Source organism: Paraburkholderia sp. C35 (assembly GCF_003121405.1).
Taxonomy (GTDB): domain Bacteria; phylum Pseudomonadota; class Gammaproteobacteria; order Burkholderiales; family Burkholderiaceae; genus Paraburkholderia.
The window spans coordinates 1-50,478 of sequence record NZ_QBUY01000059.1 but is presented as its reverse complement, the minus strand read 5'-3'; the positions used below and the strand labels follow the sequence as shown (position 1 = coordinate 50,478).

The following is a 50,478-nucleotide window of genomic DNA, read 5'->3' as shown; positions in this document are numbered from 1 at the left end:
CGCTGCTTCAGCCGGATAGCGGCCGACAGCCCCGCAGGCCCGCCACCCACTATCACCACGTCATATTCCATCGACTCGCGCGGACCCGCGAGCGCGTCATTCAGAAGCGTTTCGTTCGACACGGCTTCCCGTCTCCATTCGTTATGTCGTGATCTGCCGACGATAAGGACGCCACCAGGCGCGAACACCCCCCTGCTTGGGTAGACGCTTCGTCCGCAACCAGCACCCAAAGCCCGTCGCTACGGGCTTGTCCATTCCCACCTGATTTGGGTGGTGCTGGGCAAACGACGGCCGCCGTACTGTGGCCGTCACTACGCTGCCACCTGCTTTGCCCGGCCCGGCGGCGTGCACGACAAATCAAGGAGACAACATGCTCATCTGGCAGACCTGCGTCAGGGGTGGCTCATGAACCATTCCACTGCCCTGCCGCCGCGCGCGGCCTGGACCCTGGCGCTCATGCTCACCGGTCTCTACACCGTCAATTTTCTCGACAAGGTCGTGCTCGGCATGGTCGCCGTGCCGCTGATGGCCGACCTTCATCTGTCACCCGCTCAATTCGGCGTGGTCGCGGGCAGCTTCTTCTGGCTCTTCTCGATCTCGACGATCGTGGTCGGCTTCGCGTCGAACCGCGTGTCGGCGCGCTGGCTGCTGCTCGCGATGGGCGTGAGCTGGGCCGTGATCCAGGTGCCGCAGGCGCTCGCCACCAGTGCAATGGGCATCCTCGTCTGTCGTGTGATCCTGGGCGCCGCCGAAGGCCCGGCGTTCTCGACCTCGGTCCACGCCATCTGCAAGTGGTTCCCCGATCACAAACGCAGCCTGCCGATCGCCGTCGTGAGTCAGGGCGCAGCGCTCGGGCTGCTGCTCGCCGGCCTGCTCATTCCGCTCGTCACCCGCACATGGGGATGGCGGATGAACTTTTTCGCACTGTGCGGCATCGGCTTCGTGTGGAGCATCGCGTGGCTCTACATGTCGCGCGACCGGAACCCGCAGGCTGCCGCGTCGGAAGCCGGCACGACCGATGAATCCCGCCGCGACAGCAACACACCCGCCCGCCTGCCGTATCGGACCATCCTCACCGATCCCTCCATCCTGTCGATCTTTCTGCTCGGCTTCGCTGCCTACTGGATGCTCGGCCAGAACCTGACCTGGCTGCCGAGTTACCTCGAAAAAGGACTCGGCTTCGACGGCATCGCAGCGGGCCGCTGGTTTGCCGTCGTGATCGGCGTCGCGTCGCCCTTGAATATCGGGCTGAGCTGGCTGTCCGAACGGATGCTGGCGCGCGGCGCGTCGACGCGCTTCGCGCGCGCGCAGTTGCTGAGCATGATGGCGATGATGGCGGGCGCGCTGTTCGTCGCGGTCGCCGTGCTCGATCTGCCGCCCATCGGCAAGACGCTGCTGTTCGCACTGGCAGGCGCGCTGCCGACACTCTGCTTCCCGCTCGCGCCCGCGCTGCTCGCCGAAGGCGGGCCCGAGAGCCAGCGCGGCGCAATCGTCGCGATCTACACGGCGGTTGCCAGTCTCGGCGCAGCCATCGCGCCCGCCATCATGGGACGCATCGTGCAGAACGCCGGTCCGGCGAGCAGTCACGCATTCGAGAACGGCTTTCTGATCGGCGCGGCGCTGCTGTTCGTCGCGGCGCTTGCAGCGTTGCGCTGGCTGCATCCCGCGCGTTCGAACCGCATGCTCAGCGCCCGCATCGTGCCTGTGTCGGCGTGATCCGGACCGGCCCGACCCTTCCCCGACATCCAGACGCGCGGCCAGCAAGACCGCGCGCTGTCCATAGCAAGCAAGGAGACGTTACATGCAGGCAACCGTTCAGCCTTCCAGCACGGTTCATACGGAAGCAGCCAGCGAGCGCTGGCCATTCAGCGTCGCGCGATGCACGCCCACCATCGGCGCCGAGATCAGCGGCATCGATCTGCGCGAGCCTCTCGACGATGCGACCTGCAACGCGCTGCGCCGCGCCGTGGTCAAGCACAAGGTCATCTTCTTCCGCGACCAGAACATCACGCCTGCGCAGCATGTCGCGTTTGCGCGGCGTTTCGGCGAGCTGGAAATTCATCCCGCGTTTCCGCATCACCCCGAGCATCCCGAACTCGTGCTGCTTGGCCGCAACGACACGAAGCGCGGCCGCGAAAACCTCTATCACAGCGACGTGTCGTGGCGCGACGTGCCGTCGATGGGTTCGATCCTGCGCTGCGTGCAATGTCCCGACGTGGGCGGCGACACGATCTGGATCAACATGGTCGCCGCCTATGAAAACCTGCCCGACGAGATCAAGTCGCTGATCGGCAAGCTGAAAGCGGCGCACGAGTTTCTGCCGCTGTTCGGCATCGTCGTGCCGGAAGAGCAGCACGACGAAATGCGCAAGAAATATCCGCCCGCGCTTCACCCTGTCGTGCGCACGCACCCCGAAACCGGCGAAAAGATTCTCTACGTGAACGAGGCCTTCACGACGCATATCACGAACTATGGCCATCACACCGTGCCGCGCTACCGCTTCGGCTTCGACTTCAAGCTCGCGGAAATGGAATTGCTGCAGTACCTGTTCCGCCAGGCTCAGGCGCCCGAATATCAGGTGCGTCTGCGCTGGCAACCCAACACGATCGCGTTCTGGGACAACCGCTCATGTCAGCACTACGCGGTGCAAGACTACTTCCCCGCCGTGCGCCACATGATGCGCGCGACCATCATCGGCGATCGCCCGTTTTGAAGGCACATGGAGAACAGCAGATGAAAACGCTCAACCGGTTTTATATCGACGGCGAATGGATCGCGCCACACGAAGGCGGCAAGCCGATGGACATCGTGAGTCCGTCGACGGAACTGCCCATCGGCCAGTTGATGCTCGGCAGCGCACACGATGCCGATCGCGCCGTCGCCGCAGCGCGCGCCGCGTTTCCAGCGTGGTCCGACAGCTCGCGCGAAACGCGCATTGCGCTACTCGAACGGATTGCCGCCTGCTATCGCGATCGACTCGGCGAACTGGCCCAAGCGGTCTGCGAGGAAATCGGCGCACCCGTTACGTTGTGCAAGACCTTGCAGGCGCCGATCGGACTCGCGCATCTGCAGGCGACCATCGAAACCCTGCGCAACTTCGAGTTCGAAAGCGTGCGTGGCAAGAGCGTCGTGCGCCGCGAAGCGATCGGCGTCGCCGCGCTGATCACGCCGTGGAACTGGCCGCTGAACCAGATCGTCGCGAAGGTGGCGCCCGCGCTTGCGGCCGGCTGCACCGTCGTGCTCAAGCCCTCCGAACTCGCGCCGTTCGACGCCATGATCTTCGCGGAAATCATGCACGCGGCGGGCACGCCGCCCGGCGTGTTCAACATGATTTTCGGCGAAGGCCGCGAGGTGGGCGCGCGGCTGTCGTCGCACGCGCAGGTCGATATGGTGTCGATCACCGGCTCGACGCGCGCGGGCGTCGAAGTGGCCATCAGCGCTGCGCCGACCGTCAAGCGCGTCGCACAGGAACTGGGCGGCAAGTCGCCGCTCCTGATTCTCGACGATGCCGATCTGCAAGCCGCCGTCACCACGGGTGTCGCGCAATGCATGGCGAACTCCGGGCAGACCTGCATCGCGCCGACCCGCATGCTGGTGCCGCGCGCGCTATGACGAAGCGGTGGCGATTGCCGCGGCTGTCGCGAATGCGATCCCCGTCGGCGATCCGTCGAACGAGGCGACGAAGATGGGGCCGCTCGCGAATCGCGCGCAGTTCGACAAGGTGCAGCGCATGATCGGCATGGGTATCGAGGAAGGGGCGCGTGTTGTGGCGGGCGGCTCTGGCCGTCCGGTGGGACTCGAACGTGGCTTCTACACGAAGCCGACGGTGTTCGCCGACGTGCGCACGCACATGAAGATCGCGCGCGAGGAGATCTTCGGCCCGGTGCTGTGCATCCTGCCTTATGACGATGAAGCGGGCGCCATCGCCATGGCCAACGACAGCGACTACGGTCTCGCCGCCTACGTCGCATCGGGCGATGTGGATCGCGCGCGGCGCATCGCCACGAAACTGCGTGCCGGCTCCGTGCGCATCAACGGCGCGATGCTCGATGTCACTGTGCCGTTCGGCGGCTACAAGACGTCGGGGAACGGACGCGAATATGGCGTGGAAGGGCGGGCGGAATATCTCGAGTGCAAATCGGTGACGGCCTGATCCGCAAGCACCGCAAAGTCAAACGGGAGATGACGTGATGCGTCATCTCCCGTTTTTACTTTTGCACGTCACGCGTTGTCTGCGAATGACGTGCCGCAAAGCGGCACGTCTCGTCAGAACCGATGCGTCATCCCAGCCACGCCGAGAATCTGCTTCGAACCATCGGCGGCGGATACGCCCGGCCAGCTCATGTTGGCGATGCCGTTGTTCTTCATGTAGCCCGCGCGCATGTAGATGCTCGTGCGCTTCGACAGGCTGTGCTCGGCGCCGACCTGAATGCCGAGCGTGTTGTCGTCGACGCCGCGCACGCTGCGGTAGATGCCCGCGACTTCGATCACGTCGGCGGACGTCGCCTGGATCGTCGTGCCCAGTTCCATGATGCTGTACGGATGCACCAGCGACGCCAGCGCGCCCACCGGCCCGACGCCCGGCACTGTCACGACCTGATTGCTAGCCGGCGTCTTGACCTTGTTGTACGCATAGTTGAACTGCAGGTTGACGATACCGAAGCGGTATCCCAGCGCGCCCGTGTAGTGCTCCGTCGAAACCAGATTGAACGTGCTGGCCGGCAGCGGCGTACCGGCAGGCGTCTGACCGAGCGACGCCGTCTCCTGTCCGCCATGCTGGAACTGGTAGGCGAGCGCGGCGTACAGCCCGGCGCCCTGGTAGGTCAGCGCGATATCGAACATGTTGCCCGACGTCGATGGAATCGGCTGCGTCACCGTCACCGGGAACGCGTACATCGCGTAGAGCTTCATGCCCCACATTTCCGGCGACTGATACATGACCGAGTTGCTCTGACGGCCCGACACGTACTGCGTGGCGAGCGTCGCGCGATCGCGTGCGCCGGCGAGGTCAGCGGCTGCGATAGGCGACAGCACTTCGTTACCGCGGAACGGATCGGTTGGATAGACGGCCCAGAAGCTCGGCTGATATTGACGACCAAAGGTCAGCTGGCCGTAATCGTCGTGCTTCAGCCCGACCCACGCCTGACGATAGAACAGCGAGGTCGTATCGGCGAAGAACGCGCCGTTGTTGGCGTTGAAGCCGTTTTCGACGGTGAACGCCGCCTTCAGCCCGCCTCCCAGATCCTCGACACCTCTCAAGCCGAACTGCGAACCCGCCGAGCCGCCGCTGCGTTCCGAAAACGAACTGGCGCCGCGCACGTAGGCCGAGCCCGGCCCGCTTTTGGTCCCCGCGCCGCTGTTCAGGTACTGGCCGAACACGTCGACCACGCCGTAGAGCGTCACGCTCGATTGCGCCGATGCTCCGCCCGCGGCCAACGCCAGGGTAGCGCCCAGCACCCCTTTACTGATCAAACGCATGCACTGTCTCCTCAGTTTTATCTCCGCACGCTTGCGGACCTGTTGCTGCACATTCGCGCCAATGCCGGTCGTTGTATCCGGTCGTCGAAGGGGTTGGCATTACCTGGCAAACCGAAGCAATGACGTCCTCGATGGCTTGTTGCGCAGTCATGGTTGCAGGGGCGTATGAAGGCGCCGCCCACCCGAATGGAGTGGGAACGGGAATACCCGGACCGGCGCGCGGCGTATAGCGGCGCGAAACGCAACGCAGTCGCGGTTTGCTGGAAGATTTCTTTCGGAGGCGCAATGACATTGCGCAGGTGTGCGTGGATCTTTTCGTGTCGGGGAGTAAGGTGATGGAACAACGAAACGCGGTATGCGCGTCGCCCTCTTCGGCCAGGCAACCCCGCCACCCGGACCGGGTGGTTTGACGTGTAGTGTCTGCCACTATTCTTTGATACAGGCCTGGCGCGGATCGACGCGCAGGCATTCACTACAAAACGCGGACGCGCAACGCGCATCACGCGATCCGGCAACCAGGTTGCATGCGGCCAGCGTGACGCGCCAGAGAATCCAGGCGCCACGCCAGCCGACACAGGAGACAAGACCTCATGACGACGGTCACCCCGACTCAACCGGCGGCAACGTCCTATCGTCCCGTTCCCATTCCCGAGCGACGCACATTGGTCGAACAGCGCGCCGACGGCACGCTGATCCTGCGCTCGGCCACCTTGCCGCCCGATATCGCAGAGCAGAGCTTCGCCGACTTCATTCCCGCATGGGCCGCACGTCGCGGCCATCTGCCCGCCTTCCGCGAACGCGACGCACGCGGCGAATGGCGCACCCTCAGTTGGGCCGAACTGTGGCGGCAGGTGCAGATCATCGGCGCTGCGCTGCTGGATCTCGGACTCGGACAGGACCAGCCACTGATGCTGCTGTCCGGCAATTCCATCGAACAGGCCGTGCTGCTGCTTGCCGCCGAATACGTCGGCGTGCCCGCCGCGCCCGTCTCGCCCGCCTACTCAACCCTCAGCAAAGACTTCGCGCGACTGAGCGGCGTTGCGTCGCTCGTGCCGCCCGCCGCGCTGTTCGTGCAGGACGCGGGAACCTGCGAACGCGCACTGGCCGCACTCGCTTCGGCCACTACGCCTGTCATCGCCGTGCAAGGCATCCGGACCGGCGTGCTCTCGTGGGCCGACCTGATAGTCGACGACCTCACGCCGCAACAGGTCGCGCGCGTCGCGCAAGCGCATGCGGCCATCCGTGCCGACGACATCGCGCGCGTGCTCTTCACCTCCGGCTCCACGGGTACGCCGAAAGGCGTGTCGCTGACGTATGGCAATTTCCGCGCGGTCGCTGCGTACTACGCGGACAACCTCGGCTGGCTGCGCGACTGTGAGCCCGTCTTCCTCGACTGGTTGCCGTGGCACCACGGCCTCGGCGGCGTGCTGAACCTCGGCCGCTCGATCCAGTTCGGCGCGGCCCACCATATCGACGATGGCCGGCCGCTGCCGGGCATGATCGAACGCACGGTGCGCAACCTGCGTGACGTGTCGCCGACCATCTTCACCAGCGTGCCGTCGGCGTGGAGCGTGCTGGCGGGCGAGCTCGAACGCGACCCGGAACTCGCGTGCAAGCTGTTCGCGAAGGTTCGCTACTTCGGCTACGGCGGCGCGAGCCTGCCTGGCGATGTGTATCAGCGCATCCAGCGTGTCGCCGAGCAGACTGTCGGCGAGCGCATCGGCTTCTGCACCGGGCTCGCGTGCACCGAAACGAGCGGCATGGGCACCTATTGCGGACGCGCCGATGCAGCGAACGGCAACATCGGCACGCCCGTGCCTGGCGCCGAAGTGAAACTCGTGCCGCTCGAAGGCGGCGACGCACGCTACGAAATCCGCATGCGCGGGCCGCATGTGTTCGGCGGCTACGTCGCGCATCCGGAACTGACGGCGGCCGCCTTCGACGAAGAAGGCTTCTTCCGGCTAGGCGACGCAGTGCGTCTCGTGAACGCCGACGATCCGTCGCAAGGCATGTTGTTCGCGGGCCGCGTCGTCGAAGATTTCAAGCTCACCAACGGCACATGGGTGCGCACAGGCGCCGTGCGTCTCGCGCTGCTCGAATGCTGCGCGCCACTCGTGACGGACGCCGTGATCTGCGGACACGATCACGATTACCTCGCCGCACTCGCGTGGCCCAACGTCGCCGCGTGCCGGGCGCTCGCTCCGGAACTCGCGTCGCTCGATGCCGCTGCGCTCGTGCAGCATCCTGTCGTCGTCGATGCGCTGGCCACGCGTTTGCGCTCGCAGCCGCGCAACGGTTCGAGCCTGCGCATCGAACGCCTGATGCTGATGACGGAGCCGCCTTCCATCGACGCCAACGAAATCGCCGATAAAGGCTACGTCAACCAGTCGGTGACGCGCGCACGCCGCGCGGGGCTCGTCGAACAGCTTTTCCAGATTCATCCGGCCGTGCACATCGCCTGCACACAATAACGACCCGCAAAGGGCATTGACATCAATCGAACAGGAATACTTAGTCATGCAAATCACCAGAACTGTCTTCCGTGACGATCATGAAATGCTGCGCACGAGTGCGCGACGCTTTCTCGAACGCGAATGCGTGCCGAAGCAGGCCGAATGGGACAAGGCCGGCAAGGTCGATCGCGAGACCTGGCTCAAGGCGGGCCGCGAAGGTCTGCTGTGCCTCACGCTGCCGGTGGAATACGGCGGCGGCGGCGGCGATTTCGGTCACGCTGCCGTGCTCAACGAAGAGGTCAACCGTTCGGGCGTCAGCGGGCTCGGCTTCTCGGTGCACTCGGACATCATCGCGCCGTATATCGCGCGCATCGGCAACGAAGAACAGAAGCAGCGCTGGCTGCCGAAAGTCTGCTCCGGTGAAGCGATTCTCGCGATCGGCATGACGGAGCCCGGCACGGGCAGCGACCTGAAAGCCATCCGCACCACGGCCATCCGCGACGGCGACGAATACGTGATCAACGGCAGCAAGACCTTCATCAGCAACGGCCTGAATGCCGACCTCATCGTGATGGTCTGCAAGACCGATCCGTCAGCGGGATCGAAAGGCGTGAGCCTGATCGTGGTCGAAGCGGATCGCGCAGGCTTCCGGCGCGGCCGCAAGCTCGACAAGGTCGGCCAGCATGCGCAGGACACGGCCGAACTCTTCTTCGACAACGTGCGCGTGCCCGTGTCGAACCTGCTCGGCGAAGAAGGCAAGGGCTTCGCCTACCTGATGGCGGAACTGCCGCAAGAGCGCCTGTCGATCGCCATCGGCGCGGCCGCCAAGCTCGAAGCCTGCCTCGATCACACGATCAACTACGTGAAGGATCGCCGAGCGTTCAATCAGACCGTGTGGGATTTCCAGAACACCAAGTTCAAGCTCGCCGACATCAAGGCGCAAGCGACCGCCGTGCGCCTGCTCGTCGATCACTACCTCGGCGAACACGTACGCCGCCGCCTGACGCTGGAAGAAGCCGCCATCGCCAAGCTGTACGCGACCGAAGCGCTCGGCAAGGCACTCGACGAAATGGTGCAGTTGCACGGCGGTTACGGCTACATGCTCGAGTACCCGGTGGCCCGCGCGTTCGCCGATGCGCGCGTCACGCGCATCTATGGCGGCACGAGCGAAGTCATGCGCGACCTGATCTCCCGCAAGCTCTGATGCACGTCCATCAACCGATCACCCCATTCAGCATTCACAAGGAGCAGTGACATGAGTCGCAATGTGTTCGTCGCCGGCGTCGGCATGATTCCGTTCAAGAAGCCCGGCACCAGCGAAAGCTATGACGTGATGGGCGCAACTGCCGTGCGCGATGCGCTCGCCGATGCGGGCGTCAGCTATGACAAGGTGCAGCAGGCATTCGCCGGCTATGTGTACGGCGATTCCACCTGCGGCCAGAAAGCGCTGTACCACGTCGGCATGACGGGTATTCCCGTCATCAACGTGAACAACAACTGCGCGACGGGTTCGTCGGCGCTGTTTCTCGCGCGCCAGGCGGTGGCGAGCGGCGCCGTGGAATGTGCGCTTGCTGTGGGCTTCGAATTCATGGGGCCGGGCGCGCTCAAGTCGGTGTGGACCGATCGGCCGAGCGCGCGCGAACGCGCGCGCGACATGACCGATCAACTCGTTGGACGCCCCGAAGGCCTGAGCAACGCGATTCGCCAGTTCGCGGGCGCGGGCATGGCGCACATGAAAAAGTACGGCACGAAGCTCGAAACCTTCGCGAAGATTCGCGCAAAGGCGAGCCAGCACGCAGCACGCAATCCGCTTGCCGTGTTCCGCAATGTCGTCTCGACGGAAGACGTGATGGCCGCGCCGATGCTGTGGGAAGGCGTGCTCACGCGTCTGATGGCCTGCCCGCCGACGTGCGGTGCTGCCGCCGCCATCATCGTGTCGGAAGAGTTCGCACGCAAACATGGCCTGCGCACCGACGTGACGATCGCGGGCCAGGCGCTCACCACCGATCTGCCCAGCACCTACGACGCACGCGACATGATCCGCGTGGTCGGCTTCGACATGACGCGCGCTGCCGCGAAGAGTGCGTATGAGCAGGCGGGCATCGGTCCCGACGACATCGACGTGATCGAACTGCACGACTGCTTCGCGCAAAACGAACTGCTGACCTACGAAGGCCTCGGTCTCTGCGCGGAAGGCGAAGGCGCAAAACTCGTCGCCGACGACGACAACACCTATGGCGGCAAGTGGGTTGTCAATCCGTCGGGCGGCCTGCTGTCGAAAGGGCATCCACTGGGCGCAACGGGTCTCGCGCAATGCTTCGAACTGACGCAGCAATTGCGCGGCAAGGCGGAAGCGCGTCAGGTCGAAGGCGCGAAGGTCGCGCTCGCGCACAACGTCGGGCTGGGTGGCGCGTGCGTCGTGACCGTCTACAAGGCCGCGCGTTGAGTCTCGCAGATCACAACGCCAGCGTCACGGAGCAATCGACATGATCGACAAAAAGTTCATCGGCAAGGTGCTGCCGACGTTTCGCGCGGTCGCCGAAGCGGGACAACTGCGCTTCTTTGCAAAGGCAACGGGCGAAACCAGCCGCCGCTATGTTGACGAAGCGGCCGCGCGCGACGCGGGTCATCGCGCGCTGCCCTTGCCGCCTACATTTCTGTTTTCACTGGAGCTTCAGCAGCCGGACACCAGCTGGCGCGACGAACTGGGCATCCAGTTGTCGCGCATCCTGCACGGCGAGCAGTCGTTCACCTATCACCGCCTCGCCTATGCGGGTGACGTGCTGCACTTCGAAAGCCGCATCGCCGACATCTACGACAAGAAGAACGGCGCACTCGATTTCGTCGTGCGCGAAACGCGCGTGACGAACCAGCACGGCGAGCATGTCGCCGATCTGCGCAGCGTGCTCGTGCATCGCAACGGCTAACGGAGAACGTTCATGAGCACTCTCACATTCGATAGCGTGAAGATCGGCGACACCTTGCCGCCACTCACGCTCGAACCCGTCAACCGCACCACGCTTGCGCTGTTCGCGGGCGCCTCGGGCGATCACAACCGCGTGCATATCGATACCGACTATGCGCGCAAGGCAGGCATGCCGGACGTATTCGCGCACGGTATGTTGTCGATGGCCTATCTCGGCCGTCTGCTTACGGGATGGGTCGATCAGCGGCAACTGCGCGGCTTCGGCGTGCGCTTCGTCGGCATCACGCACCTCGGGCATCAGGTGACGTGCACGGGCCGTGTCGTCGACAAGTTCGAAGCGGACGGCGAACGGCGCGTGAAGCTGGAAATCCAGACCGCCAATCAGTACGGCGAGCCGCGCGTGGTCGGCGAAGCCGTGGTCGCGCTTTGACTTTGCGCTTTGACCCGGCGCGTTGATTCCGCGCAGGGACGCAATCAGACATACACAGGAGAACATCAGATGGGAAAGCTTGACGGCAAGGTTGCCCTCGTGACGGGTTCGGGACGCGGCATTGGCCGCGCGATCGTCGAGAAGTTTGCGAGCGAAGGCGCGCGCATCGTGGTCAACGATCTCGACGCCGATCCCGCGCACGAAACGGTCGAGGCCTTGAAGAAGATGGGCGTGGAGGCCGTTGCCTGCGTGGGCAACGTGACCGCGCCGGACTTCGCGGAGCGTTTCGTCGGCACCGCGCTCAGCGCATTCAAGGGCATCGACATCATCGTCAACAATGCGGGCTACACGTGGGACGACGTGATCCAGAAGATGAGCGATGAGCAGTGGTACGCGATTATCGATTGCCATATGACGGCGCCGTTTCGCATCCTGCGCGCAGCGTATCCGCACATGAAAGCGCTGCACGCCGCCGACAAGGAAGCGGGCCGCGAGGTGTATCGCAAGATCGTGAATATCTCGTCGGTGTCGGCGTTGAACGGCAATGCCGGACAGATGAACTATTCGTCGGCGAAGGCAGGTGTGATCGGGATGACGCGGGCGCTTGCGCGCGAATGGGGTCGCTTCAACGTGAACGTCAATTGCGTGGCGTTTGGCCTCATTCATACCCGCATGACTTCCGCCGATGCACATGCCGGCGCGACGGTGAGTATCGATGGCCGCGATATTCGCGTGGGCCTGAACCCCGATATGCTGAAGTCGCATGCGCAGCGCAATCCGTTGGGACGCGGCGGTACGCCTGAAGAGGCGGCGGGCGGCGTGTATCTGTTCTGCTCGCCGGAATCGAATTACATCACCGGTCAGACCATTGCTGTGGCGGGGAATCTGCAGTAATTGCGTTGCGTGGAAGTCTGGCTGGTTTCACCCCGGAACTGGCTGGACTTTTTTAGGGCGCCTCGACGTGAGAGGCGCCCTTTTTTGCTTGTAGCCGCTTATAGCAAGGCCACCAGTTCCGGCACCGCGTTGAACAGATCAGCCTCGACGCCATAATCAGCGATGCTGAAAATGGGCGCCTCGGCATCCTTGTTGATGGCAACGATCACCTTGGAATCCTTCATGCCCGCAAGATGTTGAATGGCACCCGAGATGCCGCAGGCGATGTACAACTGCGGCGCGACAATCTTGCCGGTCTGCCCGACCTGCCAGTCATTGGGCGCAAAGCCTGCATCGACGGCTGCACGGCTTGCTCCAAGTGCGGCGCCCAGCCGGTCAGCCAACGGCATCAGCACTTCATTGAACCGCTCACTGCTGCCAAGCGCGCGCCCACCGCTCACGACAATCTGCGCATCGGCCAGTTCCGGCCGCTCGCTCTTTGCGACTTGCCGCCCGACAAAGCTCGACAGCCCGCTATCGCTCACGGCATCGACTGTTTCGATCTGCGCGCTTCCGCCTTGCGCAGACACCGCATCGAAGTTCGTCACCCGCACGGTCACCACTTTCACAGGATCATGCGAGCGCACCGTCACAAGCGCGTTGCCCGCGTAAATCGGACGCTCGAATGTATCGGCACTCACCACGCGCATGATGTCTGAAATCTGCGCGACATCGAGTAAAGCCGCGACGCGCGGCGCGACGTTCTTGCCCATGCTCGTCGCCGGGAACAGGATGTGGCTGTAGCGCCCGGCGACTTGCACGACCTGCGCGCCCAGGTTCTCGGCCAGACCTTGCGCAAGGCAAGGCGCATCGGCGACCACCACGCGCGATACACCCGCTATATGCGCCGCCGCGTTCGCCGCATCCTGCACGCCGTGTCCTGCCACCAGCACATGCACGTCGGCGCCGCACTGCAACGCGGCTGCAACCGTGCTCAGCGTCGCGCTGCGGATCGATGCATGGTCGTGTTCCGCCACGACCAGTACGCTTGTACGTTCATTCATGTCCGTCTCCTCAGAGCACCTTGGCTTCCGTTTTCAGTTTCGCGACCAGCGCGGCCACGTCGGGTACTTTCACGCCCGCGCTGCGTTGCGCCGGCTCTGCAGTGTCCAACACCGTCAGTCGCGGTGAGATGTCTACGCCCAGTTGCGACGGCGTCACGGTATCGAGCGGCTTTTTCTTGGCCTTCATGATGTTCGGCAACGTCGCGTAACGCGGTTCGTTCAGGCGCAAGTCCGATGTGACGACAGCGGGCAGCGTGAGACGCACCGTTTCCAGTCCACCGTCGATTTCGCGCGTCACGGTCGCGCAGTTGTCGGCAATCTCGATCTTGCTGGCGCACGTGGCTTGCGGCAGTCCTGCGAGCGCGGCCAGCATTTGCCCCGTCTGGTTGCAATCGTTATCGATGGCCTGCTTGCCGAACAACACCAGTTGCGGCTGCTCCCTGTCGACTAGCGCTTTAAGCAGCTTCGCCACCGCAAGCGGCTCCAGTTCTGCATCCGTCTCGACGAGGATGCCGCGGTCCGCGCCGATCGCCATTGCCGTGCGCAGCGTTTCCTGACACGCAGTCACGCCGCACGACACCGCGACGACTTCGCTCACGACACCGCGCTCCTTGAGGCGCACGGCCTCTTCGACGGCAATCTCGTCGAACGGATTGATGCTCATCTTCACGTTGGCGAGATCGACGCCCGAACCGTCCGACTTCACGCGCACTTTCACGTTGAAGTCCACCACGCGTTTGACCGCTACAAGTGCTTTCATCTGCTGTCTCCTGTTATTGGTTTAATTCGCCGATGCTTCGGACTCGAAGCCGAGCCCGCGCGCCGTCATGCCTTGAATCGCGGCGGCGTCGAAGCCCCAGTCGCGCAATGCGCGCAAACCGCCCTGCCCGCGCTTCGGCGCAGGTCCGCCGACATGCGACGGCGTCGCGGAAAAACGCGGCGCGGGCGCGGGTTGCACGACGCCCGCCACTTCGACAAAGCTGCCACGCGCGCGATGCTGTGGGTGATCGGGCGCTTCGGAAAACCCTAGTACCGGCGCGACGCACGCATCGCTGCCTTCGAATGCTGCACACCATTCGTCGCGTGTTCGCGCAGCGAATGCCGCAGCGAACGCTTCGCGCAGCACCGACCAGCCGCTTCGATCGTGCTGTTTGGGCAGGCCGGCGTCAGCGAGGCCCAGTCTGTCGAGCAGCAACGCATAAAAGCGCGCTTCGACGGCACCGACTGCCATGTAGTGGCCATCACGCGTGCGATAGCTGTCGTACCACGGTGCGCCACCGTCGAGCAGATTGCTCGCGCGCTGTTCGCGCCAGTTGCCCGATGCGATCAAGCCCCAGACCACCGCGCCGAGTTGGGCGGCGCCTTCCGTCATTGCCGCATCGATCACCTGGCCCGGCCCGCCGCGTTGCACGCCGAGCAACGCCGACGCGACGCCGAGCGCGAGCAGCATGCCGCCTCCGCCGTAATCGCCGACAAGATTCAGCGGCACTGCGGGTGGCCCGTTGTCGCGGCCAATGCCCGACAGCACGCCCGATAGCGCGACATAGTTCAGATCGTGACCGGCACACGCCGCGAGCGGCCCGGTTTGTCCCCAGCCCGTCATGCGTCCGTAGACGAGTTTCGGGTTGCGGGCGAGCGCTGCTTCCGGCCCGAGTCCGAGCCGCTCCATGGTGCCCGGCCGATAACCTTCGATCACGACATCGGCGCGCGCCATCAGATCGAGCGCGACCGCCGCGGACTCCGGCTGCTTGAGATCGAGCGTGATGGAACGGCGCCCGCGCCCCGTGATGTCGATGCGCTTGCCGTTGGTTTTCGGCCCGAGATCGTCGGGTGCGGCCGGCCTGTCGATACGCAGCACGTCAGCGCCCATGTCGGCGAGCAGCATCGCGCCGAACGGGCCCGGTCCTATCGCCTCGAATTCCAGCACTCTGATTCCGTTCAAAACGCCCATGCGCGTGTGTCTCCATTGAAATGCGGCCCGCCTGACGTATCGGCGCGACCTTGATATCGGGCTGTGTCAATCAGGGCGGCAGAGTGCCCCGTGATCGTAGTAAGCCCTGGCGGATAGCGGACAGGACCACCCCGGACGGGTGGCGAAAAGAGCGGGCCGTGCGTGTCAGCGAAAGCTCATGGGCTCGAGTGAAATCAGCGATTGATTTTTATTATGGATGCCGAATTAATTGGAACGAGTACGTGCGATTCGGAAAGACAAAAAGAAAAAGCCCTCACGATGGAGGGCTTTTCTATTGCTGCTGCACTTTCCGGTAATGTCAGACGCTTACCGGATCGAGCAAAGACTTACGCGAAGTTCTTTTCCGCGAAGTCCCAGTTTGCGATGTTCCAGAATGCTTCGACGAACTTCGGACGTGCGTTGCGGTAGTCGATGTAGTACGCGTGTTCCCACACGTCGATCGTCAGCAGCGCCTTTGCGTCGGTCGTCAGCGGCGTCGCAGCGTTGCTGGTCGACACCAGATCCAGCGAGCCGTCTGCCTTCTTCACGAGCCATGCCCAGCCCGAGCCGAACGTGCCGACTGCCGTCTTCGTGAATTCTTCCTTGAATTTGTCGAAGGAACCCCACTTCGCGTTGATCGCGTCAGCGAGTGCGCCCTTCGGTGCACCGCCACCTTGCGGCGACAGGCTGTTCCAGAAGAACGTGTGATTCCAGATTTGCGCGGAGTTGTTGAAGATACCGCCCGACGACTTCGTGACGATCTCTTCCAGCGACAGGTTCTCGAACTCCGTGCCCTTGATCAGATTGTTCAGGTTGGTCACATAGGTCTGGTGGTGCTTGCCGTAGTGAAACTCGAGCGTCTCTTCCGACATGTGCGGAACGAGGGCGTTCTTTGCGAACGGCAGCGGCGGGAGCGTATGTTCCATGGTGCTATTCCTTTCTATCTGTATCTGTTTATGGGGAGTCTGCGGATAACGCTGCGGGAGCACTCGATTGTAGGCGAGTTGGAATAACCCCGCAAACGCAAGCCCTTTATGGCCTTCATTGCAAAAACGCGCTGCGCGGGCAGCGTAATTAATGCTCGCGCAGCATCGTTTCAGCTGTCATACGAAGGTCAAAAGTACTGTGGCAAACCGCTTTCAAAAACCATCTGTAAGACGCGGCTGCACATCCGACAACGCGATATCCGCCGAGCCTTCGGCGAGGTGAACGGTCATGCGGCGGCCCGGTTTCAATGCCGATGGCGCACGCACTGCACGCCCGCTTTGCGCATCGAGCAAGGCCGCATAGCCGCGTTCGAGCGTGCGTTGCGGACTCAGCACGTCGAGCCGCGCGGCAAGCGTTTCCACGCGCGCAACGTGTCTTTCATGCTGACGCAACAATGCGCGTTCGAGCCGCTCGGCGAGGCCGTTCACCTGCGCGCGATGCTGCGACAGATCGGGACGCCAGCGTTCCCAGCGCATCTGCACGAGCGCAAAACGTCCGCGCGCATCGCGCACAGGCCGCGCGCCCGCCGACGCCAGCCGCACGCTCAATTGCTGCAGATGCGTGCGCTGCCGCGCGAGCCGTTCAGCCGGCGAGACGAGACGGCGCGCGAGCCAGTCGAGCTGCTGCGCGCGCCGCTCCATCATGCGTCCGAAACCGCGCGCCAGTGCGGCATGCCGTTGATCGAGATCGCGCAGCAGCAGCACGCGCTGCGGGCTGACGAGTTCGGCGGCGCCCGTGGGCGTTGGCGCGCGAACGTCGGCGGCGAAGGCGGCGATCGTGAAGGCGGTTTCGTGACCGACGCCGCTCACGACGGGCACCTCGCTCGACGCAATCGCGCGCGCCAGCACTTCTTCATTGAAGGCCCACAGATCTTCGATCGAACCACCGCCACGGCACACGATCAGCACGTCCACTTCACGGCGCCGGTTGGCCGCCTCGACCATTGCCGCGAGTTTCGCGCTGACGCCCGCACCCTGCACAGGCGCGGGATACACGATCACGGGAATATGCGGCGCACGCCGTGCAAGCGTGGTCAGCACGTCGCGCAGCGCCGCCGCCTGCAACGACGTGACGATGCCGATCGCGCGAGGATGGGCGGGCAACGCGCGCTTGCGCTCAGGGTCGAACAGGCCTTCGGCTTCGAGTTGCGCCTTGAGCCGCAGGAACGCTTCATACAGGCGCCCCTGGCCCGTACGGCGCACGGCTTCGACATTCAGCTGCAACTCGCCGCGCGGTTCGTACATCGTGACGAGCGCGCGCACTTCGATCTTGTCGCCTTCGCGCGGCGTGAACTCCGCGTGCTGTGCGCGGCCGCGGAACATCACGCAGCGCATCTGCGCCTGGGCGTCCTTGATCGAGAAGTACCAGTGGCCGCTCGCGGCACGCGTGAAATTCGACACTTCGCCGGATACCCACACGAGTGGAAACGAGCGTTCGAGCATCGTGCCGATTGCACGGTTGAGCACCGAGACGGGAACGACGGCATCGCCGCCTGCGCCCGCGGACGACGAGAAAGGACTTTCGGAATTCATGCGAGGAATGGTGTGGACAGGCCGGACAGACGATAGACCGATCGGCCAGCCAGGTCCAGTGCGGTCTAAACACCGTTAGCCGGATTGTTAAAAGTGTCCACATGTCGGGAGCAGCCTGGAAGACTGTCTCAAAACGGCTCCAGAGCCCACTTAAAACCATTTAACCCATTGATTTATATGCGTTTTTTATCATCAAAAAGTTCCCGACCACCGAGCAGATGCTTGTGCGGCGGCCTTTCCGACAAATTGCAAGGCACGTTCTCCACAAAGTTATCCACAGGCTATGGATAAAGCATCGACCGCGTGCGACCCGCGCGTCGACGCCTTTCAGACTTGCAGGCCACGCCGCCCGCGCGCTAGAGTGCCGGGTTCTGGCGGAATCTGTCGGTCATGACGAAAGTGTGTGAGCCAGCAGTTTTCGCCGCGCATTCTGGTTCCGTCTGCTGTCCTTTTCGCAATTTCGCCGTTTCGCCGTTGTCCGCGTTGCGTGGTTCGCGTGGTCTTTCACAACCGTCGGTGCAACCGACCTCCCCGGAGATAGCTGCCGATGTTCGCCCTGTCCGTCCTGACTGACGCGCCGCGCAAGCCGGCCGCCACCTGCCGATGAGCGAACGCGCTTCCAGCCTCGAAGCGCGCATCACGCGCGAGTGGCAACAGCGCGGCCCGATCGCGTGGGCGCTGACGCCGCTCGCGTGCGTATTCGGCGCGGTCGCGCTGGCGCGCCGCGCAGCGTTCAAGGCTGGCTGGCTGAAGTCGGTGCGAATTCGCGTGCCGGTGGTCGTGGTGGGTAACGTGACTGTCGGCGGCACCGGCAAGACGCCGCCCGTGATCGCGCTGGTGCAGGCGCTGCGCAGCGCGGGTTTCACGCCGGGCGTGGTGTCGCGGGGTGATGGCGCGAAGGTCACACTGCCCACACTTGTCACGCCGACCTCGAAGGCCTCCCAGGCCGGCGACGAGCCGCTGCTGATCGCCCGCCGCACGGGCGCGCCCGTGTTCGTGTGCCCCGATCGCGTCGCGGCGGCCGAAGCGCTGTGCAAGACACATCGCGATGTCGATGTGATCGTCAGCGACGACGGGTTGCAGCACTATCGGCTGGAGCGCGATGCGGAGATCGTCGTGTTCGATCACCGGTTGGGCGGCAATGGCTTTCTGCTGCCGGCTGGTCCGTTGCGCGAACCGCTCTCGCGCAAGCGCGATGCGACGCTGATCAACAATCCGTATGACCGCGCGCTGCCGCCTTGGCCGAACACCTTCTCGCTCGAGCTGGCGCCCGGCGATGCATGGCATCTCGACAATCCGCGCCTGCGCCGTCCGCTCGCGCAGTTCGCCGGCGAGCGCGTGCTCGCGGCAGCGGGCATCGGCGCACCCGAGCGCTTCTTTGCGACGCTGCGCGCGGCGGGCCTCTCGCCGCAGACGCGCGCACTGCCCGATCATTACGCGTTCAGCACGAATCCATTCGTCGACGTGGACGCCGACGCGATCCTGATCACCGAAAAGGATGCGGTAAAATTGGGGTCCTGGCATGACGCGCGGCTCTGGGTCGTCCCCGTCGAAGCCACGCTCGATCATCGCCTCATTGCACTCGTTGTGGAGAAAGTCCGTGGACGCTCGCCTGCTTGAAATTCTCGTATGCCCGATCTGCAAGGGCCCGCTCAGCTACGACCGCGCCGCTCAGGAGTTGATCTGCAACGCAGACAAGCTCGCGTATCCGATCCGCGACGGCATTCCCGTGATGCTGGTCGACGAAGCGCGGCAAACGGTCGAAGGCACGCCTGTCGATCTCAATCCCGGCTCGGTTGCCTGACCCGGCTGCCTGAGCGTATGCGCGTGATCACGCATCGTTCGCGCGATGCAGACGCGCCCTCGACTGGATCCGCACATCGCGCCGCCGTGAAGGCGGCGCGTTTCTCTCGGCCCTCGTACTGCCTGACGTCACGTTTCCGATGAACCACACCCAGTCCACTCCGCCCTTCATCGCCGTCGTGCCGGCGCGGCTCGCATCGACGCGTCTGCCGAACAAGCCGCTCGCCGATATCGGCGGCAAGCCGATGGTCGTGCGCGTAGCGGAACGCGCGCTCGAATCGGGCGCGCAGCAGGTGCTGGTCGCCACCGACGCGCAATCCGTGTTCGACGTCGCGCGCGCACATGGTATCGACGCGATGATGACGCGCGCCGATCATCCGTCGGGTACCGACCGTCTCGCGGAAGTCGCCGCACATTACGGCTGGGCCGACGACACCATCGTCGTCAACGTGCAAGGCGATGAGCCTTTGATCGATCCTGCGCTGGTGCGCGGCGTAGCGTCGCACCTCGCGGCGACGCAAGGCGCTGCGATCGCCACAGCCGCGCATCCCATCCAAGAGCCGGCGGAAGTGTTCAATCCGAACGTCGTCAAGGTCGTGCTGGATGCGCGCGGCGTAGCGCTGTACTTCTCGCGCGCGCCGATTCCATGGGCTCGCGACGCTTACCAGCCGCACTGGCCGAATGTCGCGCAGATGCCCGCTCCGCCTGCACCCGCTGCTGTCTACCGGCATATTGGGCTGTATGCGTATCGTGCGAAGTTCCTCCGTACTTACCCGAGTCTGTCGATCTCGCCGATCGAGCAGGCCGAAGCGCTCGAACAGTTGCGTGCAATGTGGCACGGCGAGCGCATCGCCGTGCTCGTCACGCACGACGCGCCGCTGCCGGGCGTCGACACACCTGACGATCTGGCCCGTGTACAGGCGTTTTTCGGGTCGCCAGCGTAAAAAGCCATGGCATAATCGATCGTTCGCGCGATTCACCCGGTATCGATGCGCCTTGATCGATATCATCATTCGCCCGTTTTTTAATCCGCCTGTTTTGCCGTTTGCTTTGCAGCGCCGTTCACGACGTGCAGCGCGAAGCTGGCAGCGAAAAGCTGCCCGGCCTGACAGCGGCAACCAAGAATCAAGAGCGTCGATCGCGGCATGCATCCAATGCAACGCGGCACGCCAGACAGAATTGACATAGATCTGGAGATATCAAATGCGTTTGATCCTGTTGGGCGCTCCTGGCGCGGGCAAGGGCACCCAGGCCAACTTCATCAAGGAAAAGTTCGGCATTCCGCAAATCTCGACGGGCGACATGCTGCGTGCGGCGGTGAAGGCGGGCACACCGCTCGGCATCGAAGCCAAGCGCTACATGGATGCGGGCGAACTCGTCACGGATGAACTCATCATCAATCTCGTGAAAGAGCGTCTGCAAGATTGCGACTGCGACAACGGCTATCTGTTCGACGGTTTCCCGCGCACCATTCCGCAAGCGGAAGCGATGAAGCAGGCAGGCGTCGCCATCGATTTCGTGCTCGAAATCGATGTTCCGTTCGACGAGATCATCACGCGTATGAGCGGGCGTCGCATGCATCCGGCTTCGGGCCGCACGTATCACGTCAAGTTCAATCCGCCGAAGGTCGAAGGTATCGACGACATCACGGGTGAGCCGCTGATCCAGCGCGACGACGACAAGGAAGAGACGGTGAAGAAGCGTCTCGATGTGTATGTGTCGCAGACCAAGCCGCTGATCGATTACTACAACGGCTGGGCGCAGAACGGCGATGCATCGACGCCGCTGAAGGCGCCGCAATACCGCCGCATCTCGGGCCTCGGCTCGGTCGATGAAATTCGTGCACGCGTGTTCGACGCGCTGAAGTAAGCAAGCGTATCCGCATGCAGCACATGAAAACCCGCCTTTCACGGCGGGTTTTTTATTTGGCGCGATGCTTTCGACGTTGCGGCCGGGTGTTCATTCGGAGCACTGAGCGGCATGCATCGACCAACGATACGGGCGCGCTCTGCGTTGCGCCCTGCCCGGTTTGACGCATGAGACCGAGCCGTTAAAATCATTCAGCGACAACTATTCCAACGATGCGATTCACGCGTCCAATCAAGGAGAAGACATGGATATCAAGGACAACGTGTTCCTCGTCACGGGCGGCGCGTCCGGACTCGGCGCGGCAACGGCCCGCCTCTTCGCGCAGCACGGCGGCAAGGTCGTGCTCGCGGACCTGAACCACGACGCCGGCACGGCACTCGCGCAGGAACTCGGCGGCGTGTTCGTCAAATGCGACGTGAGCCGCGAAGACGATGGCGCACTCGCCGTCGAAGCCGCGACGAAGCTCGGCAACTTGCGCGGTCTCGTGAATTGCGCGGGCGTCGCGCCGGCGATGAAGACCGTCGGCAAGGACGGCCCGCATCCCCTGCACTCGTTTGCACGCACGGTGTCGATCAACCTCGTCGGCACCTTCAACATGATCCGTCTCGCCGCCGCCGAAATGGCGAAGCTCGAACCGAACGCACTCGGCGAGCGCGGCGTAATCGTCAATACGGCCTCCGTCGCCGCCTTCGACGGGCAGATCGGACAGGCGGCTTATGCGGCATCGAAAGCAGGCGTTGCCGGCATGACGTTGCCGATCGCGCGCGATCTGTCGCGCAACGCAATCCGCGTGATGACGATTGCACCCGGCATCTTCGAAACGCCGATGCTGCTTGGCATGCCGCAGGAAGTGCAGGATGCGCTCGGCGCGATGGTGCCGTTCCCGCCGCGCCTCGGCAAGCCGGACGAATATGCAATGCTCGTCAAGCAGATCTTCGATAACCCGATGCTCAACGGCGAAGTGATCCGTCTCGACGGCGCGATCCGCATGCAGCCGAAGTAAGCGCATTCGTCTGCCGGCACGCCGAAATGAAAAACGCCTGCGTAGTGATCTACGCAGGCGTTTTTATCTGAAGCGAAGCTTCGAAACGATCAATCGTGATCGTCATGTTGCGTGCGCTGCCGCAACTCGTGCAATTGCGATTCGACGACGGTCGCATCGTCGGCATCAGGACGGTCGCCAAGATAACGTTCGAGATCTTCGAGCGCAGGCCGCAGGTAATCGAGCCGCGCATACGCGAAGCCGCGATCGCGCACTTCTTCGATGCTCTCCGGCAGCAGGATCACGAGACGCTGCTGCACGGCAAGCAGGCGCTGCCAGCGTTCGGTCTGCAGATACGTCGCCTTCAGATTGCGCAGCATGCGCGCGACGATCTCGCGGCGTGTTGCCGGTTGCAGCAGCATTCGCAGCGCGCGGCTGATCGATTCACCCGCCTTTGCCACGTACGGCTCGAGCATCTCGACCATCTCGGCTTCCGATAGCGGACGGCCCGTAGTCGGGTCGATCATCGCGTCGCCTTCCGGCAACGTGACGCGCAGCAGAAAGTGCCCCGGGAACGACACGCCGCGTACGGGAATGTCCACCTGCGACGCCATCTCCAGATACAGCACCGCCAGCGAAATCGGAATGCCGCGGCGGCGCTTGAGCACCATGTTCAGATGGCTATTGTCCGGGTCGTAATAATCGTTGACGTTCGCGGCGAAACCCAGCTCGCGAAAGAAGTAACGATTCAGAATGCCGACGCGCTGTTGAATATCGGCGTCGTCCGGAATGCGGCGCTTGACACGCAGCGTAAGCTCATCGATCTCGGCGAGCACGGATTGCAGATCGAGATCAGGGTAGGCGTCCTGCGCGAGCGACAGCGCCGCTTCCGTGAGCGGAAGCCCATCGTCCTCGGCGACGAGCGCACTGAAATAATCGAGAACCCGGGTCATCGTGATCACTTCACTCGCCTTCTGAAATACGCGTATTTGAACCCCATCAGCCAGAGCATACCGAAATATAGCGCCGCGAACAGCACGAGGGACGCGGCGAGCAAGGCCATGCGCCGTACCGGTTCGGCGTGCATGCCGATCCAGTCGAAGCTGATTGCGAACCAGTGCATCACGCCCGACAGCACCAGGCACGCGCCGATCAGTTGCACGAAAAACACCGACCAGCCACGCGACGGCATATAGATGCCGCGCCGCCGCAAACCGATGAACAGGCACAACGCGTTCACGCAGGCGCCAAGCCCGATCGACAGCGTGAGGCCCGCGTGCGAGAAGATCGGCACGAATACGTAGTTGCTAAGCTGCGTGATGACCAGCACGAAAATGCCGATCTTCACCGGCGTCTTGATGTCCTGCTTCGCGTAGAAACCCGGCGCGAGGATCTTGATCAGGATGATGCCGATCAGCCCGATGCCGTACGCGGTCAGCGCGCGCCCCACCATTACGACAGCATTGCCGTCGAACTTGCCGTAGTGGAACAGCGTCGCTGTAAGCGGCTCGGCGAAGAAGAACAACGCGACGGCGCTCGGCGCGGCGAGCAGAAAGGTCACGCGCAAGCCCCAGTCGAGCAGCGATGAATATTCGTGCGGGTCGGCGTCGACGTGTGCTTTCGACAGGCTCGGCAGCAGGATCGTGCCGAGCGCGACGCCGAGCAGCGCGGTCGGGAATTCCATCAGGCGGTCGGCGTAGTTGATCCACGACACGGCGCCCGGCCCGATATGCGACGCGATATTCGTGTTGATGATCAGGCTGATCTGCGCGACGGAAACGGCGAACATGGCCGGCACCATCTTCGCGAGCACGCGTTTCACGCCGCGGTGCGCCAGCGCCTTGACCGGATTCAGCCCGATGCGCGGGATCATGTCGATCTTCTTGAGTCCCGGCAACTGCACGATGAACTGCGCGATGCCGCCCGCGATCACGGCCCACGCCAATGCGTACACGGGCACCTTCATCAGCGGCGCGACGAACACGGCCGCGATGATGAACGCGACGTTCAGCAGCACGGGCGCGAACGCGGGCAACGAGAAGTTCTTGTACGTGTTCAGCACGCCCGACGCCAGCGACGTCAGCGAGATAAACACAATGTAAGGAAACATGATCCGCGTCATCGACACGGCGAGCGTGAACGCCTGGCCGTCGCTGCGCAGGCCCGACGCGACCACCAGCACGACCCACGTCGCGCCCGCTACGCCAAGTAGCGACAGCACGGCGAGCGCCCAGGCGAGCACGGTCGATGTGGCATCGACCAGCGCCTTGGTCGCGTCATGGCCCTGCTGGTTCTTGAACTCGGCGAGGATCGGAACGAAGGCCTGCGAGAACGCGCCTTCGGCAGAGATGCGGCGCAGCAGGTTCGGAATGCGGAAGGCGACGTAGAACGCGTCGGTGTATTGGCTGGCGCCAAACGCGCGGGCGATCAGGGTCTCGCGGGCCAGTCCGGTCACGCGCGAAAGCAACGTGAAGCCGCTGACCGTCAGCAGGGCTCGGAATAGATTCATGGGGCGCTTATTATACGGGTGCGTCCAGGGCGCTCAGCATGTCAGGGGCACGATTCGTGGCAATTCGAAGCGTTTGGGACCGATTTGCAGCAAAGACGTTCGATTTGGGCACGAATTTGTGAGGAAATGTCTCGTCAGACCGGGCCTCTGCGGCTTGGATGTACTGGAAAGGCTTCCTTTCACCGTATTGCTCGCGCCAGCTTGCGTACAACGCGTCCCTGCTCAGCGGTTGCCACGTATCTGATTTTGTTGCTATAATCGCCGGTTTCGAAGCTCGCTAACCGTTCTGCCTCGCTTAACATGAGCCAAAACGAGCGGGATTCCACGTAGTTTCGTTTGTCTATTTGCGCCCTTGAGCAATCGCTCTCAAGGGTTCGATCTAAAAGCAGCGCCTGCCCTTCATCTGAAAGCAGGTACTGGAAACAGGAACAGGATAAGGAACCGTCATGGCTAATACCGCACAAGCACGCAAGCGCGCCCGCCAAGCCGCCAAGGCAAACTCGCACAACTCGGCGCTGCGCTCGAAGTACCGCACGGCTGTCAAGGCTGTCCGCAAGGCAATCGAAGCCGGCGACGCAGCGCAAGCCGCTGAAATCTTCAAGGCATCGGCGAAGACGCTGGACATCATTGCCGACAAGAAAATCGTTCACAAGAACAAGGCAGCTCGCCATAAGAGCCGCCTCGCTGCAGCCGTCAAGGGTCTGCAAGCGCCCGCAGCGCAGTAAATTTACGAATCCGGCAGCTCGCTCGCGCGGGCTGCTTCCTGTTTCCGCTGCGCATGAAAGCCCGCTTTTGCGGGCTTTTTTGTTGTCTGCGCTCACCCCTTCTCAAGCGGCAGGGCGCAAAAAAACCCGCCGATGCGGGTTCTATTGTCTTCGTACCGGCTTGCGTCGCCTTACCGGGGCTTGCGCGCCTCATGCTCCGGCGGCAGCTCGCACGCTTCGGTGACGAGCAGATCGTTGTCTTTCGCGAAGTTCATCACGAAGTCGAAGGCCATCGGCTCGATATCGCGCAAACGCGAATCCAGAATCACGACCTTCAGATCGCCGATCAGCGTAGGGCGAACGTAATGAGAATACTGAAGACGGGCATTCGGCCCTTTCGCGCCCGGACCGTAACACGACATCACGCCCGCCAGCCGCTCCGACCAGTCGCTCGGACGAAACTTTCGCCCGCTCGACGTGATGCCTTGAATGAAATATTCGGTTGGGGGTGTGTCGGCCATGTACGAAACCCTGTGTGACTGCCCAGCGATCTGCCGGTAAAGAGCCCGCGAAGGATGTTGCCTGAAATGCTGTGTGAAACGCTACTTGAGCACGTCTCGCGGCGACGCGAACCAGCAGCGAGAGCACGCTGTTCGCATGCCACGGCAAGCCAGCGAAGGCACCTCGGACAGCAGCTCTGATGACACACACATGACGCTGATTGCAAGCGCCTGGGAATGCGCGAAAGCCGTGTCCTGCAAGCGTGGAGCCTGCCCGCCGGGCTTTGAGAAAACTTTGAGATTATAGCGCAGCAAGGGTTTTTCCGCACCGCACACAGGCACCCTGGAACAGTCCTTTGCAGGTTCCGCTAAGTGGGACATACCTTTTGGCCGACTCGTCAAAACATTCAAAATCCTTTATGCTGGACTGAGTTACCACAAACAACGGCGGCCCAGTCCGGCAACTCTGCCCGGCTGAATCCGCCGTATTTGTTTCATGACCGCCAAGAAAATCCGCCACTATCTGCAGTTCAACGATTTCTCGCTGGAAGACTACGAGTACGTGCTCGAACGCGCGCGCATCCTGAAGCGCAAGTTCAAGAACTACGAGACGTATCATCCGCTGCACGACCGCACGCTTGCGATGATCTTCGAGAAAAACTCGACGCGCACGCGCCTGTCGTTCGAAGCGGGCATTTTCCAGCTCGGCGGTCACGCCGTCTTCATGAGCACGCGCGATACGCAACTGGGCCGCGGCGAGCCGATCGAAGACGCAGCGCAGGTGATCTCGCGGATGGTCGACATCATCATGATCCGCACGTTCGGCCAGGACATCATTCAACGTTTTGCTGAAAACTCGCGCGTACCCGTCATCAACGGTCTGACGAACGAGTATCACCCGTGCCAGGTGCTGGCCGACATCTTCACGTACTACGAGCATCGCGGGCCGATTCGCGGCAAGACGGTCGCGTGGGTCGGCGATGCGAACAACATGCTGTACACGTGGATCGAAGCCGCGCAGATTCTCGGCTTCAAACTGCGCCTGTCCACGCCGCCGGGCTACAAGCTCGACCGTGCGCTGGTCGCGGACGAAAGCGCACCCTTCTTCGAAGAATTCGACGATCCGAACGAAGCCTGCAAGGGCGCCGATCTCGTCACCACGGACGTCTGGACCAGCATGGGTTTCGAGGCCGAAAACGAAGCGCGCAAGAAGGCGTTCGCCGACTGGTGCGTCGATGCCGACATGATGTCGCGTGCGAACAGCGACGCCCTCTTCATGCACTGCCTGCCCGCACATCGTGGCGAGGAAGTGAGCGCGGAAGTGATCGACGGGCCGCAGAGCGTCGTGTGGGACGAAGCGGAAAACCGTCTGCATGTGCAGAAGGCGCTGATGGAATTCCTGCTGCTCGGCAAGCTGAATCACTGAGCTTCGCAGCAAAGCGATCAAACGAAAACGCCGGCTTCGAGCCGGCGTTTTTTATGCTGAATACAGTCGTCTCACAGACAAACCGGCTCCGCCTCCAGATCCACACCGAAGCGCTGTGCGACGTCCTGCTGGATCGCGTTTGCAAGCGCCAGCACTTCCGCCCCGCTCGCGCCGCCGCGATTCACGAGTACCAGAGCCTGCCGCTCATGCACGCCGGCAGCGCCCAGCGCACGGCCTTTCCAGCCGCATCGGTCGATCAGCCAGCCGGCTGCGAGCTTCACGCGCCCATCTGCCTGACGATATGAAACGAGTTCCGGCTCTTTCGCGAGCAACGCTTCAAACTGTGCCGCGTCCACGACAGGATTCTTGAAGAAGCTGCCCGCATTACCCAGCGCGAGCGGATCCGGCAGCTTTGCACGCCGCACGGCGACGACGGCATCGAAAATGGCTTGTGGCGTCGGCGTGACATCGCCGAGACCGACGGCGGCCAGTTCGCGTGCGATGTCCGCGTAACCTGCGCGCGGCACCCAGGCTTTCGGCAACCTGAACGTCACCGATACGATCACGAAGCGCTCGCGCCCTTCCCGCTTGAAGAAGCTGTCGCGATAGCCGAAGCGGCATGCATCGGCATCGAGTTCGACGGTTTCGCCCGTGGCAAGCTCGATCGCGCGCAACGACGCGAAGCGCTCGCACATTTCCAGCCCGTAAGCACCGATGTTCTGGATCGGCGCCGCGCCCACCGTGCCCGGAATCAGCGCGAGGTTTTCGAGGCCGGGCATGCCCTCTGCAAGCGTCCACGCGACGAACTCGTGCCAGTTCTCGCCGGCAGCCGCCTCGACGTACCACGCGTCATCGTCTTCGCGGACCAGCGTGCGGCCACGCAAGCCGATCAGCAGCACCAGGCCGTCGAAATCGCCCGTCAGCACGACGTTGCTCCCGCCGCCCAGCATGAGCCGCTTCTGGCCCGCGGCACGTGGATCGCGCACGGCGGCAAGCAGTTGCGCCTCGCTTTCGATACGGCATGCCAGCTTCGCCCGCACGTCAAAACCAAACGTGTTGTGCGGTTTCAGCGGGAAATCGGCGATAAACGGGAGTGGAACGATTTGCGACATCAGCAGTTCTGGCAAGCGCCCGATTCGGCCCGCGCGAAAGACGTAGCCCGCGCGAGTTTTGGGCAAAAGGGGAAGGCGTCGGTAAAATGACACCGGTCCGTGATTATAGCGAGTGCGTCGCGCGCAGCCTTGCGCGCCGCCCCGCGCCGAAATAAATGGGAGAAAGCAATGCCATCGTTTGACGTAGTCAGCGAAGCCAACATGATCGAAGTGAAGAACGCCATCGAGCAATCCAACAAGGAAATCTCGACGCGCTTCGACTTCAAAGGCTCGGACGCCCGCGTCGAGCAAAAGGAACGCGAACTGACCGCGTTCGCCGACGATGAATTCAAGCTCGGTCAGGTGAAGGACGTGCTGGTGTCGAAAATGGCGAAGCGCAACGTGGACGTGCGCTTCCTCGAGTACGGCAAGATCGAGAAGATCGGCGGCGACAAGGTCAAGCAGGTCGTCACCGTGAAGAAGGGTGTGTCGGGCGATCTGGCGAAGAAGATCGTCAGGCTTGTGAAAGACAGCAAGATCAAGGTTCAGGCGAGCATCCAGGGCGACGCGGTGCGCGTGACGGGCACCAAGCGCGACGATCTGCAAAGCGCGATCGCCATGCTGCGCAAGGACGTGACGGACACGCCGCTCGACTTCAACAACTTCCGCGATTGACAGGCGTGTGATGCGCGGCCCGTGCGGCGGCGCATGATGGCGCGGCGCGGCCTGCGAGACAGCGCGACACAAGGCTGCGTGCCGCCTGCCTCACGCTTACTGCTTGTTCGAAGCCTGCGCCTGCGCTTTCTTCTTGTCGCCGATGCGGCTTTCCTGCCCTGCCACCAGCTTCGCGATATTCGCGCGGTGACGCCAGATCAGCAGCGCGCTCATCGCGACGATCGCCACGGCAATCACGTTCGCGCCGAACAGAAAGCCGTCGAACAGCGGCGCGAAGATTGCCGCGCACAGCGCCGCCAGCGACGAGTATCGCGTGAAGAACGCGACGATCAGCCAGGTGGCCAGCGTCGCAATGCCGAGTATGGGGTTGATCGCCAGCAGCACGCCCGCTGCCGTCGCGACGCCCTTGCCGCCTTTGAAGCGGAAGAAAACCGGATACAGATGGCCGAGGAACACGGCGATCGCGGCAATCGCGACCGACGTATCGTCGAGGCCGAAGTTCGCCGAGAAATTCCCCGTCAGCCACACGGCCAGCCAGCCTTTGAAGGCGTCACCGATCAGCGTGAGGATGGCGGCTTTCTTGTTGCCGCTGCGCAGCACATTGGTCGCGCCGGGGTTCTTCGAGCCGTACGAGCGCGGATCGGCCAGTCCCATCGCTGCGCTGACGACCACGGCAAACGACACCGAGCCGATCAGATAAGCCACGACGGCGACAATCAGGTTTTCCATGTTGAAACTCTTATCAGTGTCCGAAAGCGTACCAGGCGACGCTGGTCTCCAGGCGCCGCATTTGCAAAATGTGCCGACGCAAACCACGCCGACGCAACGGCGCACATTCTACCGAACCCTCCACGCGCTTCCACAACCGCAAAAATCATTCGTCGATCGCGCATTCCACCGGCTTCGCGGCCAGCAGCGACATCACCACGCCAGGCGCGATGCTGACCAGAAAGCCGCGCCGCCCACCGTTGATATAGATAGTATCGAGTGCGAGTATGGTCGATTCGATGTAGACGGGCATCGCCTTCTTCGTGCCGAAAGGCGACGTGCCGCCGATCATGTAACCCGAATGCCGGCTCGCCACTTCCGGCTTGCACGGCTCGACGCGTTTTGCGCCGATCTGCCGCGCGAGGTTCTTGGTCGACACCGTGCGGTCGCCGTGCATCAGCACGATCAGCGGCTTGGCGTGCTCGTCTTCCATGACCAGCGTCTTGACCACATGATGCTCGTCGATACCAAGCTGCCGCGCCGATTCGCCCGTGCCGCCGTGGTCGACATAGTCGTACGGATGCTCGCCGAATTCGACCTTGTGACGACGCAGGAACTGCGTGGCAGGGGTTTCGGAAACGTGTCTGGATTTGCTCATCGGCGCATTGTAATGGCGGCACGAAACGCCGGCCATCGGCCGAACGGCCAATTGTGCGGACCTCGAGGCTGTGGCACGATCGTTCGAAACTGCTCTGGCGCGAGCGCATGCAACCGCCGCTTGTGTCGAGACCGTTCATGTAGGAGACACCGTTGAATCCAGCCCAGCTTCCGCATGACGGCGCGCACGAGATCGATGTTGCCACGTTGCTCGCCGCGCTCCCCGACCGTATCGCCGGTATTCCCCGGCTCATCGCCGCACGCGATCCGCAGCATACGGCGCTGATCGAAGACTCGCGGCGTCTGACGCGCGCGCAGCTCGTCGAAGCCGTCGATGCCGTCGCCGGGCAGCTCGCCGCGCAAGGCGTGCGCGCCGGCGACCGCGTGATGATCGTCGCGGAGAACAGCATCGTGCAGATCGTGCTGCTGTTCGCCGTCGCGCAACTCGACGCGTGGGCGCTGGTGTCGAACGCCCGGCTGTCGGCTGCCGAACTCGATGCGATCCGCGCGCACGCGCAGCCGCGTGTAGTCGCTTACGCGGTGGAAGCCTCGCCGGATGCCCGACAACACGCTGGGCGTCACGGCGCTCGACCGGCGCAGAGCATCGGGATCGACATCGGTGAATGGGCCTTTACGCTCGACGAAACCGCGCAAGTCGAACCCGTCGAACTCGCCAGCGACCGCCAGTGCGCCGCGCTGATCTACACGACAGGCACGACGGGCTCGCCGAAAGGCGTGATGCTGTCGCACCGCAACCTGCTTTTTATCGCGGCGATGTCGAGCACGCTAAGACGGGTCAACGCCGACGACGTGGTCTATGCGGTGCTGCCGATCTCGCACGTGTACGGCCTCGCGTCGGTGTGCCTCGGCAGCCTGTACGCGGGCGCGACGCTCAGGCTCGCGCCGCGCTATGCGCCGGACGCCGTGCGTCGCGCGCTGGCCGATGAAGGCGTGTCGATTTTCCAGGGCGTGCCCGCGATGCACGCCAAGCTACTCGAATACCTGCAGGCGCAGGGATTGCCGTGGTCCGCGCCGCGCTTGCGCTTCGCCTACTCCGGCGGCTCGCCGCTCGACGCCGCATTGAAGGCGCGCGTCGAAAGCGTGTACCGCGTCGTGCTTCACAACGGCTACGGCATGACCGAGAGCAGTCCCACCGTTTCTCAAACGATGCTCGAAGCACCGCGCGCCGACTGCTCCGTCGGCCAGGCCATACCGGGTATCGAAGTGCGTTTTGTCGGACTCGACGGTGTCGATGTCGCGCAAGGTGAAGTGGGCGAACTGTGGGTGCGCGGGCCGAACGTGATGCTTGGCTACTACCGCAATCCGCAGCAGACGCAGGCCGCCGTCACCGAAGATGGCTGGCTGAAAACGGGCGACCTCGCCCGCCAGGATGCCGACGGCGCGTTGCATATCGCCGGGCGCAGCAAGGAACTGATCATTCGCTCGGGCTTCAACGTGTACCCGGCCGAAGTCGAGCATGTGCTGAATGCGCATCCCGAGGTCGTGCAATCGGCGGTGATCGGCCGTGCCGTCGAAGGCAACGAGGAAGTCGTGGCATTCGTCGAACTGGCGGGCGGCGCACGTGTCACGCCCGCCGATCTCGCCGTGTGGTGCGAAGCGCGCCTTGCGCCATACAAACGGCCCGCCGAAATCAAGGTGCTTGCGGCGTTGCCGGCGGCATCGACGGGGAAGATTCTCAAGCACCGGCTGCGCGATCTCATCTGAGCCGCGCGCCGAACCGCGTGAACTCAGCCGCGTGAACTCAGCCGCGAGGATGATGCGCGGCGTGCAGCGTCTTCAGCCGCTCCCGGGCGACGTGCGTGTAGATCTGCGTGGTCGAGATATCCGTGTGGCCAAGCAGCAGCTGCACCACGCGCAAGTCCGCACCGTGGTTCAGCAGATGCGTCGCGAACGCATGGCGCAGCGTATGTGGCGACAGCGGCGCGTGCACATGCGCCGTCATCGCGTGGCGCTTGATGATGTTCCAGAACTGCTGGCGCGTCATGCCTTCGGCGCGCGAGGTGACGAATAGTGCATCGGTGGCACGCTGACCGAGCAGCGCCGGGCGCGACTCGCGCAGATAGCGTTCGATCCAGCCATGCGCTTCTTCGCCGAACGGAATCAGCCGCTCTTTCGAGCCCTTGCCCATCACGCGCACGACGCCTTCGTTCAGGCCCACTTCCACGGTTTTCAGCGTGACCAGTTCGCTGACGCGCAAGCCGCTCGCGTACATCAGTTCCAGCATGGTGCGGTCGCGCAGGCCCAGCGGCGTCGTCACATCGGGTGCGCCGAGTAGCGCTTCGACTTGCGCTTCCGTCAGCGTCGACGGAAAACGCGGCGCCTGCTTGGCCGAGCGGATGCGCAAGGTCGGGTCCGCCGACGCCCGATGCTCGCGCACCGCCCACGCGTAATAGCGGCGAAACACCGACAGGCGCCGGTTCGCCGAAGTCGACTTGTCGGCCGAGCGCACGACGCTGTAGGTGTTCAGATCGGCTTCGCTGGCGGTATCGAGCGATGCGTTGCGGGCGCTCGCGAGCCATTCGGAGAACAGCCGCAAGTCGCGGCGGTACGCGTCGAGCGTATTGCGCGCGAGGCCGTGCTCGAGCCATAGCGCGTCGCAGAAGGCGTCGATGGATGCGCCGCTCGTCAGCAGCAAGGGCGACGCGGGAAGCGCGTCTTCGGTCAGCACATCAGTCATGCCAGTCATGCCTGTCATACGTACGGGATGCCTTCGTGTTTGAGTAGCCAGCGTTTGACGTTGCGATAGTAGCCGTCGCCGCCCGTATGCGCAAAGCCGCCGATGCCGCTCGCGCCAACCACGCGAGGGCACGGAATCACGATCGGAAAGAAGTTCGAGCCGCACGCCTGGCCGACGGCACGCGGCATGCTGCCGATCTGCTTCGCCAGTTGCCCGTAGGTCAGCACGACGCCGGGCGGGATCTCGCTGATCGCTTGCCAGACGCGCCGCTGGAACGGCGTGCCGACATTGGCGAGCGGCAGGTCGAAACTCGCCGACGCCTGCTGCAGATAGCGTTCGATCTGCTCGACAGCCTGTTTCGCAAGGGGCGAATCGGGTTCGACGTTCGGCACCGAGTCGGGCAGATAGACGATCTCGCGCACAGTCTCGCCTTCGAGCCGCACGCCGACCTTGCCGAACGGCGCGTCGATCACTGCGTTGAACATGATGGCCTCACTCCTTTCGTGCTAACCGCGCTTAAACAACGTTCAACGTTCACGCTGCTTCCAGCGCCCACTCGACATGCTCGCGCACGAGTGGCGATGCATCACCGGCACGCTGGCGCAACGCATCGACGATAGCGGCGCGTGCCTCGACGGACACGGTATCAGGCGCGGCACGCAGCGCATTGCCCATGCCGACCGCGATATTACGCAGCCAGCATTCGTAGCCGATGCGCCGGATCGCGCTGCCTTGCATGCGCGTGTCGAAGTCCTCCGCACTCCATGCGAACAATTCGACCAGCGACGCCCGATCCAGTCCATGACGCACGTCGAAATCGGCAACGGGCGCGGCCTGCGCGAACTTGTTCCACGGACACACCAGCTGACAATCGTCGCAGCCATACACACGATTGCCGATCAGCGGCCGCAAGTCCTGGGGAATACTGCCCTTCAGTTCAATGGTCAGATAGGAGATGCAGCGGCGCGCATCGACCTGATAAGGCGCGACGATCGCGCCCGTCGGGCACGCGCCGATGCAGCGCGTGCAACTGCCGCAATGCGCGCCGGGCGTTTCGGGTGCTGTGTCGGGTGATGTTTCGGCGTCAGTCGGCAGCGGCAGATCGACGAAGATCTCGCCGAGGAAAAACAGCGAGCCGGCGTCCCGTTGCAGCAGCCACGTATGCTTGCCGCGCCAGCCTGTGCCCGCTTTTTGCGCCAGCTCGACTTCGAGCACGGGCGCGGAGTCGGTGAACACGCGGTAGCCGTACGGCCCGATCTCCGCTTCGATGCGTTCGGCCAGTTGCTGAAGGCGGTTGCGCATGACCTTGTGATAGTCGCGGCCACGCGCATAGATGGACACGACGGCGGCGGCCGGGTCTTCCAGACGCAGGCGTTCTTCGAGACGCCAGTCGTGCTGAACCTCGCCATCGACACTTTCATCGTCCTTTCCCGAACCCGACGACGCAGACAAATGTGAAGGCAGATAGGCCATGCGAACCGAGATCACGCGTCGCGTACCGGCCACAAGCTCGGCGGGCCGCGCACGTTTCATCCCATGTTTGGCCATATAATCCATCTCGCCGTGGCAACCCGCGTCGAGCCAGGCTGCAAGCCCCGCTTCGGCGTGCGACAGATCGATATCGCTGATGCCCACCGCGCCGAAGCCCAGTTCGCGTGCCCACTCACGGATACGCGAAGCAAGCGCAAGCAGTTGCGCTTCATCATGGTGACGCGTGACGGGTGCTTCACCATGCGGCGCTTCTGGCGTCGAAGGGGGATCGCACTGTGGGTCTCGATGTGGATCAGACACGGGATGCTGCTGGCCTTGGTTCATTACGCCATTTTACGAGAATGCCCGATCACACCGGTCCCGCGAATCGACCTTCTGCCCCTGTCCTGCTCGAGCGCCAGTTCACGCTCGCGGACGAGGCCGCGACCACGGCATTCGGCGAGCGCTTCGCGCATGCAATCCGGAGCGTGCGCAGCGAAGCCAACGCGACGGGCCATCAGCCATTCAACGGCCTCCAGGTACAGCTTCACGGCGACCTGGGCGCCGGCAAGACGACACTCGTGCGCGCCACGTTACGCGCGCTCGGACACTCGGGCCGCGTGCGCAGCCCAACCTATACGCTCGTCGAACCCTACACGGTGCCACTGCCCGATGGGGAACTTGAGCTGTATCACTTCGATCTCTACCGTTTCAACGATCCGGCCGAATGGGCCGATGCAGGCTTTCGCGAGTACTTCGACAGCGGCGCGGTCTGCCTTGTCGAATGGCCGCAGCGCGCAGGCACTCTGCTGGGTGTGCCGGATCTCGTTTTCTCGCTCGACGTCGACGGCGATGGCCGCCTGCTGGTCGCCCGGGCGTATAGCGAACCAGGAAAGGCATGTCTCGAAAGATGTTGATCAAACCGTTCCGCTCGATCGAATCGGCGGCCACCGCGACGCATAACTGGCGCCGCCGGCAGATTCTTCGCGCGGGTGCTTCCACGCTCGTGCTCGGGCTCGCGCCTCGCCTCGCGTTTGCGCAGTCGGTGCTCGGCGTGCGCGTGTGGCCCGCGCGCGACTACACCCGCGTGACCATCGAATCCGACCAGCCGCTGCAGAACACGCAGCAGCTGCTGCAGGGTCCCGACCGGCTGGTGGTCGATCTGAACGGACTCGATCTCGACCAGGCGCTGAAGGATCTCGTCTCGAAGATCGCGCCGAACGATCCACAGATTCAATCGGTGCGCGTCGGGCAATATCAGCCGCACGTGGTGCGGATGGTGTTCGACCTGAAGGGTTCGGTGAAGCCGCAGGTGTTCACGCTGACGCCCGTTGGCTCGTACAAGTACCGGCTGGTGTTCGACCTGTATCCCGCCGTGGCGCCCGATCCTTTGATGGATCTGCTCGCGCAGAGCGAACGCAAGCAACAGCAGTTGAACGAGACCGCCGCGCCGCCCGCCGCGACCTTGAGCGGCCCGACCACGCCGCCGGGCGACAACAGTGACGCGTTCTTCGAGAAGTATGCGCAGAACGGCGCGCCGTCGTCGGGCGCGCCCGTGCCGCACCCGCCTTTGCATACGGCGCCGGCGCCTACGCCGCACGTTCCGGCAAAGCCAGCGCCGACGCCCGCACCGCCCGTTATTGCGCGCAATAACGACAGCGACGGTGACGGCGACAGCGATAACAGCCCCGACGATTACAAGTTCACCAACCCGAAGAAGGGCAGCACGACGGTGCGCCTGCTCACGGTTGCGATCGATCCCGGCCACGGCGGCGAAGACCCAGGCGCGATTGGCGGCAGCGGCACGTACGAGCAGCACGTCGCGCTCGACATCGCGAAGAAGTTGCGCGCGAAGATCGACGCGCAGCCGAACATGCGCGCGATGATGACGCGCGACGCGGACTTCTTCGTGCCGCTGAACGTGCGCGTGCAGAAGGCGCGTCGCGTCGGTGCGGACCTCTTCGTGTCGATTCACGCCGATGCGTTCACCACGCCCGAGGCAAGCGGTTCTTCCGTGTTCGCGTTGTCGGAGCATGGCGCGTCGAGCGCGGCGGCGCGCTGGATGGCGAACAAGGAGAACTCGTCGGATCAGATTGGCGGCATCAACATCAAATCCGCCGATGCGAGCGTGAACCGCGCGTTGTTCGATATGTCGACGACGGCGCAGATTCGCGATTCGATGCGGTATGGGACCTTCGTGCTGAAGGAGATCGGCGGAATCAACCGGCTGCATAAGGGCTCGGTCGAGCAGGCCGGTTTTGCTGTGCTCAAGGCGCCCGATATTCCCTCTATCCTCGTCGAAACGGCTTTTATCAGCAATCCGGATGAGGAGCGCCGTTTGAACGACGACGCGTATCGAGACAAGATGGCCAGCGCCATCATGAGCGGTATCAAGCGTTATTTTGCGGCCAATCCGCCGTTGGCCAAGAACCGGATGACGTAAGCGTCTGGGCGTTTTTCTGTCTGCGACGCGGGCGCGCCGCCGCAGACAGAACGCCTCGCTCATCTCGCCAGAGAAAGCCTCTGCGCGACCCATCCGCCAAAAACGTTCACGGCAAGCCCAACCATCACCAGCGCGGCGCCGCCAATCTGTGCGGTCGACAGCGACTCCCCAAGAAACAGCGACGCCGAAGCCAGTCCGACGATCGGCACCAGCAAGGAAAACGGGGCGACCTGCCCGGCGGGATAGCGCGACAACAACCGGCTCCACAGCCCATACCCAAGCAGCGTCGCGACAAACGCCAGATAAACGATCGCGAACACAGACGACGCGCCGATCCCCGTCAACGCAGCTTCGATCCGCGCCGGCCCTTCCATCAGATACGACAGCACAAAGAACGGCACGGGCGGAATCAGGCTACCCCACACGACCAGTCCGACCAGATCGACCTTGCCGACCTTCTTGGTCACGATATTCCCGAGCGCCCACATCACCGCCGCGCAAAGCGTCAGCACAAAACCGGCGAGCGTCATGGCGGCGCCGCCCTGCATGCCGATCACGGCAAGGCCGATCGCCGCAATCACCAGCCCCAGCACGTTCTGCGCACGAAACCGCTCATGCAGGAACACCGCGGCAAAGGCGAGCGTAAAAAACGCCTGCGCCTGCAGCACGAGGGACGCCAGCCCAGCCGGCATGCCGACATACATCGCTGAGAACAGAAACGCGAACTGGCCGAGCGAGATCGTTGCTCCGTAGGCAAGCAGCCAGCGCCACGGCATCTGCGGCCGCCTGATGAAGAACACGGCGGGAAACGCAGCCAGCATGAACCGCAATGCGCCGAGCAGCATCGGCGGCACGCCATGCAGGCCGACCTTGATCACGACGAAGTTCACGCCCCACGCAACCACGACGACCAGCGCCAGCAGCAGGTCTTTCGGTGACATCTGCACTCCTGTTTTTGCTTGTAGTTCGAACCAGCGAGTTTAGCGCGCCAACAGCAAGTCCATGACACGCTCGCACGCAAGGGCGCCTTCCCATCCCTCGCGCCTTTGAACGCATGTAACAGAGACGGGCAGTAAAATGACCCGTCCTGTCCCCACCAACCGAGCCCGTCATGTCCTCATCGATCAAAGCGGTTCTCAAGCCCCACGTCCGCGACATCGGCAATCTGGCGGTGCGCCGCGTATTGCCCGCCATGGCCGCGCGTCTGGTCGGCCCGTTCATCTTCTTCGATCACATGGGCCCTGCCACGCTGCCGGCCGGCATTGGCCTCGACGTGCGTCCGCATCCGCATATCGGTCTTGCCACCGTCACCTATCTGTTCGAAGGCGCGATCATGCATCGCGACAGTCTCGGCTCCGAACAGAAGATCGTCCCCGGCGACGTCAACTGGATGACAGCCGGCCGCGGCATCGTCCATTCCGACCGCACGCCGGAACCGGAACGCACCAACGGCTCGACGGTGCACGGCATCCAGACCTGGGTCGCGCTGCCGCTCGCCGATGAAGACGCCGAACCATCGTTCGAACATCACGCGGGCGCGACCTTGCCGGAGATCGAACGCAACGGCGTCACGCTGCGCATCATCGCGGGCACGTCGTTCGGTGCAACCTCGCCCGCGCGCACGTTCTCGGGCACGCTCTACGCCGCCGCGCATTTCTCGCCCGGCAGCGTGCTCGCGCTCGAACCGGAGCACGACGAACGCGGCGTCTACCTCGTCGATGGCGACCTCGCGCTCGACGGCGAGCCGCTCGAAGTCGCCCAGATGGCCGTGCTGACACCGGGCGAAACCGTCACCCTCACCAGCGCAAACGGCGCGACGGTGATGCTGCTGGGCGGCGAGAAACTCGACGGCGAGCGCTTCATCGAATGGAACTTCGTCGCGAGTTCGCGCGAGAAGATCGAGCAGGCGAAGCTCGCATGGACCAATCAGGAAATGGGCAAAGTGCCGGGCGAAACCGAATGGATCCCGCTGCCCGAGCGCAAGCCGCGCTAGACTGACGGGCATCCGCGGGGAGCGGCCACTGCTGCGGGCCGGTGCATCAGCATCAGGCCCGTCAGGTCGCGGCGCCAGTTGAAATCGCGCGTGCCGCCCCCAAATAACCCGCGTACCGATTCAAGGAAGAGATAGCAATGGACACCACTCTCGCCACATTCGAAAAGGACGTCATCAGCGCATCGATGCTCACGCCCGTGCTCGTGGACTTCTGGGCGCCGTGGTGCGGACCGTGCAAGACGCTCGGTCCGATGCTCGAAAAGCTCGAAGCCGAATACGAAGGCAAATGGCGGCTCGTGAAGGTCAACGTCGACGAGAACCAGGAACTGGCCGCGCATTTCCAGGTGCGCAGCATTCCGCACGTGGTCGCCTTTGCGGACGGCCGTCCCGTCGATCAGTTCATCGGCGTGTTGCCGGAAGGCCAGTTGCGCCAGTTCCTCGACCGCCTCGTGCCGGATGGTGCAGAAGCATCGCGTGCGGAAGCCGCGCTGGCCGTCTCCGAAGGCCGCCGCGAAGATGCCTACAACGCACTGAAGGCCGCCCTCGCCTATGATCCCGGCTTCGACGAAGCGCGCCTCGACTTGATGGAACTGCTGCTCGAAGACAACCGCATCGAAGAAGCGCAGAACGAAAACGATCTGCTGTCGCCGAAAACGACGCAAGGCATCGATGCGCGCTACAACGCGATCAAGACCCGGCTCGATGCCGTCGATGCCGCCTCGGACCTGCCGCCCACGGATGCGCTCGAAGCCAGCGTCGCCGGCAACCCGGACGATCTCGAAGCGCGCTTCGACCTGGCCAGCGCCCTGATCGCTCGGCGCAAATACGATCCGGCGCTGGAGCAACTGCTGGCCATCGTGCTGCGCGACCGTACGTTCCGGGAAGACATCGGCCGCAAGACGATGTTGTCGGTGTTCGATCTTGCCGCGCATCAGCCGGAACTGGTGGCGAAATGGCGCCGCAAACTGAGTGCAGCACTGAACTGAGCTTTAACGCTCCACCATGAAAAAACGCGGCTCCGGGCCGCGTTTTTTTATTCAAGCAAAGGTTGAAGCGCGACGTCAGCCGGCGCTCTTCGCCAGCGCCCGCAACACATGCGACACGGCGGCAAAGCCAAAGCTCGCCGTCACGCACACGCTCGATCCAAAACCCGCGCAGTTCAAGCCGACAGGCCCATGATGGCCTGGCGAGGTCGTCACGTGCTCGGCTTCCTCGTCGATGTCACACACGGCGGCTTCCGGATAGATCAACGGCTCGTCCGAATACACCGCGCTCACCTTGAACTTCGCCTTCGGCCCGCGCGGGAAACCGTGCAGCTTGCGCAACTGGCCGCGTACTTTCGACAGCAGCGGGTCCTGGATAGTCTGCGCAAGATCGTCGATACGGATACGCGTCGGGTCGAGCTGGCCGCCCGCACCGCCGACGGTGATCAACGGCTGCTTGTGCTCCACGCACCACGCGATCAGCGCCGTCTTCGTGCGCACGCTGTCGATGGCATCGATCACGTAGTCAAAGCCGCCGCCGCCCAGAATCTTGTCGAAATTGTCCGGCTCGATGAAGTCTTCGATCACGCGCACATCGCATTGCGGATCGATCATTCTGATGCGCTCGGCCATTGCATCGACCTTCGGCTTGCCATAGTTGCCGTCCAGTGCGTGGATCTGCCGGTTCGTGTTGCTTTCCGCCACATTGTCGAGATCGATCAGCGTGATATGGCCAATGGCCGTGCGCGCCAGCGCTTCCGCCGCCCACGAACCGACGCCGCCAATCCCGATCACGGCCACGTTCGCGCGCTCGAAGCGCTCGAGCGCCGGTGCGCCGTACAGACGCGCCACACCGCCGAAACGCCGGGCGCGGTCGGCAGTTTCATGCGCAGTAAGGTCGGTAGTAAGATCGGAATGCTCGGTAACGAGAGGCGTGGACATGATGGGTAGCTTCGCTGATTCGGACTTCGGCATCGCGATATCCTGCGGACATCTGGATGCGTTCAACCCTGTATTTTGCCTGATCGCGCGGGCAGGCGCCCGCCGCGCGTCGTGCAGGTGTTGGGCAGCGTCAGCGATATGTCCCGCTTCAATACGTGGATTTTCTTCATTCGCTATACTGGCCCCAACTGTAGCGCTTGCATAAGAACATGAGCACTCTTGCCGACCTCCGCAAAAGCTATTCTCTCGGGTCGCTGGATATCGCCGACGCCGACCCGAACCCATTCCGTCAGTTCGACGTATGGTTCAAGCAGGCAGTCGATGCGCAACTCCCCGAACCGAACACGATGACACTTGCGACGGTCGACAGCCGCGGCCATCCTTCGGCACGCATTGTCCTGATCAAGGTAGTGGACGAACGGGGTTTCGTCTTCTTCACCAACTACGAAAGCCGCAAAGGTCAGGAACTCGCGCAGAACCCGCGCGCCAGCCTGCTTTTCTACTGGATCGAACTCGAGCGCCAGGTGCGCATCGAGGGCAGCGTCGTCAGGACGAGCGCTGAGGAGAGCGATGCCTACTTCGCCTCGCGTCCCGTCGGCTCACGCATCGGCGCATGGGCGTCCGAGCAGAGCAAGGTGATTGAAAGCCGTGCGTTCCTGGAAGCGCGAGAACGTGAATTCAGCGCACAATACGGAGAAAATCCGCCCCGGCCCCCGCATTGGGGCGGCTATCGCCTGATCCCAGACGCAATCGAATTCTGGCAAGGACGGCCCTCCCGTCTGCACGACCGGCTGCTGTATACGCGCAGCGGTAGCGCCGACTGGACCATCGCCCGTCTGTCGCCCTGACGTAACGATACGCCGGCATCCGGCGCGTCGTGCTTCACACCTTGCATGACGCCCGCGCTGACGGCTGGATCGCGTGCGCGCGGCTCGAAGCCCGCACGCGTGGCCTTTTATGGCCCGCGCACGGCGCACTGCGATCCAACAGGCTTTGCTTTGATTCATTGGACACGGAGAAATCACATGTTCTGGGAGAAGAAGCTGGCGCAGTGGGTAGAAGAAGTAAAAGCGAAGGCCAATATTCCGGCGCGCCTCGTGCTGTGGGATGGCCAGCAACATGACTTCGGCACGTTCGCGGCGCCGGCAGTCACGCTGAAAGTGAACAGCGCGTCCGCGCTGCCGCTACTGCTCGAACCGAGCCTCGACAATCTGGGCGAGGCGTACGTGAAGGGCAAGATCGACATCGAAGGCAAGCTGTCGGACATCATCAACATCAGCTACTCGCTTGCGCGTAGCACGGTGACGAGTGCGAGCAAGCTGGCGCGCGTGCGGCGCTACTTCAATCACTCGAAGTCTTCCGACAGGAAAGCCATCCAGTATCACTACGACGTCTCGAACGAGTTCTACAAGCTGTGGCTCGACGAGAACATGGTGTACTCGTGCGCGTACTTCGAGAACGGCGACGAAGATCTCGCCACCGCACAGATCAAGAAGATCGACCACATTCTCACGAAGATTCAGGTCCAGCCGGGCCAGCGTCTGCTCGATATCGGCTGCGGCTGGGGCGCGCTGGTGTTGCGTGCGGCGCAGAAGTTCGGCGCGAAGTGCGTGGGCGTGACGCTGTCGCAGAACCAGTTCGATCTCGCGACGCAGCGCGTGAAGGCTGCGGGTCTCGAAGGCCAGATCGAAATTCGCCTGCAGGACTATCGTGACGTCGAAGGGCAGTGCGACCGTATCACGAGCGTCGGCATGTTCGAGCACGTCGGCCGCAAGAATCTGCCTGGCTACTTCCAGAAGATTCACGACCTGCTGACCGACGACGGCATCGCGATGAATCACGGCTTCACGTCGACGGATTACGACAGCGGCGAAACGGCGCTGGGCGGCGGCGAGTTCATCGACAAGTACGTGTTCCCCGACGGCGAACTGCCGCATATCAGTCTCGCGCTCGAATCGATGCAGCGCGGCGGGCTGGAAGCTTTCGATGTCGAAAGCCTGCGCCGTCATTACGCGCACACGCTTGATATCTGGGCCGAGAACTTCGAGGCTCACGCGGAGAAAGCCAGGCAACTCGTCGATGACGAGAAATTCCGCATCTGGCGCGTGTATCTGGCAGGTTGCGCGTACGCGTTCGAGAACGACGACGTGTCGATCTATCAGGTGGTGTGCCGCAAGGCGGGCCGCAGCGCGACGACGCTGCCGTGGTCGCGCCGCTTCATGTACGAGAAGGCGCTGTAAAATCGCCAGCTGGATTCCGCTTCGGATTGGCGCCTGGGTGTTGAATGGGCGCCGGTGCGAAGCGGACGTGATTGACCAGCGTCAGCGCACGCTCTCCTACACAACGGTTCGATGCAAGAAGAAGACGGCTCCGTGCAGTTCGATATGTTCGGCAATCCCGTCGATCACGCGCCTGCTGCCGTTGCTCCCGAACGCGAGCCGTCTGCCGTCACACCTGACGATCCACCGCCGAAAAAGCGCCGCGCCCGCGACGTCCTTGCAGTTCCTCCGTCCGACGACATCCTTCAGCTTGCCAGCCAGTTGCCGCCGCAAGTACATCTCGGCACGTCGACGTGGTCGTTTCCGGGCTGGAAAGGCATCGTCTATGGCGACGACTACAGCAACAGCAAGCTCTCGCGCGATGGCCTCAGCGCGTATGGCGCGCATCCCCTGCTGCGCACGGTGAGCATCGACCGCTCGTTCTACCAGCCGCTCACGATCACCGGGTACCTGCGTTACGCGCAGCAGGTGCCGGACCATTTCCGCTTCATCGTCAAGGCGCCCGCGCTCGTCACCGATGCCACCGTGCGCGCCGAACGTGGCGAACCGGTGTCGGAGAATCCCTGCTTCCTGAACGCGCAACTGGCCATCGACGATTTCGTGCGGCCTTGCATCGACGGGCTTGGCGCGAAAGCCGGCGCGCTCGTGTTCAAGTTTTCGCCGCTGCCCAATGAGATGCTGGCGCGCCCGGCACTGTTCGTCGACAGATTGACGGCGTTTCTCGCGGCGCTGCCGCCGCTCGTAGGCGACACCTGCTACGCGGTCGAAATCCGCGATGCGTCGCTGCTGACGCCGCGTCTGATCCGCGCGCTGAAGGCGACGGGCGTGCGCTATTGCGTCGGGATTCATGCACGGATGCCCGATCCATCGCGTCAGGCAGCCGCGCTCGCGCTGCTCGACGACGAAACGCCGCTCGGGCCGCTGATCGTGCGCTGGAGTCTGCATGGCGGCTTCAAGTATGAGCAGGCGAAAGCGAAGTACGAACCGTTCGACAAACTCGTCGACGAAGACCCCGACACGCGCACAGCACTCGCCGAACTCGCCGCACGTTACGCGATTGCCGGCCAGCCGGTGCTGATCGCCGCCAACAACAAGGCCGAAGGCTCGGCGCCGCTGACCTGCGTGAAGCTCGCCGCGCAGATTGCAGCGGCTTGCGAGCGCTTGCGCGGCGCGTCGTCAAAAGAAAACGCGGCGCAGGCTGTTTAGCACCTGCGCCGCGTTCTGCTACTTCAAGCCGTTGAAATCAGTCAGCCGTCAAGCCTTGATCCGATGGGCAAACTTTTGCCGGAACTTGGCCACCTTCGGCGCGACCACAAACGCGCAATAGCCCTGATCCGGATGCTGCGCGAAGTAGTTCTGGTGATACGCCTCGGCAGGAAAATAGTTGCCGTCGAGCGGCAGCACCTGCGTGACGATCTGGCCGTCGTAGATACCTTCCGTGCCGATCTCACGAATCGCCTGCAGCGCCGTTTCGCGCTGCGCATCCGAGTGCGTGAAAATCACCGACCGGTACTGCGTGCCGACATCGTTGCCCTGGCGGTTAAGCTGGGTCGGATCATGGATCGCGAAGAAAATATCGAGAATCTCGCGGTACGTGATGCGCGCCGGATCGAACTGCACGTTGACGACTTCCGCGTGGCCCGTGTCGCCGGCGCACACCTGCTCATATGACGGGTTGGCCACCTGCCCGCCCGCGTACCCCGATTCCACCGCGGTCACGCCATCGACGCCCAGATACACCGCCTCCAGACACCAGAAACACCCTCCGCCCAACGTGGCGGTCTCGACTGACTCACTCATGCTCGCTCCTTGGATTCGGCTCGCCGCGCCATCCGTCCGCTGGACGGATGCGCCGCTCGCCGCAGTCACTGTGGACAACCGATGCTTCACCGCATCCGACCGGCGCAATACTCCGCCATTTTCGGGATTCATGCAGCCCACACGCACCATCCGTACCATGTGGACGCTGCTGGCTCTGCCTTGTCCCGCTGCGTGGTCGCGCCTGGCTCTCTGCGATTGCAGTTAAAATTGGGACAATTCGCTGAATTTCTACATGACCTTCGAACCGTTTTTTTCCATCTGGTCGCTTCGTGAAGCGGTCCGCCCGCCGGAATGGCTCAGCCGATGAAGCCCGCCAATCCGCCCAATTTCGACGACGCCGCTTTTCGCCGCGCGCTCAGCCAGTTCGCGACGGGTGTCACCGTCATTACGACACGTGCGCCATCGGGCGCGTTGATCGGGATCACAGCCAGTTCGTTCAATTCGGTTTCGCTGACGCCGCCGCTGGTGCTGTGGAGTCTGGCGACGCGTTCAGCGTCGATGCCGGTGTTCCGTTCGAACAGCCATTATGTCGTCAATGTGCTGGCGTCGTCGCAGCTCGAGCTTTGCAAGCGGTTCGCGACCGTCAAGGGCGACCGGTTCGAAGGCGTGTCCCACGCAGAGGGAGATACGGGCATGCCTGTGCTCGACGGCGCGCTTGCGTGGTTCGAATGCCACAACCGCAGCCGTTACGACGAAGGCGACCACGTTATTTTCGTGGGAGAAGTCGAACGCTGCGGGGTGAACGAGCAGGCCGGCCTGATCGAGCCGCTGGTGTTCCAGAACGGCGGGTTTCATGGGCTGAAGCGGATCGATTGAGCCGCTTCTTGGGCCGTGGGCATGCTCCACCGGCACCCGCAGGCGGCAGCGCGGCCCAACTTCGCGCCCGCTGCTAGCCCTGCGCCTGTACCTTGGCTGAACTCGCCACGAGGGCCACGGGCACGCCCGAATCCTCTTTCAGCGTCTGCAAGACGATATTCGAGCGGATATCCATCACACCCGGCGCCTTATACAGCCTGCCGAGCACGAAATCCGAATAGTGCTTGAGATTGTGGGCCAGCACCCGCAGCAGATAGTGCGTCTCGCCCGTCACGACGAACGCGCCGACCACCTCGGGCCAGTCGCGCAGCGCCTCGGCGAAGCGCTCGTGCCAGATTTCCTGGTCGTTGCGCATCGCCACCTGCACGAACGCTTCCAGTTCGAACCCCAGCACTTCGCGGTTCAGGCACGCGCGGTATCGCTCGATCACGCCCTGCTCTTCCAGCAGGCGCAAACGGCGTAGACACGCAGACGGAGAAAGCGAGATGCGCTCCGCCAGATCAAGATTGCTGATTCGTCCTTCGTGCTGCAGCACCGTCAAGATACGGCAATCGGTGGCGTCCAGTGAGATCGCGTTCATTTTCGGTCTCCCTTTCCCGTTTGGATCAAATTATGTTCCAAAGGCGACGAAATAAACAGTTTTTTTAGCAAGCACATTTCGTCGGATGCCGCCTAATATCCATACATGGCTGCCAAACAACGCCGGGGAGACATGGAAACACTCTGGGATATCACGCCCGCCGTCGATACGGCGACGCCCGTCTGGCCGGGCGATACGCCCGTCGGCATCGAACGCGTGTGGCGCATGGAGGCAGGCTCGCCCGTCAACGTCGCGCGCCTGACGATCTCGCCGCACACGGGCGCGCATACCGACGCGCCACTCCACTACGACGCCGACGGCGCCGCCATCGGCATGGTGCCGCTCGATACCTATCTGGGCCGCTGCCGCGTGATCCATTGCATCGGCGCAACACCGCTGGTAACGCCCGAGCATGTTTCGGCATCGCTCGACGGCGTGCCGCCGCGCGTGTTGCTGCGCACCTACAGCCGCGCGCCCGTAACGGCGTGGGACAGCGGATTCTGCGCGGTCGCGCCGGAAACCATCGATCTGCTCGCCGCGCACGGCGTGAAGCTGATCGGCATCGACACGCCGTCGCTCGATCCGCAGGAATCGAAAACGATGGATGCGCATCACCGCATCCGTGCGAATCGCATGGCGATTCTCGAAGGCGTCGTGCTCGATGCCGTTGCGCCCGGCGACTACGAACTGATCGCGCTGCCGCTCAAGCTGACGACGCTCGACGCCAGCCCCGTGCGCGCCGTGCTGCGCGCGCTGCCGGAATAAGCGCCAGCAACAGCATTCCGCCTGAATACTTTTTCGACTGAACCCACCATCATGAATCAACGAGAAGAAGCCCTCGCGCTCGACGCAGCCGATCCGCTCGCGCCCTTGCGCAACCAGTTCGCGCTCGCGCCGGACGTCATCTATCTGGATGGCAATTCGCTCGGCGTGCCGCCCGCCGCGGCCGCGCAGCGCGCGCAGACCGTTATCGGCGCCGAATGGGGCGAAGGGCTGATCCGCAGCTGGACCACGGCCGGCTGGTTCTCGCTGCCGCGGCGTCTGGGCAACAAGCTCGCGCTGCTGATCGGCGCGGCGCACAACGAGGTCGTCGTCACCGATACGATTTCGATCAACCTGTTCAAGGTTTTGTCCGCAGCGCTGCGCATGCAGGACAAGCGCGATCCGAAGCGCCGCGTGATCGTGTCGGAGCGCTCGAATTTCCCGACCGATCTGTACATCGCGCAAGGGCTGATCAAGCAGTTGGACCGGGGCTATGAACTGCGCCTGATCGACGATCCGTCGGAACTGCCCGCTGCCCTCACCGACGATGTCGCCGTCGCGATGATCACGCACGTCAACTATCGCACCGGCTACATGCACGATATGGCTGCCGTGACGAAGCTGATCCACGAGAAAGGCGCGCTCGCGCTGTGGGACCTCGCGCATTCAGCGGGCGCGGTGCCCGTCGATCTGAATGATGTCGGCGCGGATTGCGCGGTTGGCTGCACGTACAAGTATTTGAATGGCGGGCCGGGTTCGCCTGCGTTTGCGTGGGTGCCGCATCGTCATCAGAGTGATTTCGAGCAGCCGCTGTCCGGCTGGTGGGGACACCGCGCGCCGTTCGCGATGGACCCGACTTACGCCGCCGACGATGGCATCGGCCGCTTTTTGTGCGGCACGCAGCCGATGGTGTCGATGTCGCTGGTCGAATGCGGTCTCGACGTGTTTCTGCAAACCGACATGCAGGCGATACGCAAGAAATCGCTGGCATTGACGGATCTGTTCATCGAACTGGTCGAGACGCGTTGCAAGGCGTTTCCGCTGAAGCTCGTGACGCCGCGTGATCATGCGCAGCGCGGGTCGCATGCGAGCTTCGAGCATCCGCATGGATATGAAGTGATGCAGGCGCTGATTGCGCGTGGCGTGATTGGCGATTATCGCGAGCCGCATGTGTTGCGCTTCGGTTTTACGCCGCTGTATACGCGTTTTGTGGATGTATGGGATGCCGTCGAACATCTGCGCCACGTACTCGAACACGAAACCTGGCGTGCGCCTGAATTTGCTGCGCGCGGCGCGGTGACCTGAGGAGCGCGCGATGACCGATCACATGAAGATGATGGAAGACAAACCCGCACAGGGTTGCCCGTTCGGGCACGGCAACGCGTCGCACATGGCCGCGGATAACGCCGATGGCTGGCACGATGCGCAACTCGATTTTTCGAAGTCGATGAGTTATGGCGACTATCTGTCGCTCGGGTCGATTCTGCATGCGCAGCATCCTTTGTCGCCGGATCACAACGAGATGCTGTTCATCATCCAGCATCAGACCAGCGAATTGTGGATGAAGCTTGCGTTGTATGAATTGCGCGAGGCGCTGTCCGCTGTGCATCGCGATGAATTGCCGCCGGCGTTCAAGATGCTGGCGCGGGTGTCGCGGATACTCGAGCAGCTCGTGCAGGCGTGGAATGTGTTGTCGACGATGACGCCTTCTGAATATACGGCGATGCGGCCGTTTCTCGGTGGTTCGTCCGGGTTTCAGTCTTATCAGTATCGGCAGCTGGAGTTCATGCTTGGGAACAAGAATGAGCAGATGCTCAAGCCTCACGCGCATGTTCCCGAGGTGCACGCCGAGGTCAAGGCTGCGCTCGAGGCGCCTTCTTTTTATGACGAAGTGGTGCGTTTGCTGGCGCGGCGTGGATTTGCTATCGACGCTTCGCGGCTGGAGCGTGACTGGACACTACCGACTCAGCACGATGCTTCGGTTGAAGCCGCCTGGCTGGAGGTTTATCGGAATCCTTCGCAGCATTGGGAACTGTATGAGATGGCCGAAGAACTTGTTGATCTCGAGGATGCCTTCCGGCAATGGCGGTTTCGGCATGTGACGACTGTTGAACGGATTATTGGGTTCAAGCAGGGGACGGGTGGGACGGCTGGCGCGCCTTATCTTCGTAAGATGCTGGATGTGGTTTTGTTTCCTGAGCTTTGGCATGTGAGGACGTTGTTGTAGGTTTTTTTTGTCTGCGACGCTTTTTGCTTTTGCTTTTGCTTTTTGATTTTTGCTTTTGCTGTTTGCTTTTTGCTTTTTGCTTTTGCTGTTTGCTTTTTGCTTTTGCTGGCATCCGCGATTTGTCTTCGCACGTCACACGTCGCCCCTGTGCGGGGCAGCACCTACTTTTCTTTGCCGCGGCAAAGAAAAGTAGGCAAAAGAAAGCCGCTGAACACCATCCACTACGGTCGTTGCCTGCGGGCCCCCAGCCGGTCCTATCCTTCATGCGGCATCGATTCTCCTGATGCCCGCTGCCAGCGCTCTTTAAGGGCGCATCACCCGCCTCACACTCCCGCGTCTCAGCACGCCTTACCAGTTCGGTTCAAGCCGCCCAGGTGGCAAACGGTGTGTAGGCTGTCGCGCCTTATACGCATCACTCCGGACTGAAAAGCAAAGGCGGTGTCTCTTGTAGGATCGCCGACGCAGAATGCGCGACAACCTACACACCGTTTGCCACCTGGGCTGCAGTGACGGGGCGCTGCCGCTAGCCGTACTGCGGGTGATTGAAGCGGGGGAGGCGCTTATTCGAAGCATCGGCAACGAGCGTGAAGAAGGGCGATGTCGTGTGAGGGATAGGACCGGTTGGGGGCCCGCAGGCAATAACTAGCATTGGCGGTGTTAGCCCGCTTTCTTTGCTTAGGAAGGTCTGAACAACTCATTTTCCGCGTTGGATTTCTAATCGGCGAACTTCAATGGAGATCACCTCACCATTCGCTGCGCGATGGACCACCGCCGGTCGCCTCTAGTGCACCGAGCGCTGCGCCCATACGAGATACGCCTTCACCCTTTATGTTGTTTCAGCGAGCG

At 63.1% G+C, this 50,478-nt stretch carries 48 protein-coding genes and 1 pseudogene; 29 read left to right on the top strand and 20 right to left on the bottom strand.

Annotation, left to right across the window (positions count from 1 at the left end):
* The coding region (locus tag DK391_RS44440) for an FAD-binding protein (protein ID WP_162600920.1) at positions 1 to 122 on the bottom strand (122 nt) is incomplete at its 3' end.
* A gap of 283 nt (positions 123 to 405) precedes the next feature.
* On the opposite strand from DK391_RS44440, the gene DK391_RS27875 reads away from it, so the two are divergent.
* The 3 genes and pseudogenes from DK391_RS27875 (at position 406) to DK391_RS27865 (ending at position 4,153) form a co-directional block, all read left to right on the top strand.
* Entirely contained in the window at positions 406 to 1,716 is a 1,311-nt protein-coding gene (locus DK391_RS27875) for an MFS transporter (RefSeq protein ID WP_109481232.1), read from the top strand.
* A gap of 85 nt (positions 1,717 to 1,801) precedes the next feature.
* The gene (locus DK391_RS27870) at positions 1,802 to 2,713 is read left to right on the top strand and encodes a TauD/TfdA family dioxygenase (RefSeq protein WP_109481231.1); all 912 of its coding nucleotides are present in this window, start codon (positions 1,802 to 1,804) and stop codon (positions 2,711 to 2,713) included.
* Between the two features lie 20 nt (positions 2,714 to 2,733).
* A pseudogene (locus tag DK391_RS27865) lies at positions 2,734 to 4,153 on the top strand (aldehyde dehydrogenase family protein).
* 113 nt (positions 4,154 to 4,266) lie between these two features.
* Here the strand turns inward: DK391_RS27865 and DK391_RS27860 are convergent.
* Positions 4,267 to 5,478, bottom strand: coding sequence for a porin (locus tag DK391_RS27860; RefSeq protein ID WP_109481230.1), 1,212 nt, complete (start codon positions 5,476 to 5,478; stop codon positions 4,267 to 4,269).
* Between the two features lie 590 nt (positions 5,479 to 6,068).
* Between DK391_RS27860 and DK391_RS27855 the strand changes: the two genes are divergently transcribed.
* From DK391_RS27855 to DK391_RS27830, 6 genes are all read left to right on the top strand, one after another.
* Positions 6,069 to 7,949, top strand: a complete 1,881-nt coding sequence (locus tag DK391_RS27855; protein WP_109481229.1) for a feruloyl-CoA synthase — start codon at positions 6,069 to 6,071, stop codon at positions 7,947 to 7,949.
* 46 nt (positions 7,950 to 7,995) lie between these two features.
* Positions 7,996 to 9,135 carry an acyl-CoA dehydrogenase family protein gene (locus DK391_RS27850; RefSeq protein ID WP_109481228.1) on the top strand — a complete coding sequence of 380 codons (1,140 nt, stop codon included), beginning with the start codon at positions 7,996 to 7,998 and terminating at the stop codon, positions 9,133 to 9,135.
* A 51-nt stretch (positions 9,136 to 9,186) separates the two neighbouring features.
* Entirely contained in the window at positions 9,187 to 10,377 is a 1,191-nt protein-coding gene (locus DK391_RS27845) for a lipid-transfer protein (RefSeq protein WP_109481227.1), read from the top strand.
* Between the two features lie 40 nt (positions 10,378 to 10,417).
* Entirely contained in the window at positions 10,418 to 10,858 is a 441-nt protein-coding gene (locus DK391_RS27840; protein WP_109481226.1) for a MaoC family dehydratase N-terminal domain-containing protein, read from the top strand.
* Positions 10,859 to 10,870: 12 nt separating this feature from the next.
* Positions 10,871 to 11,287, top strand: a complete 417-nt coding sequence (locus DK391_RS27835; protein ID WP_109481225.1) for a MaoC family dehydratase — start codon at positions 10,871 to 10,873, stop codon at positions 11,285 to 11,287.
* Between the two features lie 69 nt (positions 11,288 to 11,356).
* On the top strand, positions 11,357 to 12,181 hold the full coding sequence (locus DK391_RS27830) for an SDR family NAD(P)-dependent oxidoreductase (protein WP_109481224.1): 825 nt from the start codon (positions 11,357 to 11,359) through the stop codon (positions 12,179 to 12,181).
* A gap of 98 nt (positions 12,182 to 12,279) precedes the next feature.
* Here the strand turns inward: DK391_RS27830 and DK391_RS27825 are convergent, their stop codons facing one another.
* The 5 genes from DK391_RS27825 to xseA form a co-directional block, all read right to left on the bottom strand.
* Positions 12,280 to 13,224 carry an FAD-binding protein gene (locus DK391_RS27825; RefSeq protein ID WP_109481223.1) on the bottom strand — a complete coding sequence of 315 codons (945 nt, stop codon included), beginning with the start codon at positions 13,222 to 13,224 and terminating at the stop codon, positions 12,280 to 12,282.
* A gap of 10 nt (positions 13,225 to 13,234) precedes the next feature.
* Positions 13,235 to 13,984, bottom strand: a complete 750-nt coding sequence (locus tag DK391_RS27820) for an electron transfer flavoprotein subunit beta/FixA family protein (RefSeq protein WP_109481222.1) — start codon at positions 13,982 to 13,984, stop codon at positions 13,235 to 13,237.
* Between the two features lie 21 nt (positions 13,985 to 14,005).
* Positions 14,006 to 15,175 carry a CaiB/BaiF CoA-transferase family protein gene (locus tag DK391_RS27815; protein ID WP_109481221.1) on the bottom strand — a complete coding sequence of 390 codons (1,170 nt, stop codon included), beginning with the start codon at positions 15,173 to 15,175 and terminating at the stop codon, positions 14,006 to 14,008.
* 347 nt (positions 15,176 to 15,522) lie between these two features.
* Positions 15,523 to 16,101, bottom strand: a complete 579-nt coding sequence (locus DK391_RS27810; RefSeq protein ID WP_109481220.1) for a Fe-Mn family superoxide dismutase — start codon at positions 16,099 to 16,101, stop codon at positions 15,523 to 15,525.
* A gap of 213 nt (positions 16,102 to 16,314) precedes the next feature.
* Positions 16,315 to 17,694: an exodeoxyribonuclease VII large subunit gene (gene xseA / locus DK391_RS27805; RefSeq protein WP_109481219.1), complete on the bottom strand. Its 1,380-nt coding sequence runs from the start codon at positions 17,692 to 17,694 to the stop codon at positions 16,315 to 16,317.
* A gap of 603 nt (positions 17,695 to 18,297) precedes the next feature.
* Between xseA and lpxK the strand changes: the two genes are divergently transcribed.
* The 5 genes from lpxK to DK391_RS27780 all read left to right on the top strand — a co-directional run bounded on the left by lpxK (position 18,298) and on the right by DK391_RS27780 (position 22,369).
* Positions 18,298 to 19,314, top strand: a complete 1,017-nt coding sequence (gene lpxK / locus DK391_RS27800) for a tetraacyldisaccharide 4'-kinase (RefSeq protein WP_109481218.1) — start codon at positions 18,298 to 18,300, stop codon at positions 19,312 to 19,314.
* Positions 19,295 to 19,498, top strand: a complete 204-nt coding sequence (locus tag DK391_RS27795; protein ID WP_007180583.1) for a Trm112 family protein — start codon at positions 19,295 to 19,297, stop codon at positions 19,496 to 19,498. The genes lpxK and DK391_RS27795 overlap by 20 nt, the downstream gene beginning before the upstream one ends.
* Positions 19,499 to 19,637: 139 nt before the next feature.
* Positions 19,638 to 20,441 (top strand): 3-deoxy-manno-octulosonate cytidylyltransferase, encoded by an 804-nt coding sequence (gene kdsB / locus DK391_RS27790; protein ID WP_109481217.1) that lies wholly within the window; start codon positions 19,638 to 19,640, stop codon positions 20,439 to 20,441.
* Between the two features lie 259 nt (positions 20,442 to 20,700).
* Positions 20,701 to 21,366: an adenylate kinase gene (gene adk, locus DK391_RS27785; protein WP_109481216.1), complete on the top strand. Its 666-nt coding sequence runs from the start codon at positions 20,701 to 20,703 to the stop codon at positions 21,364 to 21,366.
* 244 nt (positions 21,367 to 21,610) lie between these two features.
* Positions 21,611 to 22,369 (top strand): 3-hydroxyacyl-CoA dehydrogenase, encoded by a 759-nt coding sequence (locus DK391_RS27780; protein WP_109481215.1) that lies wholly within the window; start codon positions 21,611 to 21,613, stop codon positions 22,367 to 22,369.
* A gap of 89 nt (positions 22,370 to 22,458) precedes the next feature.
* Here the strand turns inward: DK391_RS27780 and DK391_RS27775 are convergent, their stop codons facing one another.
* Complete coding sequence (locus DK391_RS27775) at positions 22,459 to 23,301, bottom strand: SirB1 family protein (protein ID WP_109481239.1); 843 nt, start codon at positions 23,299 to 23,301, stop codon at positions 22,459 to 22,461.
* A 5-nt stretch (positions 23,302 to 23,306) separates the two neighbouring features.
* Complete coding sequence (gene murJ / locus DK391_RS27770; protein ID WP_109481214.1) at positions 23,307 to 24,857, bottom strand: murein biosynthesis integral membrane protein MurJ; 1,551 nt, start codon at positions 24,855 to 24,857, stop codon at positions 23,307 to 23,309.
* A 446-nt stretch (positions 24,858 to 25,303) separates the two neighbouring features.
* On the opposite strand from murJ, the gene rpsT reads away from it, so the two are divergent.
* A complete protein-coding gene (gene rpsT / locus DK391_RS27765; protein ID WP_007578853.1) occupies positions 25,304 to 25,582 on the top strand; it encodes a 30S ribosomal protein S20 in 279 nt (92 codons plus the stop codon).
* Between the two features lie 170 nt (positions 25,583 to 25,752).
* On the opposite strand, the gene DK391_RS27760 is transcribed toward rpsT, so the two are convergent.
* A complete protein-coding gene (locus DK391_RS27760; protein WP_109481213.1) occupies positions 25,753 to 26,082 on the bottom strand; it encodes a DUF3579 domain-containing protein in 330 nt (109 codons plus the stop codon).
* A 475-nt stretch (positions 26,083 to 26,557) separates the two neighbouring features.
* Between DK391_RS27760 and argF the strand changes: the two genes are divergently transcribed.
* Positions 26,558 to 27,487 carry an ornithine carbamoyltransferase gene (argF, locus tag DK391_RS27755; protein WP_109481212.1) on the top strand — a complete coding sequence of 310 codons (930 nt, stop codon included), beginning with the start codon at positions 26,558 to 26,560 and terminating at the stop codon, positions 27,485 to 27,487.
* Positions 27,488 to 27,558: 71 nt separating this feature from the next.
* Here argF and murB read toward each other — a convergent pair whose 3' ends face one another.
* Positions 27,559 to 28,599, bottom strand: a complete 1,041-nt coding sequence (gene murB, locus DK391_RS27750) for a UDP-N-acetylmuramate dehydrogenase (protein WP_109481238.1) — start codon at positions 28,597 to 28,599, stop codon at positions 27,559 to 27,561.
* 168 nt (positions 28,600 to 28,767) lie between these two features.
* Here murB and DK391_RS27745 point away from each other — a divergent pair, with 168 nt between their 5' ends.
* Positions 28,768 to 29,253 carry a YajQ family cyclic di-GMP-binding protein gene (locus DK391_RS27745; protein ID WP_109481211.1) on the top strand — a complete coding sequence of 162 codons (486 nt, stop codon included), beginning with the start codon at positions 28,768 to 28,770 and terminating at the stop codon, positions 29,251 to 29,253.
* Between the two features lie 96 nt (positions 29,254 to 29,349).
* Here DK391_RS27745 and plsY read toward each other — a convergent pair whose 3' ends face one another.
* Positions 29,350 to 29,982, bottom strand: coding sequence for a glycerol-3-phosphate 1-O-acyltransferase PlsY (gene plsY / locus DK391_RS27740; protein WP_109481210.1), 633 nt, complete (start codon positions 29,980 to 29,982; stop codon positions 29,350 to 29,352).
* Positions 29,983 to 30,127: 145 nt separating this feature from the next.
* Positions 30,128 to 30,619, bottom strand: coding sequence for a Cys-tRNA(Pro) deacylase (ybaK, locus tag DK391_RS27735; RefSeq protein WP_109481236.1), 492 nt, complete (start codon positions 30,617 to 30,619; stop codon positions 30,128 to 30,130).
* A gap of 152 nt (positions 30,620 to 30,771) precedes the next feature.
* On the opposite strand from ybaK, the gene DK391_RS27730 reads away from it, so the two are divergent.
* A complete protein-coding gene (locus DK391_RS27730) occupies positions 30,772 to 32,343 on the top strand; it encodes an AMP-binding protein (RefSeq protein WP_204117451.1) in 1,572 nt (523 codons plus the stop codon).
* 37 nt (positions 32,344 to 32,380) lie between these two features.
* Here DK391_RS27730 and xerD read toward each other — a convergent pair whose 3' ends face one another.
* The 3 genes from xerD to queG are packed head-to-tail and all read right to left on the bottom strand — an operon-like array spanning position 32,381 to position 35,131.
* Positions 32,381 to 33,316, bottom strand: a complete 936-nt coding sequence (xerD, locus tag DK391_RS27725; protein WP_109481235.1) for a site-specific tyrosine recombinase XerD — start codon at positions 33,314 to 33,316, stop codon at positions 32,381 to 32,383.
* Positions 33,317 to 33,330: 14 nt separating this feature from the next.
* Complete coding sequence (locus tag DK391_RS27720) at positions 33,331 to 33,801, bottom strand: methylated-DNA--[protein]-cysteine S-methyltransferase (RefSeq protein WP_109481209.1); 471 nt, start codon at positions 33,799 to 33,801, stop codon at positions 33,331 to 33,333.
* Between the two features lie 49 nt (positions 33,802 to 33,850).
* Positions 33,851 to 35,131 (bottom strand): tRNA epoxyqueuosine(34) reductase QueG, encoded by a 1,281-nt coding sequence (gene queG / locus DK391_RS27715; protein WP_109481208.1) that lies wholly within the window; start codon positions 35,129 to 35,131, stop codon positions 33,851 to 33,853.
* A gap of 17 nt (positions 35,132 to 35,148) precedes the next feature.
* On the opposite strand from queG, the gene tsaE reads away from it, so the two are divergent.
* Together tsaE and DK391_RS27705 are read left to right on the top strand one after the other, a co-directional pair.
* A complete protein-coding gene (gene tsaE / locus DK391_RS27710; protein ID WP_109481207.1) occupies positions 35,149 to 35,703 on the top strand; it encodes a tRNA (adenosine(37)-N6)-threonylcarbamoyltransferase complex ATPase subunit type 1 TsaE in 555 nt (184 codons plus the stop codon).
* Positions 35,685 to 37,229 (top strand): N-acetylmuramoyl-L-alanine amidase, encoded by a 1,545-nt coding sequence (locus DK391_RS27705; RefSeq protein WP_109481206.1) that lies wholly within the window; start codon positions 35,685 to 35,687, stop codon positions 37,227 to 37,229. The genes tsaE and DK391_RS27705 overlap by 19 nt, the downstream gene beginning before the upstream one ends.
* 59 nt (positions 37,230 to 37,288) lie before the next feature.
* Here the strand turns inward: DK391_RS27705 and DK391_RS27700 are convergent, their stop codons facing one another.
* Positions 37,289 to 38,170 (bottom strand): EamA family transporter, encoded by an 882-nt coding sequence (locus tag DK391_RS27700; RefSeq protein WP_109481205.1) that lies wholly within the window; start codon positions 38,168 to 38,170, stop codon positions 37,289 to 37,291.
* Between the two features lie 170 nt (positions 38,171 to 38,340).
* On the opposite strand from DK391_RS27700, the gene DK391_RS27695 reads away from it, so the two are divergent.
* Positions 38,341 to 39,222 (top strand): pirin family protein, encoded by an 882-nt coding sequence (locus tag DK391_RS27695; RefSeq protein WP_109481204.1) that lies wholly within the window; start codon positions 38,341 to 38,343, stop codon positions 39,220 to 39,222.
* A gap of 137 nt (positions 39,223 to 39,359) precedes the next feature.
* On the top strand, positions 39,360 to 40,208 hold the full coding sequence (gene trxA, locus DK391_RS27690) for a thioredoxin (protein ID WP_109481203.1): 849 nt from the start codon (positions 39,360 to 39,362) through the stop codon (positions 40,206 to 40,208).
* Between the two features lie 75 nt (positions 40,209 to 40,283).
* Here trxA and tcdA read toward each other — a convergent pair whose 3' ends face one another.
* Positions 40,284 to 41,147 carry a tRNA cyclic N6-threonylcarbamoyladenosine(37) synthase TcdA gene (gene tcdA / locus DK391_RS27685; protein ID WP_109481234.1) on the bottom strand — a complete coding sequence of 288 codons (864 nt, stop codon included), beginning with the start codon at positions 41,145 to 41,147 and terminating at the stop codon, positions 40,284 to 40,286.
* A 209-nt stretch (positions 41,148 to 41,356) separates the two neighbouring features.
* On the opposite strand from tcdA, the gene pdxH reads away from it, so the two are divergent.
* From pdxH to DK391_RS27670, 3 genes are all read left to right on the top strand, one after another.
* Complete coding sequence (pdxH, locus tag DK391_RS27680) at positions 41,357 to 41,995, top strand: pyridoxamine 5'-phosphate oxidase (protein ID WP_109481202.1); 639 nt, start codon at positions 41,357 to 41,359, stop codon at positions 41,993 to 41,995.
* A gap of 177 nt (positions 41,996 to 42,172) precedes the next feature.
* Positions 42,173 to 43,387, top strand: coding sequence for a cyclopropane-fatty-acyl-phospholipid synthase family protein (locus DK391_RS27675; protein ID WP_109481233.1), 1,215 nt, complete (start codon positions 42,173 to 42,175; stop codon positions 43,385 to 43,387).
* 111 nt (positions 43,388 to 43,498) lie between these two features.
* On the top strand, positions 43,499 to 44,632 hold the full coding sequence (locus tag DK391_RS27670) for a DUF72 domain-containing protein (RefSeq protein ID WP_109481201.1): 1,134 nt from the start codon (positions 43,499 to 43,501) through the stop codon (positions 44,630 to 44,632).
* A gap of 48 nt (positions 44,633 to 44,680) precedes the next feature.
* Here DK391_RS27670 and msrA read toward each other — a convergent pair whose 3' ends face one another.
* Positions 44,681 to 45,226, bottom strand: coding sequence for a peptide-methionine (S)-S-oxide reductase MsrA (gene msrA / locus DK391_RS27665; protein WP_109481200.1), 546 nt, complete (start codon positions 45,224 to 45,226; stop codon positions 44,681 to 44,683).
* Between the two features lie 324 nt (positions 45,227 to 45,550).
* Between msrA and DK391_RS27660 the strand changes: the two genes are divergently transcribed.
* Positions 45,551 to 46,063 carry a flavin reductase family protein gene (locus tag DK391_RS27660; RefSeq protein WP_109481199.1) on the top strand — a complete coding sequence of 171 codons (513 nt, stop codon included), beginning with the start codon at positions 45,551 to 45,553 and terminating at the stop codon, positions 46,061 to 46,063.
* A 73-nt stretch (positions 46,064 to 46,136) separates the two neighbouring features.
* Here DK391_RS27660 and DK391_RS27655 read toward each other — a convergent pair whose 3' ends face one another.
* A complete protein-coding gene (locus tag DK391_RS27655; protein ID WP_109481198.1) occupies positions 46,137 to 46,643 on the bottom strand; it encodes an Lrp/AsnC family transcriptional regulator in 507 nt (168 codons plus the stop codon).
* 132 nt (positions 46,644 to 46,775) lie between these two features.
* Between DK391_RS27655 and kynB the strand changes: the two genes are divergently transcribed.
* Genes kynB through kynA form a run of 3 tightly spaced genes read left to right on the top strand, consistent with a single transcriptional unit; the run spans position 46,776 to position 49,632 of the window.
* Positions 46,776 to 47,408, top strand: a complete 633-nt coding sequence (kynB, locus tag DK391_RS27650; protein ID WP_109481197.1) for an arylformamidase — start codon at positions 46,776 to 46,778, stop codon at positions 47,406 to 47,408.
* A 51-nt stretch (positions 47,409 to 47,459) separates the two neighbouring features.
* A complete protein-coding gene (kynU, locus tag DK391_RS27645) occupies positions 47,460 to 48,710 on the top strand; it encodes a kynureninase (RefSeq protein ID WP_109481196.1) in 1,251 nt (416 codons plus the stop codon).
* A 10-nt stretch (positions 48,711 to 48,720) separates the two neighbouring features.
* A complete protein-coding gene (gene kynA, locus DK391_RS27640; RefSeq protein ID WP_109481195.1) occupies positions 48,721 to 49,632 on the top strand; it encodes a tryptophan 2,3-dioxygenase in 912 nt (303 codons plus the stop codon).
* Positions 49,633 to 50,478: the final 846 nt, after the last annotated feature.

What these genes read in the sequence shown, in the direction of transcription:
- DK391_RS27855 (WP_109481229.1), top strand. Translation starts at nt 6,069, where the DNA reads ATGACGACGGTCACCCCGACTCAACCGGCGGCAACGTCCTATCGTCCC.
- DK391_RS27775 (WP_109481239.1), bottom strand. Translation starts at nt 23,301, where the DNA reads ATGACCCGGGTTCTCGATTATTTCAGTGCGCTCGTCGCCGAGGACGAT.
- DK391_RS27660 (WP_109481199.1), top strand. Translation starts at nt 45,551, where the DNA reads ATGAAGCCCGCCAATCCGCCCAATTTCGACGACGCCGCTTTTCGCCGC.
- DK391_RS27675 (WP_109481233.1), top strand. Translation starts at nt 42,173, where the DNA reads ATGTTCTGGGAGAAGAAGCTGGCGCAGTGGGTAGAAGAAGTAAAAGCG.
- tcdA (WP_109481234.1), bottom strand. Translation starts at nt 41,147, where the DNA reads ATGTCCACGCCTCTCGTTACCGAGCATTCCGATCTTACTACCGACCTT.
- kdsB (WP_109481217.1), top strand. Translation starts at nt 19,638, where the DNA reads ATGAACCACACCCAGTCCACTCCGCCCTTCATCGCCGTCGTGCCGGCG.
- DK391_RS27850 (WP_109481228.1), top strand. Translation starts at nt 7,996, where the DNA reads ATGCAAATCACCAGAACTGTCTTCCGTGACGATCATGAAATGCTGCGC.
- DK391_RS27815 (WP_109481221.1), bottom strand. Translation starts at nt 15,175, where the DNA reads ATGGGCGTTTTGAACGGAATCAGAGTGCTGGAATTCGAGGCGATAGGA.
- kynU (WP_109481196.1), top strand. Translation starts at nt 47,460, where the DNA reads ATGAATCAACGAGAAGAAGCCCTCGCGCTCGACGCAGCCGATCCGCTC.
- DK391_RS27745 (WP_109481211.1), top strand. Translation starts at nt 28,768, where the DNA reads ATGCCATCGTTTGACGTAGTCAGCGAAGCCAACATGATCGAAGTGAAG.
- DK391_RS27840 (WP_109481226.1), top strand. Translation starts at nt 10,418, where the DNA reads ATGATCGACAAAAAGTTCATCGGCAAGGTGCTGCCGACGTTTCGCGCG.
- xerD (WP_109481235.1), bottom strand. Translation starts at nt 33,316, where the DNA reads ATGACTGATGTGCTGACCGAAGACGCGCTTCCCGCGTCGCCCTTGCTG.
- DK391_RS27870 (WP_109481231.1), top strand. Translation starts at nt 1,802, where the DNA reads ATGCAGGCAACCGTTCAGCCTTCCAGCACGGTTCATACGGAAGCAGCC.
- tsaE (WP_109481207.1), top strand. Translation starts at nt 35,149, where the DNA reads ATGCCCGATCACACCGGTCCCGCGAATCGACCTTCTGCCCCTGTCCTG.
- DK391_RS27845 (WP_109481227.1), top strand. Translation starts at nt 9,187, where the DNA reads ATGAGTCGCAATGTGTTCGTCGCCGGCGTCGGCATGATTCCGTTCAAG.
- plsY (WP_109481210.1), bottom strand. Translation starts at nt 29,982, where the DNA reads ATGGAAAACCTGATTGTCGCCGTCGTGGCTTATCTGATCGGCTCGGTG.
- lpxK (WP_109481218.1), top strand. Translation starts at nt 18,298, where the DNA reads ATGAGCGAACGCGCTTCCAGCCTCGAAGCGCGCATCACGCGCGAGTGG.
- DK391_RS27700 (WP_109481205.1), bottom strand. Translation starts at nt 38,170, where the DNA reads ATGTCACCGAAAGACCTGCTGCTGGCGCTGGTCGTCGTGGTTGCGTGG.
- DK391_RS27760 (WP_109481213.1), bottom strand. Translation starts at nt 26,082, where the DNA reads ATGGCCGACACACCCCCAACCGAATATTTCATTCAAGGCATCACGTCG.
- trxA (WP_109481203.1), top strand. Translation starts at nt 39,360, where the DNA reads ATGGACACCACTCTCGCCACATTCGAAAAGGACGTCATCAGCGCATCG.
- rpsT (WP_007578853.1), top strand. Translation starts at nt 25,304, where the DNA reads ATGGCTAATACCGCACAAGCACGCAAGCGCGCCCGCCAAGCCGCCAAG.
- kynA (WP_109481195.1), top strand. Translation starts at nt 48,721, where the DNA reads ATGACCGATCACATGAAGATGATGGAAGACAAACCCGCACAGGGTTGC.
- adk (WP_109481216.1), top strand. Translation starts at nt 20,701, where the DNA reads ATGCGTTTGATCCTGTTGGGCGCTCCTGGCGCGGGCAAGGGCACCCAG.
- DK391_RS27670 (WP_109481201.1), top strand. Translation starts at nt 43,499, where the DNA reads ATGCAAGAAGAAGACGGCTCCGTGCAGTTCGATATGTTCGGCAATCCC.
- msrA (WP_109481200.1), bottom strand. Translation starts at nt 45,226, where the DNA reads ATGAGTGAGTCAGTCGAGACCGCCACGTTGGGCGGAGGGTGTTTCTGG.
- murB (WP_109481238.1), bottom strand. Translation starts at nt 28,599, where the DNA reads ATGTCGCAAATCGTTCCACTCCCGTTTATCGCCGATTTCCCGCTGAAA.
- DK391_RS27810 (WP_109481220.1), bottom strand. Translation starts at nt 16,101, where the DNA reads ATGGAACATACGCTCCCGCCGCTGCCGTTCGCAAAGAACGCCCTCGTT.
- DK391_RS27720 (WP_109481209.1), bottom strand. Translation starts at nt 33,801, where the DNA reads ATGTTCAACGCAGTGATCGACGCGCCGTTCGGCAAGGTCGGCGTGCGG.
- DK391_RS27780 (WP_109481215.1), top strand. Translation starts at nt 21,611, where the DNA reads ATGGATATCAAGGACAACGTGTTCCTCGTCACGGGCGGCGCGTCCGGA.
- kynB (WP_109481197.1), top strand. Translation starts at nt 46,776, where the DNA reads ATGGAAACACTCTGGGATATCACGCCCGCCGTCGATACGGCGACGCCC.
- xseA (WP_109481219.1), bottom strand. Translation starts at nt 17,694, where the DNA reads ATGAATTCCGAAAGTCCTTTCTCGTCGTCCGCGGGCGCAGGCGGCGAT.
- murJ (WP_109481214.1), bottom strand. Translation starts at nt 24,857, where the DNA reads ATGAATCTATTCCGAGCCCTGCTGACGGTCAGCGGCTTCACGTTGCTT.
- DK391_RS27860 (WP_109481230.1), bottom strand. Translation starts at nt 5,478, where the DNA reads ATGCGTTTGATCAGTAAAGGGGTGCTGGGCGCTACCCTGGCGTTGGCC.
- DK391_RS27875 (WP_109481232.1), top strand. Translation starts at nt 406, where the DNA reads ATGAACCATTCCACTGCCCTGCCGCCGCGCGCGGCCTGGACCCTGGCG.
- queG (WP_109481208.1), bottom strand. Translation starts at nt 35,131, where the DNA reads ATGAACCAAGGCCAGCAGCATCCCGTGTCTGATCCACATCGAGACCCA.
- DK391_RS27820 (WP_109481222.1), bottom strand. Translation starts at nt 13,984, where the DNA reads ATGAAAGCACTTGTAGCGGTCAAACGCGTGGTGGACTTCAACGTGAAA.
- argF (WP_109481212.1), top strand. Translation starts at nt 26,558, where the DNA reads ATGACCGCCAAGAAAATCCGCCACTATCTGCAGTTCAACGATTTCTCG.
- DK391_RS27825 (WP_109481223.1), bottom strand. Translation starts at nt 13,224, where the DNA reads ATGAATGAACGTACAAGCGTACTGGTCGTGGCGGAACACGACCATGCA.
- pdxH (WP_109481202.1), top strand. Translation starts at nt 41,357, where the DNA reads ATGAGCACTCTTGCCGACCTCCGCAAAAGCTATTCTCTCGGGTCGCTG.
- DK391_RS27835 (WP_109481225.1), top strand. Translation starts at nt 10,871, where the DNA reads ATGAGCACTCTCACATTCGATAGCGTGAAGATCGGCGACACCTTGCCG.
- DK391_RS27655 (WP_109481198.1), bottom strand. Translation starts at nt 46,643, where the DNA reads ATGAACGCGATCTCACTGGACGCCACCGATTGCCGTATCTTGACGGTG.
- ybaK (WP_109481236.1), bottom strand. Translation starts at nt 30,619, where the DNA reads ATGAGCAAATCCAGACACGTTTCCGAAACCCCTGCCACGCAGTTCCTG.
- DK391_RS27695 (WP_109481204.1), top strand. Translation starts at nt 38,341, where the DNA reads ATGTCCTCATCGATCAAAGCGGTTCTCAAGCCCCACGTCCGCGACATC.
- DK391_RS27830 (WP_109481224.1), top strand. Translation starts at nt 11,357, where the DNA reads ATGGGAAAGCTTGACGGCAAGGTTGCCCTCGTGACGGGTTCGGGACGC.
- DK391_RS27705 (WP_109481206.1), top strand. Translation starts at nt 35,685, where the DNA reads ATGTCTCGAAAGATGTTGATCAAACCGTTCCGCTCGATCGAATCGGCG.